This window comes from Mucilaginibacter sp. MD40, from assembly GCF_002288635.1.
GTDB lineage: Bacteria > Bacteroidota > Bacteroidia > Sphingobacteriales > Sphingobacteriaceae > Mucilaginibacter.
Window position 1 is genome coordinate 1,568,536 of record NZ_NRSW01000001.1, and the last position, 54,165, is coordinate 1,622,700.

Below are 54,165 nucleotides of genomic sequence, written 5' to 3' on the forward strand. Positions count from 1 at the left end.
GGGCTTTACCATCTCCCGAATATTTGATTTTAACAAAAAGCATCAATCATCTTATTAAGAAAAACGCTATGGACAGACAGGAATTTTTATCGAAACTGGGAATAGGCGTGGCCGCAGTTTGCGCGGGCTGCGCAATAGTGAGCTGCTCAAAAAATACGCCTAAACCAGGCGAAGAACAAACCACAAACCCACCGCCCAACAATACCGGCAACTTATTTACCGCCGACCTTAACAGCGAACTGACTGGTGTGGGAACTTCAAAGGTATCAAACGGCGTTATACTGGTGCGGCTTGCCGCGGCCAATGTGCCTGCTTCATTTACTGCCGTGCAGGTAGCTTGTACGCACCAGGGGGTTGATATTAATTACAGCTCCAACCAGGGGCTGTTTGTTTGCCCGGCGCATGGCAGCCAGTTTAATACTTCGGGTGGCGTGGTGCAAGGGCCAGCTGCCACCGCGCTCAAAAAATATAACATCAGTATTAACGGATCAACGTTAACAGTATCAGCATAAGTGGTGCCAATACAGGCTTTACAGCTCCCTGCAAATAGGGAGCTTTTTTTGTATGCCGGCCTTTCTGCAAACTTAATTAAACCACCCCTGTTGTTTAAATGGACCAACATATAGAATAATGAATGCCTATCAGCAAAAATGGTTATCGGTTTTACAGAACGCGGGTTTAAAAGACTGGAAGATAGAAGCACGCGGCAATGATATTGAAATAGAAATGCCGCACGTAACAGATCTGAAACTAATAAAGGATAACCTGCCGGCTACGCTCGCCGCTATATCATTGGATATTGACCTGCCGCATGAGCGCCTGAAGTTTATTGTACACAACGGTTACGAGAACTTTGAGTATGTGCTAAACCCACACGCTGATGAACTGAACAGGCCGTAACGCGCTTAAAGTTTTGCCTTGGTTGAAAAAACCGTTACGCAAAGCCCCATAAGCGCTATAAGTGTAAAGGATGCCCTTAGCGAGATGGCGCCCGCTATAAAACCAATTACCGGCGGCCCTACTAAAAAGCCGGTAAAACTAATGGTTGACACAGCCGCGATAGCCACCCCTGGCGACATGGTTTTTGACTTACCTGCCACACTGTAGGCCAGTGGTACAACGGATGAAACCCCAAAGCCAACCAGCAGGAAGCCGGCTACGGCAGAGTATACATGCGGGAAAATAACCGCTATGGCAAGCCCGGTAGCTGTGAGTAAGCCGCTAACCTGCAGCGTGCGCTTTAGCCCGAAACGGTGCGAAAACCAATCGGCTATGAAGCGGCCGGAAGCCATGGTCAGCATAAACGCCGTATAGCCTATACCCATAATTTCGCGGGGAGCAAGTACCACTTTTTTGAAGTAAATAACGCTCCAGTCGAACATGGCACCCTCGCATATCATGGAGCAAAAGGCAATGAGGCCCAGTTTAATTAACGATTTATCGGGCATTACAAACGCGGGGCCCGCGCTGGTAGGTTTATCAAATTTGAGGTAGCGCGCGGTAATAAGTATGGTTAGCAATACCACCATCATGATCATCACAAAGTGATGTAGCGGCAACACCTGCCTGCCTATCATAAAAGTGCCAATGGCCGCGCCGGTAAAACCGGCCAGGCTCCACAAACCGTGGAATGAGGCCAATATGGGCCGACCATACATTTCTTCGGCTGCCACGGCCTGGGTATTCACGGCTATATTAACCGCGTTACTGGAAAAGCCGAATAGCAACAGGCAAGCGATAAGCTGTACCGTATTTTGAGCGAGGCCCAATGTAGCGAGTGTGCAGCAATAAGTGGTAAGCGCGGCTATAAGCAGGTTGCGGCTGCCTATGCGGGTAATGATCCACCCGGAGAAAGGCAGCGAGCATACCAGGCCAACAGGTAACGAAAACAAAACGCCACCCAAAGCGGCATCGCTTAGTTTAAGGTTTTGTTGTATAGTAGCAATACGCGATGCCCAGCTGGCAAAGCATAGCCCCGCCAAAAAGAACATGATACCTACAACAGCCCGTAAGGTTGTTCTGGTGAAATGATATGGGGGTAGCGCTGTATCCAAACTATAAGTGTGTAAATTTTACACAAATATAAGCATTATAGCTGCTAAATACCGGCTACTATAATGCTTATAAAAACGTGGATCTACTGGCTGATGTTAAATGAGCCGTTAGCTACGCCTGCGGCGTTGCCATTAGCATCAACCAGGTTGATAGTGAAGGTGCCTTTTATGGTTCCCTTAGGCGGCAAGGCCGAATTCATGGTGTTTGAGATCACGGTTACCTTTCCACCTTTAGAAGAATCTATACTGTAATTACCAAAGTTTAACGATAGTATATCAAATGTGCCTGTGTTATCGCCAATATAATTAAATATAAAAGTATCTGTTTGGCTTTGTACTGCAAGGATACCATTCGCACCAAAAGCATTAGAATACGCTAAGTTTTTATTGTATGTTTTCTGCGTGCTGCCGATTTGTACAATAATGGTATTAGTGCCGCCTATAGGTACGGTGCTGCCACCAGTATTACCCCCTGTGTTTCCTCCGGTATTGCCACCTGTACTTCCGCCTGTATTTCCACCCGTGTTACCTCCGGTATTACCACCAGTATTTCCTCCGTTATCTGTACCGCCTGTGCTGCCACCGGTATTTCCCCCGGTATTAGAACCCGCTGGTGGTGGTGTAAGAGAAGTGCCCTGCGGGTAAATTGGCGGATCAAGCTTGCAACTGCTTACAGACAAGGCTATACAGATCACAGCGATAAGGTTATGGTAAAGTTTTTTCATACATCTCAGGAAATTCAGCTTTAAAGATAAATAATCTTTCTTTTACTCTAACAAGCTTATACGGTTAACCTTATAATAAGTTAGATTGCTTTGAAAGAAAATGATCAGCAATTGCCGTCGGGCCCGCAGGTAGGGCCGTCCGTCACCTGTATGGCAGGGCTCTGCTGGTTCCATTCATTAAAAGCCTTATCCAGCGTTTGGCTGAAAACATCAACCGCCTGCGCTCCCGAAACGCCATACTTTTGGTCCATCACAAAAAAAGGTACGCCACGTATGCCCAATTGCTGGGCCTCGGCAATATCACGCCTTACCTCATCGGCAAAAGCATTGCTTTGCAGGGTTGTTTTTACCGTTTCAGCATCGAGGCCAATACTTACACCCAGTTCAATAAGTGTAGCGTCATCATCCACATTCCTGCTATCGGTAAAGTAAGCTTTAAACAGGGCTTCTTCGGCCGCTTCGCCTAAACCATGTTTTTTTGCCAGGTGTGTAAAACGGTGGGCCTTAAAGCTATTGGCTACCACCGCGTTGTCCATATGGTAGGTTAAACCTACTTCGGCAGCCATTTGGGTAACATGGTTGTTCATTTGCCGTGCGTAGTCGATTGTCCAGCCCTTTACATCAGCCAGATACTGGTTAATGCTGGTGTTGGGGTCAGTTTGCATGTCGGGGTTCAGCTGAAAACTTTTCCACTCCACTTCAACTTTATCTTTATGCGGAAACTGTTGCAGGGCTTCCTCAAAACGGCGCTTACCAATGTAGCAGAACGGGCACATCACATCAGACCATATCTCAACTTTCATAGCGTTTAAATTTCAAACAAAGTTAAGCCGATAGAATTTGGCAAGGGTAAGGGGAAAGTAAAAATTGACTCACCCCAACTTTGCTACGCTGGTCAACCCTCTCTGCATAAAGGGCAGAGAGGGGCAGCTTACTATTTCGTGGTATCCCGCTCCGCCAGGTCCATGCCGCATTTGCTGCAGGTGCCGGGCTTGTCTGATGTTATTTCGGGATGCATAGTACAATAATACTTGCCTTTAGGCTTCGCTGTCTCTATGGTTTTGGCATCCTTTTGTGCGGATGAATTACAGGCCGAAAAACCTAATGTTAATGCTGTTACAGCTACTATCAAAATGTATCTTCTCATGATCATCTGTTTTTTAAAAATCCAATAAAACCAAATATAGATACGACAAAAACGCCTAATGCCGCTAACATACTTACGATATCGCGCACGTTTTTACCGGCCCAGGCCATGCCGAAGTATTTGTGTAAAAATATAAACGAAAACCCTTCGGTGCGATCGATTCCCGCAACTTTGGTGGCCAGTTGCGAGGTGGTAGTTTCCAAATACAGGTTTTCTCCATTCGGATAACTTACCTGCTGCACCGGCAAACGTTTGTTGATAAAACCGTACTCGTTGGTAAACTCCCTTACCTGATTAATTTTCACCTGGCCTTTTTGCGGTTCGCCGCCATAGTAAGAGGCAAGATAATTGGCGTACATGGCATCGCCATTATTCAATTCAACACCATTGTCTACATCAAAATAGCTAACATGCTTTTTTGTGTCGTTTACCTGGTAATAGGTCCGCCCGTTAAATTGCGCAAGGGAAACGTTTTTAACGAGGCTATCTGCTACGGGTAACGACAAGTTTGAGGTTGCCAACTGCCCGGTTTTTACCATTTGCCTGATGCCGCTTTTGGCTGCATGTTTATCATTAGCTAATTTAACGTACAGGTGAAATGCGCCGCTGATAGTAAACGTAAACATTACCAGCGACACAGCTAAGCCCAACTGCCGGTGAAAGCGGTGAACAAACCGGGTATCTTTTCGCTTGTCGCGACGGCGATTCTCCGTGGCTGTTTTAAACTTCTTCCAGAACAGGCCATAAACGGTTAACCCTGATAGCAACGATAGCAGCATGATCCCCACAACAATCAACAATACCACTACCCTGAATTGCTCGCCGCCAATAGCCGCCAGGAATTGCCAGGTATGCAACTGCTCAAAAAATACCAGCATGATCTTGCGGGTGTTATTGTTGAACGTACCCATTCGGCTTTGGCCCGCTTCCACGTATACATCCATACCATCGGGGCGGTCAAAGGAGATTTTCCAAACCGGCAGCAGGTGGTTGATCGGCTGGTACTCGGCATCAAAAGTTTTTTGGACGCTGATGCTTTTGATCTTCGAGATGCTGTCCTGGGTGAAATACCGGGCAAGGTAGGTAGCGTAGAGCCTGTCGCCATCTTTAAGCAAATCGCCGTTATTGGCCGAATAGTATTGGTATGTGCTATCCATACCCATTACCTGGTAATAGGGTTGCCCTTGATAAGCGATCGTACCAAAGTTGATGAACCCCAATACCTTATTCTTATACAGCACCTGTTTAAGCGATAGGGCAGGTTTCACATTCAGCGGTTGCGCTTTGTACACTTCCTTAGCGATAGCAGGCCTGAACCAGTTGGACATAAACGGGTGCGAAAGCCCGCTCAGTGTCCACATTATGACAGGGATAAGGGCCGTTAAGCCCAATATCCTATGCCATTTATAAAAGTTTTGTTTTGCGGTTGCCATTTGTTAATATTTTGCAAATGAATAGCTGACGCCCAATGAGTAAACCCTTGGCGGAGCGGCATTGTAGGTATCGCCGTATTGGTTGCTCACTACGGTAGTAGCATATAACTTATTGGTGAGGTTAAGCACGTTAAACCAAATACCGAAACCTTTCAGTGCGCCATCTTTTACATCGTAACCGGTACGGGCATTAAACAGATCATACCCGGCGTATGATTTGGTATTGGCCGGATTAGTAAAGTACGACCCAATATGCTGCCACTCGCCCGAAATACGAAAGCCATTCAGATAAGCAGGCTTGTAAGTAAGTTCGCTGTTGGCTATCCAGTTTGGGGCGTTGGCCATGCGGTTGCCATTGTATACCAGCACTTTGTTGGTGCCGGTAGCGTAGTTGGCGCGCACTTCGCTGTAATCGCGGTAGGTGTGCCACGCGTTGGTGCCGCTGAAACGGAAAGCCAGTTCTTTAACCGGGGCAAATGCTACCGAATACTCTACGCCACGATGGCGGGTAGCGCCGGCGTTTTGGTTCTGCGTGGTATTATCGGGCAGTAACTGATTAATGATCTCGTTACGGCCTTCCAAGTCATACACAGATAGCTCCAGGTATAACTTTTTATCAAACGCCGCGAACCAGCCGCCGGCCTCATAGTTGTTGAAGGTGGCCTGTTTAAGCGGGGTTAACTGGCGGGCGCTGTACAGGTCGCCGGTTTCGGGCGGTTGGAAACCTACACTGTAATTAGCATATAAGCCCTTGTTGTTACCAAAGTTATAGGTTAAGCCCAGTTTAGGGGCAACAATATTAAAGTCGTTAATTTCCTGCTGTTTGTATTTGCTGCCGCTGGTAATGCCGTTAGTAAAGTTGTAATGGATCCTGTCGTAACGCAAGCCCATCACTATGCGCAGTGCGTCTGTTGGTTTAACTTCATACTGGGTATAAGCGGCGGTATTGAATAATTTGATATGGTAATTGTCGATATACCGGCCGGTATTGGTATAGCCAGTATAAAAGTTATTAGCCACATCTTTTTGTATATCCAGGTACTTGGCATAATAGGAACTTGGGCTGTTATCCAGATAAGCCCCCACAATCAACCGCGAATGCAGGAAATCGAAATCCTGACGGTGTTGGGTCAATAAGCCGATGCTATGGAAGCTTTGGTTGTTTTCCTGCCCGTTCGAGCTCATGTATTTGCCGGTGTTATCGCGCACATCTGAAATAAAATAGCTTGGCAACTGCCCGGTTGAGTTGTTGCGATAAAAGAGCGTGAAAAACGTATTGCTCTTATCGTTCCATTTATGGTCTAAACGGGTATTGGCACGCAGGGCTTTCACTTCGCGATACGTAAAGCGTTGGTTGGCGCCGTACTTTCTGCTGTAAAACTTGGCGCTGTCTAAACTGCCCGGTGTTTGGGTATACAGGTAATTGTAAGCCAAAGAGGTAGTTAAGCGGGTGTTGGCATCAAAATCATAGGTGGTTTTAAAATTACCGCTGCGTTTATCAAAATCGGTATAATCCTGCCATCCGTTACGCTGGCGCGCCAGGTAGCCGCCCACATACAGGCCAAACTTACCGCTGCTGAAACCGCCATCGGCATCCACCCTGCGGTAATGGTAGTTATCGCCCTGTAAAGAAACATTGCCGGCATAACCTGCGGGCGGGCCTTGCGTAATAAAGTTAACGGCACCGCCAATGGCGTTACTGCCATATAACGACGAAGCCGGGCCTTTTATCACTTCAATATCGCGCACGCCGCTCATGTTAATCTCGTAAAGCGAGTTATGGTTAAAAATACCTGTTGGGCGAATGGGCAGTCCATCCTCCATATATAGGTAAAGCGCGTTATAGGTAATAGGCTGACGTATGGCCATAGTGTGCTGCTCGTTACCCAGGTCAACCATGTAAACACCGGTAACTTTGTTTAATAACTGGTAAAGCGCGGTAGCTTTGGTATCATGTATCTGCGTAGCGTTTATCTTGCTGATGGCAATGGGCGCGTCCTGCCTGGCCTGCCTTTCGCGACTGGCCGACACCACTACCTGCTGCAGATCAACAGTAGAAGGTTCCATCATCACCTCAATGGTTTTATTATTAGCCATGTTGATGATCTGCGCAGTAAAGCCGATCATGGCAAACCGAAGGGAAGCAATGTTTTCGGCCTTAACCTCAAATTTACCCTTGTTGTTTGTTGTAGTTAGCACAACGCCGGTAGCGGCATTGCTTATCATTACGCCCTGCAATGGTTCATGTGTGCGGGCGTCGGTAACGGTACCGTGCAGGTTGCCTTGTGCAAAAGAAAATGCACTAACCATACACAGTATTATGTTATATAATAGTGTAGAGAGTTTCATAAAAAAGTGTTACATAGCCTGCGCTAACAGGCATCAAATAGAAAAATACAGTTACGCGCAAATGCACGTAAGCACACTCCGATTTAGGGGTGTGTCAAAAACTGTAACCTGAAAAATGATCTGGACTTTTTTATGCGAGCCGGGGCGGCTGGTAGATATCTTGGATCTGCTGCGGCAGAGCAATGCGATGGTTGGGTACGGGTGTAACCGATAACAGCACCGAGTAAAAAGTAACCCTTTCGGCCTGATTGTAGAAGGCTTCCTGGAAAAGGTTCTTTTGTGCCTGGCGCTCCTCTGTGCTCTTGTTTTCTTCGGCCTGCTTTAATTTCTTCATGAAATAGCATTTGCCGTTACAATGGAGCTGAGGTTTGTTACGGTTTTCGCACAGCTTAGCCGCGATGTAATTGCGGTTCAGCTCAAAGCCCGCGTAAATAAAAAAACGCGAGAAGTTGGCCGATACCAGCGCTACAATCAATAAGTAAGCGGTTATGCGTTGCAACATGGGCGCAAAGGTAAAGTTTAATGACTACATTATTGTACAAAAATGTGTTTTTGCTACTCACATTACGCACAAAAGCCCCGCCGGGTTGGCAGGGCTTTAACATTATAATATGGTAAGAGGTTATTTGGCGCGTTTAATAACAAAGTGCGAGCTGCTGCCACCAAAATCAATATCCATGGCGCATGAATCTGGGTAAGCCTTGCCTTTATGCGGATAATCGGTGCCTGATACGTTCACGCTAAAGGTAAACTCGTCACCTTTTATCTTGCCGTTATCCAGGGCCACCTCGCCCATTGGCGAAACAGCACTACCGGTAAGCTTGTCGCCATCCACCTTAAAATTGTACGAAACATCAATAGAGTTGCCATCCGGTGTGGCAATGGTACCGTTCCATTTTCCGTTAAGGTCAGCAAAAATGGCGGCTGCCATGCAAAACACTACTGTGCAACATAATAAAGCAGTAGTAAAGATCTTTCTTTTCATAATTACTTGTTGTTTTCTGTTCTAAGATAAGGGTTTAATTATATCAAAACATCAACTACAGGTTAATAAAATAATAAAATGTGCAAGGCTGTTTAACACCACTTTGCAAATGCTGTAAAAATGGCTTCTTACAAACTAAACAGCTTAAATAGGAGTTATAAATAAAAAGGCAATTTCGTTATGAATACTGCTGATAAACACTATAAATTCATAAACAGTAGGACTGGGTATGTAATTTTCTATACTTCCTTGAATAAAGATCTCGATAAGGACCAACTACAAGCCGAACTGGAAAAAATTAAAGAGCAGGTAGCTGTTAAAAACGGCCTTTACCACGGTACCGTTTATTGGGAAGAGATAAAGGAAGAAAATTAATTATTTACTGATGAGATAGGCTTTGGATAATACCTGTTCCCTTGTTTTGGTATTGATAAATTTGGGGAGGATGTTTTCCTGCGGATAATCAGTAAAGGTCTGCACTATTTTGAAGGTTGCTCCCTGCTGCCTCAAATAATCAACCGATGCCTGGCTGGCATAAAACAATGCGTAGCCTTGTGGTACAAATCCCTTAAAATCATCAAGGGAAACATATTGTACCGGTTTGTTACTGTAAAACTGGAACGAATTATTGGATAATCTTAAACTGTACAGATCTGTATCCTTGAAATTGCTGTTGGCATAACGTGCAGCCGCTATCTGGGCATTATAAGATGCCAGGAAGGGGAAAAACACAGTATTCATGTAATAGTTGGCGAATAGCGCCATGCAGCACGTCAGCATAAATACACGTAAACTTTGTTCTTTTAACCGGGTGATGATGAGTATAGCTGTTATCCCGAATATGAGCGCGCCTGCAATGAACAGGGCATTGCCCCCCGGCGCGGCCAGTATATGAATGGCGATGACCACCAGCGGTAGGGCTACCATAAATAAGCCTAATACAATATTGCGGTACCGGGTAGCAGCCTTACCAAGCGGCGTAATAGCGTACCGAGCGGTAATAATGGCAAAAAGCGGGAAAATAATGTTGGTATAAAATGGCAACTGGAAGCGCGACAGCGAGAACAATAGCAGCAGCAGCAAGCCGCCGCTAAGCGTATAGTATTCGGGTAGTTTTATTTTGCGTACCAGGTTTTTAAGATTGCTGTACAGGGCATAATAAAACAGCAGGCACCACGGCATAAACGTCCAGATCATGGTGTGAGCGAAGAAAAATATATCGCCGGATTTTTTTTGCCTAATAGGCCCGTTATTTACAAACCGCCCAAACTGGCTGTCCCACAAAAACCAGCGTACGCCGCTCACACCTGTGCGCCCAAATACCACCTTTTCGGGATGCTTATCAAACTGGATGTACAGGGCGTAAAACTCGGGCAGCGTAAATAACAGCGTGAGCAGATAGAGCAGCAGCCATTTCGGCTTTAGCACTTCAAGGTATTTCTTTTGCGCTATCATTTGCCCCAGCAGCGCGCCGTAGATAGCCACTATTACAAATATGCCCTTGGTCATGATAGCGCATGCCGTTAGCAGGGCGGCCAATAAAAGGTGTTTAGCGGTGCCTTTGGTATTATACCGGGCAATATGGTAAATGCTGCCTATTACCAAAGCCATGAGGTAAGGCTCGGCGCGCACATCAATATTAGAGATGATAATGTGCTGGGCCGTCATGAGTATGAGTACCGCTAACGCAGCAATTTCTTTGGTATAGTACCGCCGGGCAAAAAGCGAGGTATAACCTACCCCAAGCATAAAGAACAACAATGCCGGTAACCGGTAGGCCCAAGCGCTCACTCCAAATAATTTAAAGGAAAGTGCCGCCATCCAAAAAGGGAAGTGGGGTTTATCCAGCCAGTCGGTTTGGTAGGTGTATAGCTGCAGCCAGTCGTTCTTTTGCGCCATCAGTTTGGCGATTGAGGCATACAGGCCGGGATCGTCAGCAAAAAAATCGGCGTTGATGCCGGCGAAGTTAACCACCAGTGCCAATACAAAAAGCAGTAGATAAATAGGCCTGCGCTTATCGGTCATTTGCTGCAAATATAGCTACTTGCCTTATTAGAAACGGTGGGCCTTATAAACAAAAAACCCCTGGCGCGTAGTTACACGCCAAGGGCAAAAACTCACAACAATTGTTTTAACCTTTCGGTCTATTCCTAACTGCAATGTGAATTCGTAAAAGCTTATGCATGTTTCATGCCAAAATATAGTGCTTAGATACAAATGGAATAAATTTTAGCGGCATTAGTTTTAAGTCATATCTTTACCCGAAAACTTATTATACCAACATGAAAAGTAAAAACTTATTTAGAGCGGCAACCCTGTGTGTAGTTGCCATGCTGTTCTCGGCATTTGCCTTCGCGCAGGATAAACCTGTGGCCAGCCCACGCGATAGCGTGAGTGCAAAAGTGAACGGTGCAACTATCACTATCAACTATGGCAGCCCTTCTGTAAAAGGCCGTAGCATCTATGGTGCCCTGGTACCTTACGGCCAGGTTTGGCGTGCAGGCGCTAACGAGGCTACCGTGTTTACTACCGATAAAGACATTATGGTTGAAGGTAAAAAGCTCCCTGCCGGAACTTACGGACTGTTTACTATCCCTACCGCCACCACCTGGACCATTATTTTTAACAAAGTGGCTAAACAATGGGGCGCCTATAAGTATGACGAAGCCCAGGATGCCCTGCGCGTTATGGTAAAGCCTGTTAAAGCGCCAATGAGCGAACGTTTGGTTTACAAAATTTACGGCAAAGGCTTTTCGCTTAACTGGGATAAACTTTCGGTACCAGTGCGTATCAAATAAATATTTCTTAGCTTAATAAGATAACCCCGGCATCTGCCGGGGTTTTTTGTTATCATCAAAAACACGAATATATTTACCTTACAAATATGGCGCGGCAATTCACCAAACAGGCATACGTAAAAGCAGGTATAACGGTACTTGTATTGTTTATAGTTAACTACATGGTGTTGTTTTTTGCCGACTACCCCCATGCGGTTGAGCGTTATTATGCCAAAGGCTTATACCCGGTGGTTTGCCATATCCTGCATCCTGTTTTTAATTTGGTCGCGTTTAGTGTGGGCGATGTATTGTATATAGCGGTGATCGTCTACCTGCTTTTTATCATCATCAGGCTGGTAAAGCAGCTGTTTAAAAAACAGTTCGCGGCTGCGGGGTTATTGGTACTTAAAATAATTGCAGGGGTTGAAGTTGGGATGCTTGTTTTTTACCTGTTCTGGGGATTAAACTACTTCAGGCCCTCTGCGGCGGAGCGCCTACACCTGGCCGATAGCAGCTACAGTGTTACGGAGCTAAAACAGGTAACCGCTGTACTTATTGATAGCGCTAACGCCACGCGCGGGCGTGTAACCGCTGCGGATATGCGCCAAAGTAACGATACTATTTACCATACCGCGCGTAAAGCCGTTATAGCTTTAGCCAACCGTTCGCCGGAGTTTAAAACCTATCAGCCCGATATAAAGCCGTCGTTGCTTACCCCTTTGCTCAATTACATAGGCACCTCGGGTTATTATAACCCTTTTACCGGCGAAGCGCAGATGAATTACCAGATGCCTCTGTGTAACCGACCCTTTGTGGCTTGCCACGAAATGGCCCACCAAATGGGTTATGGCCCCGAAGATGAGGCCAACTTTGTAGGTTTCCTGGCAGCGCGTTCCGCTGCCGACAGGCTGCTGCGTTACTCGGCCTATAACCTGGCCGTAAGCGAGTTTCTGCGTACCGTACGGTATACCGATACCATAGCTTTTAAGGAATTAAAAAAGCGCCTGTCGCCGCGGGTAATTGCCGATCTAAAGGCCGAAAGGGCCTACTGGCTTTCATACCAAACCCAGCTTAACGCCATTAGCAGCGTGTTTTACGATAACTTCCTAAAAGCGAATAACCAACCACAAGGTCTCGAAACCTACAACCGTATGGTTTTGCTGGTAATGGCCATGTATAAAAAGGAAGGCGTGTAACAGGGTGATATAAAAAATGCGTTCCGTATCTCACCCCGGAACGCACTACAACATCATATCTCAAATAATGTTGATCAACTAAACCTCAGATAACATGTGTTTACCCAAGCTCTTTATATAAAGCCTCTCGGCTAAAATTATAGGAGTAATCCATCTGCCCGGCTACAAAAAATATTCCGTAGCTGGCCGGGAGATTTGGTAGTGTCAAATATACACATTGACCAAAGGACGTTAAAATATATTGTGCATATGACGGTAATAATTGCACAAATGTTACAATAGGCCATATATTTCAATAAAACTTAAAATGCTTACATCGTCCAACAATGTGTCGGTCATGCACATTTGAATGATTGACAAACTATTTGCAGCCGTTATATAACCTTATCTTACTGACTGTTTTTATATACAACAGCCACATTAGCAGTATGTTATTGTATGTTTTAGCAGAAAGGAGATTGAGGACGGAAGGTATTTTAACTGTAATTAGTTATCTTAGCTTTTAAATTTAAACTTTTGAAGAAGGTTGTTGCCGTTTTTTTATTTATTTGCCTGAGTGCCGGTTTGCATGCACAGAGCATTTCTTTTTTTGATCTCACCAACCTTACCAACCTGAGCGAGGGGCAGGCACATACCTACCTGGTACTGGGGGGTGTTTTTAAGCATGAGTATCAGGAGGAGGTAAACGGTAAAAAGCTGGAGCATTTCCGTTCAAGATCAAATAAAGTGGCCCCGCAAACCATTGTGATAGGGCAAAACGAAGTGCAGGCGAACGGCACTGTATTGCGTACGGTTAGTTACACCACGCAGGACCCGCAGGACATTGTTAATTTAATAGCCCAGGCTAAGCGCTCCAGGATGGTGCTTAAATTTCAGGGGCAGGACCAGGATAACAATATCTACAAGTTCGACAATGAGTTTTACGACATTGTTATGCTCATCAGTACCAATAATAACAAAGGCTCGGTACAGGTTACCCAAAAAGAATTTATCGGGTACCAGTAAATAAAAAAGGGCGCCGGTTAAGGGCGCCCTTGTTATTTGTAGGGGATTTATTTACCGATCAGCGCGGGGTCAAACACACTTTTATCAATTTGCTGATTGGCTTTAATATCATGGTAAACCTCGGTTTGCAGCAATTTGTCATTAATATAAAACTTGCATAAAGTTTCGCTCCAGGCACCCTCAACCAGTTTGTGTTCCTCAAAAGTGGCTTCCGTTTTTGTACTGCCATCATATTTAAAATAGCGTACAGCAACCAGTTTGTCTTTATCAACCCAAAGCTGGTTAACGTTTTCATTCGGCTTTGAAGCGCCCAGAACATACACATCCTTGCCTTTCCAGGTAGTTTCATAAAACTTGTCCAGGTCAAAATGCAGCTGGCCAAAATGGTTAAACACCTGGTCTATCGGCCTGAAATACATACCGCCCAAAAAGAATATCAGCTCATTTTCGTCTTTCGCGGCGCGCACTACCTTATTGTTCCTGAATACGTATGATGAGTCGCCCCGGTAAATTACCCCGTTACCGGAATTGTCGCCGCCAAAATCAATGCGCAGCATATCGGGGTACACAATGCGCTCGTACCAGGTATCGGTTTTTACCAATGTATCATTACGGTAGCGCCCGGTGGTTTGTGTAAAGGTGAGCGAACTATGCCATTTGCTGTGGTAGCGGTTGTACATCTTTTTTATTACCTCGGCAGAAGTTAGCTGTTTGGGCGAGGTAAAGCCCCACACAGATAGCAAGGTAATAATAGAGGTAATGATGGATGCGATATGCTTCATGTTCCGGGGAAAATAGCTTAAGAGGTAAGTTCTTCATAAGCGGCAGTAAGGCCGCGTTCAATACCATCGCCTTGCCAGTCGGTTATGCCCGGTATGGCGGTTGAGGCCAGTATCTGTTCTTTTGTTTTGCCTGCCTTAATGCTGCTGTCAACATAGGCTACCAGGCGCTCCATAAAGTTTTGCATGGCTTTAAGGTCGGCCATGGTGCCAACTACCTTTTCTGGGTCAAAGGCATGGCCAAAAACAAATATGGTATCCTTATCAAATTTCTTTTGCGCGGCCTCAAGCGCCAGCGGCCAGTGCTTGCATGATGCGCCCGCGCTGCGGTCAACATAAGGGTAACGGCGGTTAAATACCTGGTCGCCGCAGTGAACAATGTTGGCGTTTTCAAAATGGATAAAGCTATCACCGTTGGTGTGCCCGGCGCCAAAGTAATGGGCGGTAATGTGCTCGTCGCCAACTTTTATCTTCCAGTTATCGGTATAAGTAGTGTCAGGGTATAGCTGTTTGTCATCATTGCCCTGTTTAAGGGCCGCGGCTTTCTGGTTAGTTAACGAGTTTGCATGTGCCGCTACTTTATTTACCAAACCTTTGAATGAGATGTTTCCACTGGTATGGTCGCCGTGGTGATGGGTGTTTATAAGCCATTGAAACGGCTGTGCCGATTTCTTTTTAAGTTCGGCAATCAGGTGGTTGGCCTGTTCTGGGAACTCGGCATCAACACAAACAATGCCCTCTTTGTTCACCATCCAGATGATGGTGCCGCCCTGTTCCGTAAAAATGCCCACGTTGTTGCGCAAGGGAGTAAGCTTATAAGCAGGAGGAGCAAGTATAGCTCCAAGGCCTTTGCTGCCAATTAATGATAATGAGCCTGCGGTAATAGCGGTATTCAATAAAAATTTTCGCCGTTGCATATTGATAATAAATCAGTTAAAGGTAAATGGAAATTTATTTGGTTAATTGGTTTTTGCATTAAGATTGGATTAGAATTGCTGCCATAAACCTTGTTGAAGGTCTGGCGCTTATTCTTAACCCTGGCATTAAACCGTGCAGGGGCGGCAACGGGTGTATAAATTTAACAGATAAATACGGGCTATGCAACAGGCCTTTGTGAATAGTTAAAACCATGAGTGGTGTTATGCGCCCGTCTTTAATAATTATTAACTTTACCGCCCAATGCAGCAACCGCAACCCGATAGCAAAACCCGTTGGCTATACCTGTTTATAGGTTTGGCCGTACTGCTTAATTTTACAGGGCTGTTTATCCCAATATTAGCACCCGATGGTACGCTTTACGCCGTTATTGCCAAAACCATGGCACAGCGTAATGATTTTGTAAACATCATTGTTGACGGTACTGATTGGCTGGATAAGCCACACTTTCCATTTTGGGTAGCTGCGTTATCGTTAAAGCTGTTCGGCATCAGTACCTGGGCCTATAAATTACCCGGTATATTATTTATGCTGGCCGGCGCCTGTTATACTTATCTGTTTGCCCGCAGGCTTTACACTAAGGAAATTGCTTTGTGGAGTGTGCTGGTACTGCTTACGGCCCAGCATATTATACTATCTGATAACGATGTACGTGCCGAGCCTTATTTAACCGCGCTTATTATCGCGTCCGTATATCATTTTTACCGTGCTTACACGGTAAATAATTTTTGGCAGTTACTATTGGGCGCGCTGTTTGCGGGCTGCGCGGTAATGACCAAAGGGATGTTTGCCCTGGTACCTATCGGCGGGGCCATTGCAGGCCACCTGGCCATTACCCGGCAGTGGAAACAGTTATTCCACTGGCGCTGGCTGCTCGCCGTAGTGCTTACCATGTTGTTTATCCTCCCGGAGATCTATTGCCTGTACGTGCAGTTTGATATCCACCCGGAAAAGGTGGTGTTTGGGCATAAGGGAGTGTCGGGTATTCGGTTTTTCTTTTGGGATAGCCAGTTTGGAAGGTTCTTTAATACCGGACCTATCAAAGGCAAAGGCGACCCGTTGTTTTTTATCCATACCACGTTATGGGCGTTTCTGCCCTGGTCGCTGCTGTTATTCGCGGCGGTGTGGCAGTTCATCAGAACAGGGATAAAGCAGGCCACACAGCGTGAGTGGTTTTGCATCAGCGGTAGTTTACTTACCTTCCTGTTATTTTCGGCTTCGAAATTTCAGCTGCCGCATTATCTCAATATCGTTTTCCCTTTTTTCGCCATCATTACCGCTCAGTACTTTATTGGCTTGCGTAATGCGGGTTCGGTGGTTACCTGGCGTAACATACAGGCGTGTTTGGTAGTATTGCTTTTGGCAGCTCTTGGCATATTGCATTATTACTTTAGGCCGGATGCTTTTGAGTGGGACGATGCCGTTACGCTTTTGGTTTGGCTTGGGCTGCTCATCTATATTCCCCTTAATTTCGCCGCTGAGGACTACCGTCAAATGGCCTTCCGTACGCTCATTGTATCTTTTGTGGTAAACCTGTACCTTAACCTGGGTTTTTATCCGTCGTTGTTGAAATACCAGGCCGGGAGCGAGGCTGCCATATGGATCAACCAGCATAACCCGCAGCGTTTGCCGCTGGTGCAAAGCTGGGAATACGCCAATTTCCCGATGGAGTTTTACATCAAGCAGCCTCTAACCATCATCAGTGAGGATGGCAGCGGGAAGATACCTCAAACGCCTTTTATGTTTTACGGGCCCTCCAAAGTTGTGGCATCGTTACAAGCACGGGGCTACCATATAGAGAAACTACAGTCGTTTGAGCGGTATTGGATATCGCGCTTAAAGCCGCAGTTCATCAACCGGGCTACGCGCGGCAGTCTACTTATCCCGATGGAAGTGGTTATTGTACGCTAATTACACCTCACCGCTCATCTGCGGGTCTGATATAGATGGCGCACCTGTTTCCACGCGCCCGGCGTAATGCCTTTCAAAATCCGGAAAGCCTTTCACCGTTATCGTAAAATCGTACCAGTGGTGCTGTTTGCCCAGGTCCAGTTTGATGTTTTGCGGCGCGAAGCTTTCCTGCTGTACGGTCAATTGCTTTTTGCTGGTTTTATAGGCATTATCAGTTATCTCCACGGTTACAGGTGTTGTTGTGCCGTTCAATGAAAAGGTTATTACCAGGTTGCCTGTCAGGCTTTTGCCCAAACGTTCGTAAGAGGGACTGATCACAATACCCGGGTCGCCCGCGTGACCTTTAAATTCACGGAAGAAACCATTGGGGCCATAGGTGCGCAGGTGGTAACGCTTGTTCTCAAAATCGGCCAGCGGCCAGTTATCAATAAGGGTATCGCCTGCTTTTGCGGCGTAGGACCAGGTACGCACGGCTTCCATTTTTCCGGGTTCGATAAAGCTCATGTAATTGCCGGGTGCGTATACATTAAAGGGGGCACCGGCAGCTTTTTTACCAAATACTTCGTTTCCGGCCCTTAAGGTCATTTCAAAGGCTGTCTTATCCTGGTTAAGCCCGCCATCGGCGTAAAGCTCATAGGGCAGGGCGCATGATGGTTTTGTACCGGACTCCTGTTTAGGCAGCATTGCCGAATGGCCGCGGCGCGACTTGATAGCCTCTATATCTTCAGTACTCAGTTTTTTAAAGGTGGGCAGGGCCTTGAATTGCGCCTTGTGGATACCCTCCACAAAGGTGTTTTTATCCAGTGATTTAGGCGATGCTATTTTTTCGCCATGGTATGGGCGAAATACCGATGTGAGGTCGCCGCAAACGGTACGGCGCCAGTTGGTAATATTGCTTTCGGTAACCTTTTTGCCGGTTTTGGCGGCCACAAACTGTTCCAGGAACTGCAGGTTAGAAGTATGGTCGAATACCTCGGAGTTCACATAACCGCCACGGCTCCATGGTGAAGCGATGATCATGGGAACACGGTAGCCCAGGCCAATGGCGCTCTCGCGCTGATAGTTGTTCGGGAATCCCTGGCGGTCCTTTTCCTGTTCGAGGGTAACAAATTCGGCCCGTGTATCAATCCCCTCAGATACCTTGCCGGTACCGGGTTTATGAGAGTGCGGGGCTACAAACGGTGGGATGTGGTCAAAGTAGCCATCGTTTTCGTCATAAGTAACAATAAAGATGGTCTTTTTCCATACCTCAGGGTTTTGCGTCAGGATATCCAGTACTTCAGATACATACCAGGCACCATACCAGGGAGCACCGGGGTGATCCGAAAAATTCTCGGGCGCGGTGATCCATGATACCATTGGCAATTGCCCGCTCTTTACATCCGTACGGAAACTATGCAGCATATCGCCCTTCGGTACCTGCATTTGGCGCCTTGTACCATTGTCATCATAAGTAAGCGTGGTTAAACGGTGGTAATCCGCGTCGCCACGGTTGGTGTTAAAAGCTTTAAGGTGCAGGTTCTGTTCGCGTTTGCTCAGCTTTTCAAAAGCGCCCGGTTCTAAAATGGCTTTGTTATCTTCAATGTCCTTTAGTTCGGCTTTCAGCTGTTTTAGTTGCTTGTTCAAACTTTTTATTGAAGCATCGCCCGCAGGCAGCGCAGCTATTTTTTTATTCAATGCCTCAATTTCGGCAGGCAACACGGCTATGCGCTTTTTTACATATGCTATGTGCTCTTTGTGCAGGCGTACATGGTATTGTTTAAAAAACTCCAGGTTATTATCTGTAAAGTTGCTCAGCCAGGCATCTTCCTCGCCCTCGAAACCCACACCTACCGATAGCTCGTTCTGGTAACATTTCCAGGATATGCCCGCGTCTTCCAGTCGCTCGGGAAAGGTGGTCCAGTCGGAGTGCTCAAAATCTGAGTCCTCGTTCCATACATTAGCGCGTGAGTTTTCGTTTTGTTCCTTACGGATGGTGCCCGTCCACAGGTAGTTACGGTTGGGGGTAGTGCCGGTTAACGATGAGCAAAAATGCTGGTCGCAAATCGTAAAAGCATCAGCCAGAGCGTAGTTAAACGGAAGGTCCTGCCGGGTATGATAGCCCAGGGTAAGCGGCATATCCTTATACTCCGGGTTGCCCGATTCCTTCTCGATGAGCCATTGATCAAACTTGCCATCGTTACGGGCATTCACCTGGTTGCTCCAGCTATGGGGCAGAGAGTTCATCCATGTGGCTTTGGTATCTTTTATATCCAGGTGAAAGGGCGCGTATGTTTCGCCTTTCTCGTTGCTTTGCAGCCAAACCGGGTTTTTATTAGGCAGGTCTATCACGTGCGGGTCGTTAAAGCCGCGCACACCGCGCAGGGTGCCAAAGCAATGGTCAAATGAGCGGTTCTCCTGCATCAGTATCACCACATGCTCCGCATCTTTCCAGGTGCTGCCCGGAGCGGGGTTAATGGCCAGTGCCTTTTGTATAGATGAAGGTAAAATATTGCTTAAACCTGCTGTTCCGGCAAGCAAAGCCGCTTTTTTTATAAAATCTCTGCGCGTATCTGACATGGCTGCTAAGATAAAAAATCATGTTTTAAACACCGGTTAAGCTATGATGACGCTTTTGTATCATTTTTATGATAAACTTAGGTAGTAAAGGTTAAGTTGCTCGCCGGTAGGGGTAGTTATTTCACGCAAAAAATTAAAACCGCAGCGGTTGAGCAAATTTTGTGATCGGGTATTATCCGCGCTGGTAGTAGCGTATAGTCCGCTAAAAGTGTGGTTAGTTTTTACGTTATCCAATACAGCCAGGCAGCTTTCATAAGCCAGGCCCTTGCCTTCATAGTCGGGCAGTATGGCGAAGCCCAGGTCGGGCGCGTCAAGGTAGCTGCGCTGGTACAGTCCGCAAATGCCAATGGGTTGTCCGTTTGCTTTTAGGGTAATGCACCAGGGACCAAAGCCCAGCTCATTGAAAGAGGCTATGGTTTTTTCGATGTAGCCTTCGGCATCGGCCAGGGTTTTTATATTCCTTTCGCCAATGTATTGTTTCCATGATGGCGTGTTAAGCAGTTGGAAAATAAAAGGCGCGTCGCCCAAATCAAGGCGGCGCAGTACCAGGCTGGCAGTAGTGATCATGCTACTAAATTACATAAAATAGCAGCGCTCATTTGTTTTTAAAGCAAACATTTGCTTACTTGTGAACACCAATTATTCCCTATAAATCACCTGATTGCCCATGAAACGTTACTGCCTTCTGCTTGACCTGAAAAACGACGCACAATTGATAGCCGAATACGAAGCCTACCATGAGGCTATTTGGCCAGAGATACATGAAAGCATCACCTCAGAAGGTATTACTAACATGGAAATATACCGGCACGGCACCCGCCTGGTAATGCTGATGGAAACCGACGATAGCTTTAGCTTTGATAAAAAAGGAGCTGCCGATGCCGCGAACCCGAAAGTACAGGAATGGGAAGCCCTGATGTGGAAATACCAGCAGGCTTTACCCGGTGCGCCCGAGGGGGCTAAATGGATGTTGGCAGATAAAATATTTCAACTTTAGGCTATGAGAAAACTCTTACTGACCACCTTTGCAGCCCTATTTGCCTTAACAACCTTTGGGCAGGGCAGCTATACCCCGGCAAAAGAAAACCTGGCGCAGCGGCAAAAGTTCCAGGATATGAAGTTTGGGATGTTTATTCACTGGGGCATTTACAGCATCCTGGGCGATGGCGAGTGGGTAATGCATAACCGCAAGATATCCTATAATAACTATAAGCGCCTGGCCGATTTTTTTAACCCACAGGAGTTTAACGCTAAAGAATGGGTGCAGCTGGCCAAAAAGGCCGGTATGAAGTATATCACTATCACGTCGCGCCACCACGACGGGTTTAGTATGTTTGATACCAAGTTTTCCAATTACAATATAGTGGATGCTACGCCTTACCACAAGGACCCTTTGATGGAGTTGGCCAAAGAATGCCAGAAAGAGGGAATAGAACTGCATTTTTATTATTCGCTGCTGGATTGGGGCAGGGCCGACTATGCCTTTGGCAGCCCCGTTGTGAACGGCAGGCCGGTAAAGGGCGATTGGGAAGGCTACATTAAATTCATGCAAGACCAGCTAACCGAACTAATTACCAGATACCCGGGTGTAAAAGGCATTTGGTTTGATGGAGGCTGGGACCGCAAGGATGCCAACTGGCATTACGATGAAATATACGGGCTCATACACCGGCTTACCCCTGCCATTATGGTAGGTAATAACCACCACCTGGCACCCAAGGAAGGCGAAGACTTCCAGATGTTTGAGAAAGACCTGCCCGGGCAAAACCACACCGGCTTTAGCGGCGAAGCTACCATTGGGCAGCTACCATTGGAAACCTGCGAAACTATTAATAACAGCTGGGGCTTTAACATCAATGATAATGATTACAAGTCAACCAGGCAGATCGTTAGGTACCTGGTAGGGGCGGCGGGCCGTAATGCCAATTTCCTGCTGAACATTGGCCCTATGCCTAATGGTAAGATACAGCCCGAATTTACCGATACACTGGCCAAAGTGGGCCAATGGGTAAAAGCCAACAGCGAAAGTATTTACGATACAAGGGGCAGCTACATACCACCACAGCCCTGGGGTGTGGTTACCGCCAAGGCCAAAACCCTATACGCGCACGTAATGGATGCACCGACCGAAGCTTACGTGTTTATCCCCGGTGTAAAAGAAAAAGTAACCAAAGCTGCCCTTTTAAGCAATGGCGCTTCGCTTAAGTTTAAACAGCAGGCAGAAGGGGTTTTTATATACACCAGCGGCGTAAAGTGGGATGATGCGGACACGGTGATAAAACTTTGGGTACAGTAAATTTTCGCGTGCAAATATTTAACCATGAAATACCTTGTCGTCATACTAATTTTAGCAAGTTACACCAAAGCGTTTTCTCAAAGTCCGAACGCGGAGGACAGCCTTATTTTTGACCACCGCTTCACAAAGTGTGAGCGAAGGTGGGTGGCGTTGGAGAAGAAGCAATCGCCCAATAATTTTTTATATGGGTTTATTTATATTGACAGGGACGCGGGTTTCACCTTTGACCTTAAAGGCTCGTTTAAAATTGAGAATGGCAGGTATATTAATGATACTTCAGCTTTTAAAGGTCAATCGCTTAAGTATCGTATTGAGCCAAACTGGCGTAATGTAGCGCTTATTCCGCAAAGGCATTTTAAAGATCTTAACTTACCTGCCCAGCCTGCATGGATAAGTAATTACTATAGTTTTAAAGATAGTGCCGCTTACTATGGCCGTATCGGCTGGATCTACAATGATCTTAATGAACCAGATACCGCGCTGCACTATCTTAAAATAGCGCATGCTATTGATCCCGACCAAAAAGGGATAAGTTATGAGATGGCTTATGCCTACAATGTGATAGGTGATTACCCTGACGCGGCGGAAATAATGGAGTCAGCATTGGTTAAGGACCCTGGTAATTTAATGTATTATAAAGAACTTGGGTATGCTTACATGAAACAAAAGGATTACGAAAGGGCTACCGAGGCATATTTAAAAGGCTTTAATTTATTCACTGAAGAAGTTTCTGAGATAAAAGGCGAGTTTGCTTTTAACATAGCCAGTATTTACCATGCCCAGGGCAAAGAGCACGTATACAAGATATGGATGATGAAAGCCAAAAAGTTTACGCCCCCAACATCATCTTTCTATCATCAGATTACAGATGCCGGTTTTTAAATCCAACTCTTTGCCCTGCTCTCCTACAACATATGCTTAATTGTTCACCTTAACAGGGATAGGCGTAATGTAATAAAATGCGTTCCGGTCAACGTCGGTTATTTTAACGTCCATTGGTGCTGCCACTTTATTAATGTTCACGTTAATGCTGCCATCCGGGTTAACCGGCAGTGTAACATATTTCTTTGAATCGGCTATGGCGGGAGTAATGGTAGCTTTAAACAGGTTGGCGGTAAGTACCACCGCGATAATAGTGAGGACAATTTTGGTGTAAAGGTCGGTTTTCATGATGTTAATGATTTATGCTTAAACATAGTTAAACATCATGAAAACAAAAAATCCCCTGCCGGTGAAGCAGAGGATTTGGAGCGAAAGACGAGATTCGAACTCGCGACCCCGACCTTGGCAAGGTCGTGCTCTACCAACTGAGCTACTTTCGCGTTGGGGTGGCAAAAGTATAATTTTAGATTTAATAGCAAAAAATTATTTTTAATTTTTTTGGACAACTATTCGTCATATCGAATTTGTTTCGGCACCCGATATACTGAGTAGGTGCTGAGAATTGATGTTGGTCCGCTCAATTGCCGCGGAGGGCTGTTACTTTTTGCTTGATCAAAAAGTAACCAAAAAATCAAGTCAGCAAAGAGGCTTCTTACCCACAAGGCCTTTGCCCTGCAATCAGGCAGAACCACGGGCTGCAATAGATTGTCGCTACTTCGTTCGCACAAGCCTTCGCTTCGGGCAAGTATTGCTATGCCCCTGCCAATTCGCACGCCCCACCATTGTTCTGCCCACTTTCGCCCGAAGCTTTTTTGCTGACGGGGAGAAAGCAGGAAAACAAAATTTTATTAATTCTTAAATTCTGGAAATTCAGGTTCAGACAAATTACACCTAAACCCGATTGCAGCGGATACCGGCCCTGTGCCTAATGCTTGTGCCGTATGAGCGTAAAGCGGGGCTGGCGGATAATAGGAGCAGTACCGTTGCTTTACCTGACAATCTCTGAACTGTTGCCTGCAATTACCATTGCGATGATAACGGACAGCGCAAACCATAAGTAAAAAGTGCCGTCGCCATTTTTTGAACTTCCCCTGATAACGGAAACCAGCAGAAAGATAAAGCCGACAAAATAAGTCATTGCGTTTGTTATAGCTGAGGCTTCGCCTCCGTTCACTATACCGCCCCTTTCAGGGTGTAATTTCATTTGCTCGTTCAGATAAAACGAATTTTTAATAGAGCTATAACATATAAATAGAAAGAACAGATAACATGTTACCGGAATAGGATGTTGTTTAATACTTTTCCAAACGTGTTTCATTTGAGAGTTTATGATTAATACAACAAGAAATTAAATGTAACCCTGCTCGTTCTTTATTAGCTTTTAATACATCCTCCGCTCTCGCTCTCGTATCCCACTCCACCTCAATCAAAAACTTTTTTACCCAAGCCCTTGAAAATCAAAAAATAGTACCTACCTTTGCAGTCCTTAAAATAAGGATAAAACTGTAAAAACAAAAAGCAAAGAATGCCTACTATTCAGCAATTAGTTAGAAAAGGTAGAGTAGCTCTGGAAGACAAGAGTAAGTCTCCAGCGTTGGACAGCTGTCCACAGCGAAGAGGAGTGTGCACACGTGTGTATACCACTACCCCTAAAAAACCAAACTCAGCAATGCGTAAAGTTGCACGTGTGCGCCTTACAAATGGTAAAGAAGTTAACGCCTACATCCCTGGTGAAGGCCACAACTTACAGGAACACTCAATTGTTTTAATCCGTGGTGGTCGTGTTAAAGACTTACCGGGTGTACGTTACCACATCATTCGTGGTGCTTTAGATACATCAGGTGTTGCCGGCCGTAACCAGCGTCGTTCTAAATACGGAACTAAACGCCCTAAACCAGGACAGCCAGCAGCTGCTCCAGCAAAAGGTAAAAAGAAATAATAAGGAGGATAGAAAGCAATGAGAAAGTCAAAACCAAAAAAGAGAATTATCCTTCCTGACCCAAGGTTCAACGATACTTTGGTTACAAGGTTTGTGAATAACATGATGTACGATGGTAAAAAATCTACCGCGTACGCTATATTTTATAATGCAGTTGACATTGTTGAGAAAAAAACCAGCGAAAGCGGTTTAGATACCTGGAAAAAGGCGCTTAACAACGTTATGCCGGCTGTAGAGGTTAAAAGCCGCCGTGTAGGTGGTGCTAACTTCCAGGTGCCTACAGAGGTTCGTCCGGAGCGTAAAATTGCTTTGGGTATGAAATGGTTAATTAGCTATGCACGTAAACGTGGCGAAAAAACCATGATGGAGAAACTGGCAGGCGAGATCATCTCTGCTGCAAAAGGCGAAGGTGCTGCTGTTAAGAAGAAAGAAGATACGCACAAAATGGCTGAGGCTAACAAGGCGTTCTCACACTTCCGTTTCTAAGATTAGATTACACCGATTTAATACTACGATTACACCGATTAGTTAAGATTGCACTTTTATCGGTGTAATTGTTTAGTTGAGTCTGTGAAATCAAAACAAAATTAAAATGTCAAGAGATCTAAAATACACAAGAAATATCGGTATTGCCGCTCACATTGATGCCGGTAAAACCACTACTACAGAGCGTATATTGTACTACGCCGGTGTTAGCCATAAAATTGGCGAGGTACATGAAGGTGCAGCTACAATGGACTGGATGGCGCAGGAGCAGGAGCGTGGTATTACCATTACCTCTGCAGCTACCACTGTAAACTGGAAATACCGTAACCAAAACTATCACATGAACATCATTGATACACCGGGCCACGTGGATTTCACCGTAGAGGTGAACCGCTCGCTGCGTGTATTAGATGGTTTGGTGTTCTTATTCAGCGCGGTTGATGGTGTTGAGCCACAGTCAGAAACTAACTGGCGTTTGGCTAACAACTATAACGTACCACGTATTGGTTTCGTTAACAAAATGGACCGTAGCGGTGCCGATTTCCTTAATGTGGTAAAACAGGTTAAAGAAATGCTGGGCAGCGTTGCTATCCCGTTGCAGTTGCCAATTGGTGCCGAAGACCAGTTCAAAGGCGTGGTTGATCTGATCAACTTCCGCGGTATTGTTTGGAACGAGCACGATAAAGGTATGACCTTTACCGAAGTGCCAATCCCTGATGATATGCTGGATGAAGCAACTGAGTGGAGAGAGAAATTATTAGAAGCGGTAGCTGAGTTTGATGATTCATTAATGGAGAAATTCTTTGATGATCCAACCACTATCACTGAGCGCGAAGTATTAGACGCTTTACGTCAGGCTACATTAGCAGGTAAGATCGTTCCGATGACCTGCGGTTCATCTTTCAAAAACAAAGGTGTACAAACCATGCTTGACTACGTAATGGAATTGATGCCTTCACCTTTGGATTCTAAAGGTGTTGTTGGTACCAACCCTGATAACGGCGAAGAAATATTGGTTAAACCGGATGTTAAAGAGCCATTTGCCGCTTTAGCATTTAAAATTGCTACCGACCCATTTGTAGGTCGCCTTTGCTTTATCCGCGTTTACTCTGGTAACCTGGAAGCTGGTTCATACGTGTACAATATGCGTTCTGAGTCAAAAGAGCGTATCTCCCGTATCTTCCAAATGCACGCTAACAAGCAAAACCCTATCCCTAACGTAGGTGCAGGTGATATTGCTGCGGTAGTAGGCTTTAAAGATATCAAAACCGGTGATACCCTTTGCGATGAGAAAAACAAACTGGTTCTTGAATCAATGGTATTCCCTGAGCCGGTTATCGGTTTAGCGATTGAGCCTAAAACTCAGGCCGACGTTGATAAATTGGGTATGGCTTTAGGTAAACTGGCCGAAGAGGACCCTACCTTCCGTGTACAAACTGACGAAGATACCGGCCAAACCGTAATTAGCGGTATGGGTGAGCTTCACTTAGATATCCTGATGGACCGTCTTAAACGCGAGTTTAAGGTAGAGGTTAACCAGGGTGCTCCGCAGGTTGCTTACAAAGAGGCTATCACAGGTACCGTACAACACCGCGAAACATACAAGAAACAAACTGGTGGTCGTGGTAAGTTCGCTGATATCCAGGTAATTATTTCACCTGCTGATGATGAGAAAGAAGGCTTACAATTTGTTAACGAAATTGTGGGTGGTGCTATCCCTCGCGAGTTTATCCCATCTGTTGAAAAAGGCTTTAAAGCCGCTATGGACAATGGTGTACTGGCAGGCTTCCCGCTTACCAGCTTAAAAGTTCGTTTAATTGATGGTTCATTCCACGCGGTCGATTCAGATGCGCTTTCATTCGAGATCGCTGCACGTTCTGCTTACCGCGAAGCATTGCCAAAATGTAAACCGGTATTGCTGGAGCCGATCATGAAGATCGAGATCCTTACCCCTGAAGAAAACATGGGTGATGTAATCGGTGACATGAACCGTCGTCGTGGCCAGCTGCAAGGTATGGACACCCGTAACGGCTCACAGGTAATTAAAGCAATGGTACCACTTTCTGAGATGTTTGGTTATGTAACCCAGTTACGTACTATCACTTCAGGTCGTGCAACTTCAACCATGGAGTTTGACCATTACGAACCAGCACCACGTAACGTACAGGATGAAGTTGTAGCTAAATCAAAAGGCCGCAAACAAGTTGCTATAGACTAATTGAATTAGTGATGAGTTGATTGGTGATCAGAGATGAATTGCCAATCAACTTTCAAAAACAATAACCCGGGAGGTCATAATAAATAGCTCTTATCACCGCCCATAATTAAAACAAAAATGAGCCAAAGAATCAGGATCAAATTAAAATCGTACGATTACAACTTGGTTGATAAATCAGCTGAGAAGATCGTTAAAACAGTAAAGCCAACAGGCGCTGTAGTTAGCGGACCACTTCCGTTACCAACCGAAAAGAAAATCTTTACTGTATTGCGTTCACCACACGTAAACAAAAAAGCACGTGAGCAATTCCAATTGTGTTCTTACAAACGTTTATTGGATATCTACAGCTCTAACTCAAAAACTGTAGATGCTTTAATGAAGCTTGAATTGCCAAGCGGTGTTGAAGTTGAGATCAAAGTGTGATAGTACCGGAAGATCCGAAAAGAGAATCAAGATTTTAGAATCAAGATAGAAGAGCCACCCAATTTGGGTGGCTCTTTGTTTTGGTAATACTTTTAAGTAAATTTGATTATGAGCACTTATATCATAACCCCAACTGCTGAACAGGAAAAGTTGATAGCCGATTTTTTAGAAGAACAGCATATTTCATTCATTAAGGACGAAGATATGGGGCAGTTACCAAAGCATGTTTTAGATGGAATAGCACAAAGCCAGGCAGAAATAGCTGCGGGAAATTTCATTACACATGAGGAGTTTAAAAAGAAAATAGGTGTAAAATAAATGGCCTATACTTTACGATACGCTCCTACAGCATTAGAAACATTTGATCAAGTATCAAGACAGTTAAGCGAAAGATGGGGAGATGTAGTTGTAGAGAAGTTTAAGCTTAGAACGGTAAAGGTTATTGAAGCAATAAAAGAATCGCCGTTTATTTACCAATCTATAGCGTCAAACTTAAATGTGCGGAAGGCATTTATTCACAGAAACTGCTCATTATTCTATGAGGTTGGAGAAACTACAATAGAAATATTATTCTTTTGGGACAATCGGCAAGAACCAATATTATAAAAGCCATCAGTTAATACTGATGGCTTTTATTTTTATCCGGGTAGAGTTAACTACTTCGATCCTGTACCAAATAGCTCTGCAAGCTTTTCACCTAAATGTTCTTCCATTAAATTTTTCGCTATTATTTTCCCGTCAGGGCCTATCAGCACGTTAGAAGGTATATTACGTACGCTATATTGCAGAGCCGCCAGGTTGTCTCCTCCCTTAAGGTCGGATACTTGTGTCCAAGGCAAATGGTCATCGGCTATGGCTTTAACCCATGCGTCTGGGTGTTTATCTAAAGAAACGCCAAGTACTGTAAAATTTTTATCTTTATACTTATTGTAGGCATTAAGTACATTAGGGTTTTCTTCGCGGCACGGCCCGCACCAGCTTGCCCAAAAATCAATTAATACGTACTTGCCTTTAAAGTCAGACAGTTTAATAGGTTTCCCTTGTGGCGTATTCTGAGTAAAGTCTGAGGCTACATCACCAATTTTATTTATTAAAGTAGCTGCCATAATTAATTTTATTTTTCTGGCTGTTTCACTATTTTTAAGTTGTGGCGAAAGCTTATCTAAGGCGGATGCCACCCTTTTATTTAATAATGGTATACCAGCGGCCTGCCTTAATGCCACTAAACTAATGTAAGAATTGGGATGATGTTCAGCCAGTAGTATACCTGTTGCCTTTATTTCATTTTCATATTGTGTTTCTTTCGCAATTATTTTCGGTATAGTTTTTTCATCGTTCCGCTGAGCCTCACTTAAATTATTAAATTCAGCGTCTAAGACTTTTATTTTATCTTCAATTGGCTTTTGCATTGCTTTCCATTCTAAGATAATTGCATTAATAGGCGAGCCATTGATAATTGCACTTTTAAGCGAGTCGTTACTTGTAAAGCTTAGTTTCCCAGATTCGACATAGAAATCTATTGCGTCTATCTTTTCTCCGGGCTGAGGTTTGTTTGCCAGAGGGTTGATATTACGGTAAAGGTAAGCCAGTACAGGGTGTTGAATTGTACCGGAAAAGCCAAATTTGCCATTATTTACAGTTGAAGAATCAGAGGTGAATTCCCCGGCATTATTTACGTGTATGAGATAAACTTTGTCGGCATTTTTCAGGCCTTTAACATATCCTGTAATGGTAAACTTTTGCTGGGCCATTAACGAGGCAGGTAAAAGGCCTAAGGTTAAAAGGATAAGTTTTTTTGTCATTTAGGTTGGTTGTTTTGTGATGAGATAAATATAAGAATGTTTTTAACAGAAAAGGCTTGCCATTATTTAGCAAGCCTTTTCTGTTTTTATTAAAATATACGCGTAGCATAGATTAACTTATATGCTCGGGCGAACTGTTGGGGTCCATCCAAACAATCTCCCAGTGGTGGCCGTCGAGGTCCTCAAAGCTGTGCTGGTACATAAACCCATAATCAGAAGCGGGGTTAGGTATGGTAGCGCCCGCAGCTTCAGCTTTAGCAACCATTTCGTTAACAGCTTCCCGGCTCTCTGCTGATAATGCTATGGAACATTCTACCGCTTTGTGCGCGTCAATTATTTCCTTGTTGGTAAAAGTTTGAAAAAAGGGCCTTGTTAAAAGCATTACAAAGATATTGTCGCTAATGATCATGCAGGTTGCCTTTTCGTCGGTAAACTTGGGGTTAAAGCTGTAGCCCAGCTTAGTAAAGAATTCTATGGAACGGTTAAGATCATTAACCGCGAGATTTAAAAAGATTTGAGTAGACATTTTCTGAGGTTTTTATTTACCTCAAAGTTAGTGTTGCGCCCTATCACCGCTTATGTACAATCACGACAACTTAACAGGCATAATGCGACTTGCAGGTTTATATCTTGCCGAAATGCGGATGTTCGCTCAAAAAACTGAGCCATACACCTTCCAGTTCATCTACCAATTGCGGCCGTATAGATATGCCGGATGCCTGGGGTGTCCAGGTCTGCACGGCAAGATCGCCCGTTTTGAGGATGTCTAAAGAAAGTATGGGTTCTTTATCTGGATTAAGTAAGGCATCAAACTCAATGTTAATGCGATGGTGTGTGCGGCCTCTGCGTGAAGCCAGAAAGGGTTCTGATGATACATATCCCGAAGCGAAGATGCCTTTAGGTTCAATACCTACGCGTACTACATAGGCGCGGTCACCGGGTTTAATGGACTTATGGCTGACAACACTCCAGTTATCCTCCACCTTTTCGCCAGCGATTAGGCGGGCGATGTCCGTATCAAGATCGGCCCACTCAAACTTATGAGGGTTCCAGCCGAAGAGGTAGGAACCACCTAACCCCCTGAAGGGGGAATTATCGATTGGAGTTAATTTTTTATCTATCATGATCCTGCTCCCCCTTCAGGGGGCTGGGGGGTTACCCCTTACCGGTCAACTCATCCAGTTTATTACGCTCTGTTTGCAACTCACGGGCGAGTTTTTTTTCTTTTTCGTTGGCTTTGGCTTTGTAGTTTTTGTATTCTTCTTCGAGCTCGTTATACAATTTAATGCGATATTTTGCTTCGCGGCTGTGGGCGCCCGAGCGGGCAATAACTACGGCGGCAATAACTCCAAAACCTATTACCAGGCCCCACATAATTAAATTATAGGTGCCTTTATTAATGGGTATGCCCAGCAGGCTCACTTCGTTCACCTTTGCCTGCGAAGCCGCCAGCGACTGATCTTTATTGTTGGATGATTTTTTAAGCGTATCAATAGTTTTAGCCTGGGCGGTTACCGTTTCCTGTGCATCCTTTAATTGTTTACGGGTAGCCTTTAGGGTATCGTTATAGTTTTTTACCAGGGCGCCTACAAGCGGCTGCTGGTAGTTATATATTTTGGTTAGCAGATAGGCATACTGTCCATGCAAACTTTTGTCTACTGGTTTTTGTGGTTGCGGTGTTGTAGCTGCCGGAGGGGTTGCAACCGGTGTTTGCGCGGCAGGTGCCGGCCTTTTATAAGGATTTGGCTTTGCAACAGCATTGGCCTTTTTGGTGGTGTCCTGTGCATGCGCGGCAGTGCCAAGGTTAAACATCAGGGTCAATAACAGTAATATACGCAAGTTAGAAAGCTTCATCTTTAAGGATTTGATTTGAGGATATGATCTATTATGTTCAAACGTAAAAATTTAATTTAAAGTTTCTGTTATCTGCTACCAATAAAATGCCTTTAAATAGCAGATGGTGTACAATTTAAGGTAACATAGCCGCAAAGCGCTATATTAGCCCTTTCAAATTTATGCTATGCAGATAGGAATGATAGGTTTGGGCGATATGGGTAAGCTGTACGCCAAAGCTTTTGCCGCAGCCGGTTATAAGGTGGTGGGTTGCGATATGCCCGCCAATCGCCAGAAACTGGAAGATGAACTTAACCCTTTGGGAATAACCCTGATGGATAACGGCAAGGATGTAGCACGCATAAGCGATCTTATCATCTACTCTGTTGAGGCCGACAAACTGGAGCAGGTAGTTGCCGAATATGGCCCTGCCACTAAATACAATGCTATTGTAGCCGGCCAGACCTCTGTTAAACACCCGGAAATAGCTGTTTTTGAGAAACACCTGCCCGCAGATGCCCGTATCGTTACCTTTCATGCTATGCACGGTGCCGGATTTGAACCCAAAGGGCAGAAATTGATCCTGATACCTCACCGTACCGATAAAACCGGCTATGAAGATATGCTTATCCTTTTTAACGCAGTGGGTAGCGATGTGGTGGAGATGAAAGACTACCACGAGCACGACCAGATCGTAGCTGATACGCAGGCCGTAACGCACGTAGGTTTTGAGAGTATGGGTACGGCATGGAAGTCGGCCGGGTTTTTCCCGTGGGAGAACGCCTCTTATGTGGGTGGGATAGATAATGTAAAAATTCTGACTACCCTGCGTATATTCAGTTATAAGGCCCACGTTTACGCGGGTTTAGCCCTGCTTAACCCTTATGCTAAACAACAAGTAAGGCAGTACGCCATGTCGGAGTCCGAGTTGTTTAAGCTCATGATAAAAGAGGAGGCCACGGAATTCAGGCAGCGCCTTTACAAGGCCCGCGATTTTGTTTTCCATGAGAGCCGTAAGCCTATTATGCTGAATGATGCCGTGATGCGCGAGTTTTCATTAGCGGATAAAGAACACAAGCAAAAGCCAAACTCACACTTAAGTATATTAAGTATGGTTGATGCCTGGTACCATTTGGGTGTTAACCCTTATGATAACCTCATTTGCCAGACACCACCTTTCCGTTTACGTTTAGGTATAGCGGAATATTTGTTTAAGAACGAAGAACTGCTGGAAGAGTCGATAGAAACGGCCCTGTATGATAAAACCATCCGGGGCGACGATCTGGAATTTCATTCTGCGGTGCGGGAGTGGAGTTCTATTATTGGTTACGGCGATATGGAAGGCTACAAAAAGCACTTTAACGAAGTTCAGTCTTTCTTTACCGGCAGGCTGGAGGAGGGTAACCGCCAAAGCGCGGAACTGATTAAGCGGCTGATGCAGGCTTAATATTCGGTTAGCGAGAGTAAAGATAGGAGAGCTTATTCGGCATCCTCAAGTGTTCCCCACTCGCTTCGCAGATCGTTTATCTTATTGGTAGTGCTGTATATCTGTTGCCGGTATTTGGTTTTGTTGTCTTCTTTAAATTCAAGATAAAGTAATCTGTATACCTGCTGTTCAAGATCGATGATCTTTGATTTGATCAGGGCTATTTTATGCTGCTTCTCCGGCAGCCTGAGCTTGCCTATATTTTTGCCTACCCGGCCCAGTGTATCTACCTTTAGCATACTTTTAGTGCTGAGCAGTTGTAAACGCTGCTGGCGATTCAGGCTGTCTGTATAGTAAAAATCCTGGTTCAGTTCGTTGGTGAGCCGTTGGGTTTGCGCGCCAAGTTCGCTTAGTTCTTTAAGCTGGTACACAGGTGCTGCCATAATGCAAAGCGCGGTTGCCAAAATGGTAAAAGCTTTGGCCGAGATGGTTGCTGTTACGGTCTTTTGGTATTTTAAGCCGAGGTAAGCCAGCCAGCCAAAGGCATAGCCGGACAAGAGCCCTCCAAAGTGAGCGGCATGGTCAACCTGCCTGCCAATAGGGATAATGCTGTACGCCACAAAAATAGCCGTACTGATGAGTAAGGCTCTTTTAGCAATAGCTTCATAAAAATCTGTGCTCAGGAGGGCAAGCAATATCCCAAACAAGCCAAATATAGCGCCTGAGGCACCTGCCATTACACCGCTATGGTTCCATACAACCGATGTAACGCTGGCACAAATACCCGTTAGCAGGTATAAGATTAAATAGTTCCACTTACCCAGTTTGCTCTCCAGCAATGAGCCTATGTAGATAAGCACCAGCATATTACCGGCAATATGCAGCAGCGAGAAATGTAAAAAAGTACCCGTTATTAAACGCCATACCTGGCCGCTAAGTACCTGTGTGCGGTTGTTAAAACCCAGTGAAAGATAAATATCTTCCATGTTTAAGGTTTGCAGCGCATCGGCATGGCCGTTTTGTTTGGATAGCATGGCAATGGCTACCACACGGCCAATCATAATGGCCCATGTTATAAAAAATATGGCAATGTTTAACAGTACCAGTACAGGCGTTACCGTGTAGCCGGGTGCCGGTTTAAATACCGACAAAAAGCCTTTAAGCTTTTCTTTGTAACCTAAAGGCGGGTTATCCAGCCTGATAAACTGATTATCGGGTATGCTGTCGATCAGCTCCTGTGTGCTCGTTTGCAGGTTGTCCTTTAAATGGAATTCCACGTAGCTGATTTCATTATACAGCAGTTCCAGGTTTTTTGCGTTCTTATCGTAGTCGGTAAAAAAGAATTGATAACCCACGCACTCGCTCTTTATTAGCGCGTTGTTACCTACTATCCTAACTGATATTTCTTCGGCGTATGATTGCCATGAAAGTTTAGTGTAGCCGATAATACCATCACGATCAAAATATCCCACACGCCAGTTAAGGTTATTAAAAGCGTGATAAAGCAGGGTCAAATAATGGTCGGGGTTGTAATCGTTAAGTGGAATAACAGCGGTTTTACGCGGAGAAATGCCCCATGCCATAGTTTGAAGTTTAGGTATTTTTAGTTATGATATTAAATAAGTGGTATAAAGCAATCAAGTAAATATAATGATCCGTTCGCCGCTACCGTATATTGATCAGGTAAATTTCCTTTTTGTCGGGCATCACAAACCTTGCGTCGTCACCAGTATTGTAAAAAGGTTCTGCCAGGGCTATATCTGCCGACTTAAATGATTTGCCGAGAAGCTGCTCAGCATCGTTAAGGCTGTAGAGTGTACCTTTGATGTTGAATACAAAGCCATAATCGGACTGTGCCAGTTCCTTAAACTTAACATTTTCTTTCGGGGTCAAAAAACTAATCGGAATTTGGTATTGTACACGCACCGGTTTGCCGTCTTGCATGCCCGGTGACCAGGTGTCTAACGACTCTATCACTTTTACCGCTTCAGATTCGCATCCTGCCCCAATACAGTTAACAGGCGTCACCTCCCTTACCACACCCTGTTTATCAATAACAAAACTGATAATAATACGGCCATTAATACCAATGAGTTTGGCGACCTCGGGGTATTTTAAATTCTGAGTGATATGCCTGCCAATGGCTTCTACACCGCCAGGGTAGGCGGGTACTTTTTCAATGGCCTTAAAAATGATAACTTTCTTGTTTTGCGTGCTGTCCTGGGCCTGGCTAAACATAACAGAAAGCGCGAGAAATAGCGCTAAGGATAAGATCGGTTTCATGGTGCTAAAAATAAAAAAAATTCCTCCGTTAACAGCAATTCGCTTTTACTTGGTACAGGGCTTTTGGGAGGTGGGGCCGCGAGTGTAGTTTAGCACTGAACATCAATCAAATAAATATGAAAAAATAATTCACTAACTATTTGAGAGTTAATACAAAATTTCTATCTTTGCCGTCCCTTAACAGGGGCAAATATGCCTTGAACGAAGCCCTACTGCTTCGATGGGCACAAATAAAATAAATAAAATGTCAGGAATTATTGGTAAAAAAGTAGGAATGACCAGCATTTTCGACGAAACGGGCAAGAATATTCCTTGTACTGTAATCGAAGCTGGCCCTTGCGTAGTAACCCAGGTAAAATCTGTAGAAACAGACGGTTACGCCGCTGTACAATTAGCGTACGGCGAGAAAAAAGAGAAGAACACTTCTGCTCCCCTTAAAGGCCATTTTGAAAAAGCCGGCACTACTCCAAAACGTAAACTTGTTGAATTTAAAACATTCGAAGACGAGAAAGCTCTTGGTGACACTGTCACCGTTGAGATCTTTTCAGCAGGTGATTTTGTTGATGTAGTTGGTACTTCAAAAGGTAAAGGTTTTCAGGGTGTTGTAAAACGCCACGGTTTTGGTGGTGTAGGTATGCAAACACACGGTCAGCACAACCGTTTACGCGCTCCGGGTTCACTGGGTGCGTCATCATGGCCATCACGCGTATTTAAAGGTATGCGCATGGCAGGCCAAACAGGTAACGCTCGTGTTAAAGTACAAAACTTACAAGTAGTTAAAGTTTTTGCTGAGCAAAACCTAATAGTAGTTAAAGGTTCCGTACCTGGAGCTAAAGGTTCATTCGTAATAGTGGATAAGTAAGATGGAAGTTAACGTATTAAACGTATCAGGTAAAGAAACAGGTGCCAAGGTGCAGCTTCCTGAGTCCGTATTCGGTGTTGAGCCAAACGATCATGCGATTTACTTAGATGTAAAGCAGTTCTTAGCAAACCAGCGCCAGGGTACGCACAAAGCAAAACAACGTAATGAAATTGCCGGTTCAACCCGCAAATTACATAAACAAAAAGGTACAGGTGGTGCACGTGCAGGTAGCATCAAATCACCTCTGTTTAACGGTGGTGGCCGTGTATTTGGCCCGCAACCGCGCGACTATAGCTTTAAATTGAACAAAAAATTAAAAGCTTTAGCACGTAAATCAGCTTTAACTTACAAAGCACAGGATAGCAATATTGTGGTTTTGGAAGATTTTAATTTTGACTCTGTTAAAACTAAAAACTATGTTAAGCTAGTAGAGGACCTTAACCTTACCAATGAGAAAACTTTATTGGTATTACCTGCCGCAAATAACAATGTGTATTTATCAAGCAGAAACCTGAAAAGAGCAAAGGTTGTTACTGCCGACCAGTTAAACACTTATGACGTGTTAAACGCAGGCAAACTTTTGTTAACAACCGGTTCTGTAAAAACTTTGGAGGAAGCATTCGCTAAGTAATTATGGAAATTTTAAAGAAACCACTACTTACTGAAAAGGTAACTCAATTAACTGAGAAGCTTAACCGTTATGCATTCAAAGTTGATCACAGAGCTAACAAAATTCAGATCAAAAGCGCAATTGAGGCTATGTACGGTGTTAACATCACAGCTGTAAACACTATGAAATATGTAGGTAAACTCAAAACCCGCAACACAAAAGCAGGTGCAGTACAAGGCCGCTCTGCTACTTACAAAAAAGCCATCATTACACTGAAGGATGGTGAAACAATTGATTTTTACAGCAATATATAATAAGACATGGCAGTAAAGAGATTTAGACCGGTTACACCGGGTACCCGCTTCAGGATCGATGTATCTAACTCAGATATTACAACAAACGTTCCTGAAAAGTCTTTAGTTGTTGCTAACAATAAAAGATCAGGCGGCCGTAACCATAGCGGTAAAATGACTATGCGCTACCTTGGTGGTGGCCATAAACAAGCATACAGGTTAATTGATTTCAAACGTAACAAGTTTGATATTCCTGCAAAAGTTGCAACAATTGAGTACGATCCAAACCGTTCAGCACGTATAGCACTGCTACACTACGCTGATGGTGAAAAACGCTACATGATTGCACCAGAAGGTTTAACAGTTGGTATGACTGTAGTATCTGGCGAAGGTGTTGCTCCGGAGGTTGGTAATACCATGCCTTTGAAAAACATTCCACTGGGTTCTATCATCCACAACATTGAGCTTAACCCTGGTCAGGGTGGTACTATCGCACGTAGTGCAGGTACTTACGCGCAATTATCAGCACGTGATGGCAAATACGCTATCATCAAATTGCCTTCAGGCGAAACACGTATGATCTTGTCAACTTGTTTGGCAACTATCGGTACCGTGTCAAACGGCGAAAAGGCTAACGCGGTGTTAGGTAAAGCCGGCCGTAAACGTTGGTTAGGCCGTCGCCCTCGCGTTCGTGGTGTTGCTATGAACCCGGTAGATCACCCTATGGGTGGTGGTGAAGGCCGTGCATCTGGTGGTCACCCACGTTCACGCAAAGGTTTATTAGCTAAAGGCTACAAAACCCGCGACAAGAAAAAAGGATCAGATCGTTACATCATTGAAAGAAGGAAGAAATAACAATGGCACGTTCAATTAAAAAAGGACCTTACATTGATCATAACCTGGACAAAAAAGTCCTGGTATTAAATGAATCAAATAAAAAATCGGTTGTAAAAACATGGTCACGTCGTAGCATGATTTCTCCTGATTTCGTTGGTCATACATTCGCAGTACACAACGGTAACAAGTTTATCCCTGTGTATGTAACAGAAAACATGGTGGGTCACAAGCTGGGAGAGTTTGCCCCAACCCGTACATTCCGTGGTCACGCAGAAAAGAAAAAATAACACGCAATGGAAGCAACAACAAAAATTAAAAAGTCTGTACTGATCAGGCAACAAAAAGAAGCTGCAAAAGCTCAAACAGGTGGCGCTTCTGTTGCAAAGTTACAGGACTGCCCAACCTCGCCACGTAAAATGCGCCTGGTTGTTGACCTGGTTCGTGGTGTAGAAGTTAACAAAGCTTTAAGCATCTTAAAATTTACTAACAAGGAAGCTGCAATACGCGTAGAGAAGCTTTTGTTATCAGCTATCAAAAACTGGGAAGCTAAAAACGAAGGTGTACGTTTAGAAGATACTACTCTTTATGTAAAAGAGGTATCAGTAGGCGGTGGCCGTCAGTTAAAAAGACTGCGCCCTGCACCACAAGGTAGAGGTTTCCGTATCCGCAAACGCTCTAACCACGTAACGCTTGTAGTGGATAGTAAAAACGATAACAACTAATTTAAGATGGGACAAAAAGCACATCCAATAGGTAACAGGTTAGGCATTATCCGTGGTTGGGATTCTAATTGGTTCGGTGGAAATAACTACTCCGATAAATTAGTTGAAGACGAAAAAATCCGCAAATACTTATCAGCCCGTATCAATAAAGGCGGCGTTTCTAAAGTAGTTATTGAACGTACTTTAAAACGCATCACTGTAACTATCCACACTGCCCGTCCGGGTATCGTGATCGGTAAAGGTGGCCAGGAGGTTGATAAGATCAAAGAAGAGTTAAAGAAATTAACAAAAAAAGATGTTCAGATCAACATCTTCGAGATCAAACGTCCTGAGCTTGACGCTCAGTTAGTTGCCGAAGGTATTGCTAAACAACTTGAAGCACGTATCTCTTTCCGTCGTGCCATGAAAACTACAATAGCTTCAACCATGAGAATGGGTGCTGAAGGTATTAAAGTAATGACATCAGGCCGCTTAGGTGGTGCTGAGATGGCCCGTACCGAACAATATAAAGAAGGAAGGATTCCGTTACATACCTTCCGCGCTGATATTGATTACGCTTTGGCAGAAGCATTAACTACTTATGGTAAAATAGGTGTTAAAGTATGGATCTGCAAAGGCGAGGTATACGGAAAACGCGACTTGTCTCCGAACATCGGCAGCACAAGCAACCCAAGTGGTAAAGGTGGACGCCCTGAAGGCGCAGCAGGCTTTGGTGGCCGCGACAATGCTCGTGGTGGCGAAAGAGGCGGCGAACGCAGAGGTGACCGCAAACCAGGCGGCGACCGCAGAGGCGGTGGCCAGGGTGGTAACCGTGGTGGACAAGGCGGAAATCGCCCGGGTGGTCCAAGGAGATAATTTCATTAACAGAAGTAGAATGCATATCCGTGAGGATATAAAAGCTTAACAAAATGCTACAGCCAAAAAGAACTAAGTTCAGAAAGATGCAAAAAGGCAGAATGAAAGGTTTAGCCACCCGTGGCGCCGATCTTTCATTCGGATCTTTCGGTATAAAATCACTCGAAGCGGCATGGATCACCAGCCGCCAGATCGAGGCTGCACGTATTGCTGTTACACGTTACATGAAACGTGAAGGCCAGGTTTGGATCAGGATCTTCCCTGACAAGCCTGTAACCAAAAAACCAGCAGAGGTACGTATGGGTAAAGGTAAGGGTGCCCCTGAATATTGGGTTGCCGTTGTACGCCCGGGCCGCATGATTTTTGAAGCCGAAGGTGTGCCTTTGGAAGTTGCTAAAGAGGCATTACGCCTTGCAGCACAAAAATTACCGGTGCAAACCAGATTTGTAACACGTAGAGATTACGTAGAAGCGTAAACAGTAGGTTGAAAAGTTGTAAATGTTAAAGGTTGTAAAGAGTTGATTGCAGCCATTAGGTAACACTAAAACATTTGAACTTTTAAACATTACAACAACTAATTAAAGAAAAATGAAGAACTCAGAAATTATAGAGCTTTCAACCGAAGAGTTAGCAGCGAAACTGGGCGAAGAGAAACAAACTCTTACCAAGCTTAAATTCGCTCATGCGGTTTCAGCTATCGAGAACCCTTCACGTATTACTAAAGTACGTAAAGACATAGCTCGTTTAACTACTGAATTAACAAAACGCAAAGCGGCGGCAGCCACTGCTAAAAATTAATTTTAAGCGTCGGAAAAAATGGAAAGAAATTTAAGAAAAACACGTACCGGCCTGGTAGTTAGCAATAAGATGGAGAAATCTATCGTGGTTGCTGTAGAGCGTAAGGTGAAACACCCTATCTACGGTAAATTCGTGAAGAAAACTACCAAATTTATGGCTCATGACGAAGCAAATACCTGTGGTATAGGCGATACCGTATTGATTATGGAAACCCGCCCGCTGAGCAAAAACAAAAACTGGAGGTTAGTTCAAATTATAGAGAGGGCTAAATAACATGGTACAACAGGAATCAAGATTAAATGTAGCTGATAACAGCGGTGCTAAAGAAGTTTTAGTGATCCGCGTATTAGGTGGTACCGGTAAAAGATATGCCTCTATTGGTGATAAGATAGTGGTTACCGTAAAAAGCGCTTTACCATCAGGTAACGTTAAAAAAGGTACAGTATCTAAAGCCGTAGTAGTAAGAACAAAGAAAGAGATCCGCAGGAAAGATGGTTCTTACATCCGCTTTGACGATAACGCAGCAGTTTTGTTAAACAACCAGGATGAGCCAAGAGGTACACGTATTTTTGGCCCAGTTGCAAGAGAACTGCGTGAGAAACAGTTTATGAAAATTGTATCATTAGCACCGGAGGTATTGTAATATGGAAAGCAAAAAGAACACAAAGCCAGCCAAATTAAAGATCCGTAAAGGTGATTTGGTACAGGTAATAGCCGGTGATGCTAAAGGCTCACAAGGTAAGGTAACTGAGGTTATCATTGACAAAAACAGGGCAGTGGTTGAAGGTGTGAACATGATTTCAAAACACACTAAACCAAATGCAGCCAACCCTAACGGCGGAATTGTAAAGCAGGAAGCTGCTATACACATTTCAAACCTGGCGCTGGTTGAGCCTAAAACAGGTAAACCAACCCGCGTTGGCCGTAAAGTAACCGATGCCGGCAAAATAGTAAGGGTATCAAAAAAATCAGGGGAGGAAATTAAGTAATGACTTACGTACCAAGATTAAAATCAAAGTATAAAGATGAGATCCGCACCGCGCTGAAAGATAAATTTCAGTACAAAAGCGTAATGCAGGTTCCTAAACTGGAGAAAATTGCCATTAACCAGGGTGTTGGCGGTGCTTCTACGGATAAAAAATTGATCGAGAACACCATTAACGAGCTAACCACCATTACCGGTCAGCAGGCAGTTGCTTCCAAATCAAAAAAGGATATCTCTAACTTTAAATTACGTAAAGGTATGCCAATTGGTGTACGCGTTACTTTACGTGATAACACCATGTATGAGTTCCTTGATCGTTTAATTGCTGTTGCTTTGCCACGTATCCGTGACTTCAAAGGTATTAACGATAAAGGTTTTGATGGCCGCGGTAACTACACTTTAGGTATATCAGAGCAGATCATCTTCCCGGAGATCAACATTGACAAGATCAACAAGATCCAGGGTATGGATATCACCTTTGTAACCTCTGCTACCAACGATGTTGAAGCATTGGAGTTACTTAAACAATTTGGATTACCATTTAAAAATCAAAATAGCAATGGCTAAAGAAGGCGTAAAGGCTCGTGAAGTAAAGCGTGCCAAATTAGTAGCAAAATTTGCTGAAAAAAGAGCAGCGTTAAAAGCAGCCGGTGATTACGAAGCATTAGACAAACTGCCTAAAGCAGCTTCTCCGGTAAAACTGCACAACCGTTGCAAATTAACCGGCCGCCCTCGTGGTTATATGCGCCAGTTTGGTATTTCGCGTGTTACATTCCGCGAAATGGCCTTAGCTGGTAAAATACCGGGAGTTAAAAAAGCAAGCTGGTAATAAAACTTAAAGGTGAGAGGTGAAAGGCCAAAGGTTAATAAAAGCCTTTTACCTTTAGCCTTTCACCTTATACCTACAATACGGGTCTTAAAAAGTTATTCAAAACATACCATAATATGTTTTGAATTTTTTTGTATTTTTGCGGCTCGAATTTTTTTTACGAATCAACCGGTAGAAGGTCGGCGGGGATGTTACCCGGAGGAAACCACTACCATAATCAATAATAATGAATACAGATCCAATCGCAGATTATCTTACAAGAGTAAGGAATGCTATTAAAGCCAACCACCGGGTTGTTGAAATTCCTGCATCAAATCTGAAAAAGGAAATCACTAAAGTGCTTTTCGAAAAAGGTTACATTGCTAACTACAAGTTTGAGGAAAATGGCCCGCAAGGAACCATTAAAGTGGCGTTGAAATACCACCCGATAACTAAAGTTCCTGCTATCCGCAGCATTAACCGTATCAGTAAACCAGGTTTGAGGAAATACGCCGGTATGGACACCATGCCACGTGTATTAAATGGTTTAGGTATCGCTATCCTTTCAACTTCTAAAGGTGTAATGACCGATAAAGAAGCACGTCAGCAAAACGTGGGGGGCGAAGTTTTATGCTACGTTTATTAAATAGGAGGAAATTAGAAAATGTCAAGAGTAGGAAAAGCACCTATAGCACTTGCCGGCGGCGTAACAGTTAGCGTATCAGCAGATAACGTAGTAACCGTTAAAGGCCCTAAAGGCGAGTTGCATCAGGCAGTTGATAGAGATATCACTATCGAGCAAGAAGGCGACCAGTTATTGGTTAAACGCCCTTCAGACCAAAAGCGCCACAAAGCCTTACACGGTTTATACCGCGCGCTTTTAAATAACATGGTAGTTGGTGTTACCACCGGTTACAAAATTGAGCAGGAGTTAGTAGGTGTGGGTTACCGCGCAACTAACCAAGGCAATACATTAGACTTAGTGTTGGGTTTCTCTCACCACTATGTATTTGAACTACCAAAAGAAATTAAAGTTACAACCACTGCTGAGAAGGGTAAAAACCCAACCATCATCCTGGAATCTAACGATAAACAACTGATTGGCCAGGTAGCGGCGAAAATACGCTCGTTACGTAAGCCAGAGCCTTACAAAGGTAAAGGTATCAAGTTCGTTGGCGAAGTATTAAGAAGAAAAGCAGGTAAATCAGCATCTAAAAAATAATCGTCATGAAATTATCAAGAAGAGACAGAATTAAAAAAGGTATCAGAAAACGCCTTTCTGGTTCAGCAGCACGCCCACGTTTATCTGTATTCAGAAGCAACAAAGGCATCTACGCACAAATTATTGACGATGTAACAGGTAAAACCTTAGTATCGGCTTCATCTTTATCAAAAGAGTTTACAGCCAATGGTACAAAGTCAGACCAATCAGTAGCAGTAGGTAAGTTAGTAGCTGAAAAAGCTAAAGCTGCCGGCATCACTGATGTAGTGTTTGACAGGAATGGTTACCTGTACCACGGCCGTATCAAATCACTGGCTGAAGGTGCACGTGAAGGTGGTTTAAACTTTTAATAAGAAAGAGAAATGTCAACAATCAACATAAAAAGAGTAAAATCAAGCGAGATCGAATTAAAAGACCGCTTGGTAAGCATACAGCGTGTTGCCAAAGTAACCAAAGGTGGCCGTACTTTCAGCTTCTCTGCCATTGTGGTAGTAGGTGATGAGAACGGTGTAGTAGGTTACGGCTTGGGTAAAGCTAAAGAGGTAACTGAAGCTATTGCTAAAGGTATTGATGATGCTAAAAAGAACCTGGTAAAGGTTCCTATCATCAACAGCACTATCCCTCATGATCAGATCGGTAAATTCAGCGGTGGTTTCGTTTATATTAAACCAGCTGCTAACGGTACCGGTGTTATTGCCGGTGGTGCGATGCGTGCTGTATTAGAAAGTGCAGGTGTACACAACGTATTGGCAAAATCTAAAGGTTCATCAAACCCGCACAACGTGGTTAAGGCAACCGTATCGGCTTTGGCTCAACTGCGCGACGCGCACACTGTAGCTCAGCAGCGCGGTATTAGTTTAGGTAAAGTGTTTAACGGATAATCAGTTATGTCGAAAATTAAAATAACTCAGATCAAGAGCGTTATCGACAGAAGCGAGCGCCAGAAAAAAACGGTTGAGGCCCTGGGCCTTAAGAGAATTAACCACAGTGTGGAAGTTGAGGCTACTGCAGCTATTATAGGTATGGTTAGAAAAGTTAACCACCTTGTAGCGGTAGAAAATATCTAATATCATGAATTTAAGTAATCTGAAACCTGCAGAAGGTTCTACCAAAAATAGGAAAAGAATTGGCCGTGGTACCGGTTCGGGCCGTGGCGGTACATCAACCCGTGGCCATAAAGGTGCCGGTTCACGTTCAGGTACATCTACTAAAGTAGGTTTTGAAGGTGGCCAGATGCCATTACAGCGCCGTGTACCTAAGGTTGGTTTTAAAAACCCTAACCGTGTAGAGTATGTTGGTGTAAATCTTGACGTGCTGCAAGCATTAACTGAAAAATTCTCTTTATCTTCAGTTGATTTTGATACGCTGAAACAACATGGTTTGGTGTCACGTAACGACGTAGTGAAAATCCTGGGTCGTGGTGAGTTAAAAGCCAAATTAGAGGTTAAGGCACATGCATTTACCGCTACTGCTCAAAAAGCAATTGAAGCAGCAGGTGGTACCATCGTTAAGTTGTAATTTCAATGAAGAAATTTTTCACCACATTATCCAACATCTGGAAAATTGAGGACCTAAGAGTGCGTATCATCAACACACTCTTATTTCTTCTGATCTATCGTGTTGGTTCATTTATAGTGTTGCCGGGTGTAAACGCGGCATCGCTTAATACATCACAAGCTAAAGAAGGCCTTGTAGGTTTGCTTAACATGTTTGCTGGAGGTTCGTTTGCGCGTTCCTCTATTTTCGCGTTAGGTGTAATGCCATATATCTCGGCCTCTATCGTGGTGCAATTGTTAGGTATTGCGGTACCTTACTTTATTAAATTACAAAAAGAGGGTGAAAGCGGACGTAACAAAATTAACCAGTGGACACGCTACCTAACCATCATTATCACAGCGGCACAGGCTATCGGTTACCTTAAATCACAGGTAAGCGCTGATGCTATGCTCATTTCAAACCCATACTTTACCATCTTAAATACCTGCGTTTTAACTGCCGGTACTTTATTTGTAATGTGGTTGGGTGAGAAAATAACTGATAAAGGTATAGGTAACGGTATATCGCTCATCATCATGGTGGGTATTATCGCGCAGTTGCCAAACGCGTTTGTGGTGGAGTTTGATTCGCGTACAACAGGTGCAGGCGGTTTAATTACCTTCATTGTTGAGATCGTAGCGCTGCTGGGTGTTATTATGTTCACTATCCTGATTGTGCAGGGTACACGTAAAATAGCTGTGCAATATGCAAAGCGTATTGTTGGCAATAAACAATATGGCGGCGTTCGCCAGTATATACCTTTAAAGGTAAATGCTGCGGGTGTTATGCCTATCATTTTCGCCCAGGCGTTAATGTTTATACCGGCAACTATTTCACAGTTTTTCCCTAAAGCGAGTTCAAGCGGTATTCTTATCGCTTTATCAAACTACAACTCTTGGGAGCATAACGTGGTATTCGCGATATTGATCATCCTGTTCACTTATTTTTATACCGCTATCACTATCAACCCTAAGCAAATGTCTGATGACATGAAAAAGAATGGTGGCTTTATACCGGGCGTAGCGCCTGGTAACCCAACTACCAGCTTTATTGATGATGTTATCTCTAAGATCACGTTGCCGGGTTCTATCTTTCTTGCTATAGTAGCCATTATACCGGCACTTGCAAGTATGGTAGGTGTAAGCAGTTTATTCGCGAGGTTCTTCGGTGGTACGTCACTTATCATTCTGGTAGGTGTAGTGCTTGATACCCTTCAGCAAGTTGAGAGTCACCTGTTAATGCGCCATTACGATGGTTTAATGAAAACAGGCAGGATCAAAGGTCGCACAAGCGTTCCGGCTGCATCGGGAGCAACCCCGCCAGTTATTTAATATTTTACATGTCAAAGATCCATTATAAGTCTGTCGAAGAGATAGAACTCATAAGAGAAAGTTCTTTACTTGTTTCAAAAACACTCGGGGAGGTAGCCAAGGTTATTGCCCCGGGTGTTACTACTTTAGAGCTGAACACACTTGCCGAAACGTTTATACGTGATAATGGCGGCGTGCCTGCTTTTCTTAATTATAACGGCTTCCCTTATTCATTATGTATTTCGCTTAACGACCAGGTGGTGCATGGTTTCCCAGGAAAGCATGTATTGGTTGATGGTGATATCGTATCGGTTGATTGCGGCGTGATATTGAATAAATATTATGGCGACTCAGCTTATACCTTTCCCATTGGTGAAATTGATGAAGCTACCAAAACCTTGTTACGGGTTACCAAAGAGTGCCTGGTAAAAGGTATTGAGAAGGCTGTTGTGGGTATGCGCATAGGCGATATCGGTTACGCGGTACAGGAACATGCCGAAAAGCATGGCTTTGGCGTAGTGAAGGAACTGGTAGGCCATGGAGTAGGATTGCAATTGCATGAGAAACCGGAAGTGCCAAATTACGGTAAACGTGGTGCGGGCATCAAGCTGGAGGAAGGTATGGTGATCGCTATTGAGCCCATGATCAACGGCGGCCGCGCCGGCGTTAAGTTTTGGGATGATGGATGGACGGTATCAACCGTAGATAAAAAACCATCGGCCCACTACGAGCATACTGTAGCGGTAAAAAAGGGCCAGGCAGATGTATTATCGACATTTTCGTATATCGAAAAAGTTTTAGAAGAAAAAAAATAATTAATAAAATATTTTTATTAATTTTGCGTCCCGCTTTGGTGGGCGGATAAACAAGTAATAATCAATAAAATATGGCAAAACAATCTTCGATTGAGCAGGACGGTACAATTCGCGAGGCATTATCTAATGCGATGTTTAGAGTTGAACTGGAAAACGGCCATGAGATTATTGCACACATATCCGGAAAAATGCGTATGCACTACATCAAAATCTTACCTGGCGACAGGGTAAAGCTGGAGATGAGCCCATACGACTTAACTAAGGGTAGGATAACCTATAGATATAAATAAGCAACGAGATGAAAGTTAGAGCATCCATTAAAAAGCGCAGCGCTGATTGCAAGATCATTCGCCGTAACGGGAAACTTTATGTTATCAACAAAAAGAATCCTAAGTTCAAACAGCGTCAGGGGTAATTAGAAAAACGAAAAACATTGGAGCGATTCGTACAACGGTAGCCGCCGTTCGGTCGTTCACTTAAAAACAATCAAAAAATATGGCAAGGATCTCCGGTATTGATTTACCAAAAAACAAAAGAGGCGAGATAGGCTTAACCTACATTTACGGTATTGGCCGTACAACAGCCCAGAACATTTTAACCCAGGCAGGTATTGATTTCAATACTAAAGTACAAGATTGGTCAGATGATCAGCTTACTGCCATCCGTACTATCATCAACGATCAAATTAAAGTTGAAGGTGCTTTACGTTCAGAAGTTCAATTGAACATCAAACGTTTAATGGATATAGGTTGCTACCGTGGTACACGTCACCGTAAAGGTTTACCTCTGCGTGGTCAGCGTACTAAAAACAACTCACGTACCCGTAAAGGTAAACGTAAGACAGTTGCTAACAAGAAAAAAGCTACTAAATAGTAAGTGATTAGTGATTAGAGAGCAGAGATTAGTTCCTTGCTCTCTGATCATTAGGAATATAATTAAATAAAAAGACTGGCGGGTCCTGATTATTAGGTAATCAAGTAATTCACCAGATCAATAATTAAGAAAATGGCTAAAACTAAAAAAGTTACCAAAAAACGTATCGTTGTTATCGAGCCAGTTGGCGAAGCGCATATCAACGCTACTTTTAACAACATCATCATCACCCTTACCAACAAAAACGGCCAGGCTATTTCATGGTCATCAGCTGGTAAAATGGGTTTCAAAGGTTCTAAAAAGAACACTCCTTACGCTGCCGGTCAGGCTGCTGCAGATTGCGGTAAAGTTGCTTATGACTTAGGTTTGCGTAAAGTTGAGGTGTTTGTTAAAGGCCCGGGTTCAGGCCGTGAGTCGGCTATCCGTACCCTGCAAACAACAGGTATCGAGGTAACTACCATTAAGGACATCACCCCGCTTCCGCATAACGGTTGCCGTCCATCAAAACGCAGAAGAGTTTAATTCACTAATTTTTAAAGCTAAGATTCAACAGCTGCGGGCTGTCTGATACTTTAAAACACACATACAATGGCAAGATATACAGGCCCAAAATCAAAGATCGCTCGTCGTTTCCGTGAACCAATTTTCGGTCCGGATAAAGCGTTAGAAAGAAAAAACTATGGCCCAGGTATGCATGGCGCTTCTAAAAGAAGAGGTAAGCAATCTGAGTACGCAGTACAGTTAATGGAAAAACAAAAAGTTAAATACACTTACGGTGTATTAGAGCGTCAGTTCGAAAACTTGTTCCACACTGCATCTGCTAAAGAAGGCATCACCGGTGAGAACTTGTTAAAGTTCCTGGAAGCACGTTTAGATAATGCTGTTTACCGTTTAGGTATCGCTACTACCCGTTCGGCTGCACGCCAATTGGTAGGCCACAAACACATTACAGTAAATGGTAATGTAGTTAACATTGCTTCTTACCAGGTAAAACCAGGCGACGTTATCGCTGTACGTGAGAAATCAAAATCTCTTGAGTCTATCACTAATTCAGTAGCTGGCCGTAAGGTTAACAAATATAGCTGGTTGGAGTGGGATGCTGCCGAGTTATCAGGCAAGTTCCTAAACTATCCAAACCGCGATGAAATTCCTGAGAACATCAAGGAGAACTTAATCGTCGAGTTGTACTCTAAATAAGATATGAGCTGGAGGATATGAGATTTGGGATTTTTCCCAAGTCTCATTTCTGGTTTCAGGTCAAAACAAAAAAATAAAGGGTAAGGAAAGATAGAAAACAGTAGTTCATACGGTTATCTAATCGATCCAAGCCCATAATCAAGTAACAATTAACCAAGATATAAATGGCAATTTTAGCATTTCAAAAACCAGATAAGGTTATCATGCAGAAATCGAACGATTTTGACGGTACATTTGAATTTCGTCCGTTAGAACCAGGCTTCGGTGTAACCATTGGTAATGCTCTGCGTCGTATCTTACTTTCTTCGTTAGAAGGTTTTGCCATTACATCTGTACGTATTTCAGGTGTAACGCATGAGTTTTCAACCATTAAAGGTGTTGTTGAAGACGTAACCGAGATTATCCTGAACCTTAAACAGGTTCGTTTCAAAAAAACAGGTGATTCTGGCGATAATGAAAAGATATTTGTGATCATCAACGGTCAGGATGCTTTTACAGCGGGTGATATCACTAAATTCTCAAACAACTTTACTGTACTGAACCCTGAGCTGGTTATCTGCAATATGGATTCATCAGTAACGCTTGAGGTAGAGCTAACTGTTGCTAAAGGCCGCGGTTATATCTCAAACGAAGAAAATAAAAACCCTGACGCTGCCGTAGGTGTGATAGCTATCGACTCTATCTTTACGCCTATCAAAAACGTTAAATACACTTTAGAAAACTATCGTGTAGAGCAAAAAACCGACTACGAGAAACTTATCCTTGATATTTCTACAGATGGTTCAATCCACCCGGAGGATGCATTGAAACAAGCTGCTAAGATTCTTATCCAGCACTTTATGCTGTTCTCTGATGAGAACATGATGCTTGAGGCGCAGGCTAAAGAAGAAACTAAAGAAGTAGATGAGGAAATACTGCACATGCGTAAGATCCTGAAAACCGAACTGGTTGACCTTGATCTTTCGGTACGTGCGCTTAACTGCTTAAAAGCTGCTGATATCCGCAGCCTTGCAGACTTAGTTTCTTACGACGTTGCTGATATGTTAAAATTCAGGAACTTCGGTAAAAAATCATTAACTGAGATACAGGACCTGGTTAAATCAAAAGGCTTATCTTTTGGTATGAACCTGTCTAAATTCAAGTTAGACGAAGAGTAATAGAGATTGGTGATTAGAGATTAAAGATTAGTTCTCGTCTTTAATCACCAATTTTTTTTATAATAGATCAGAGGATGATACAGTGACTAATCTCTGATCACTAATTAACCAGTCACTAACAACGCGTAATTCCGAGGGCTTGACGATAAACCGCCGCCCAACGGTATGCACGTGCCACAAACAACAAAAAAATGAGACACGGAAAAAAAGTTAACCACTTAGGCCGCACCGACAGCCACCGCAAAGCAATGATGTCTAACATGGCATCATCACTTATCCTGCACAAACGTATCACTACTACTTTAGCTAAAGCGAAAGCTTTACGTGTGTATGTTGAGCCTTTGTTAACAAAATCAAAAAACGATACTACTCACTCTCGCCGTACAGTGTTTAGCTATTTACAAGACAAAGACACTGTGAACATCTTGTTCCGTGAAGTTGCTGAGAAAATTGCTAACCGCCCGGGTGGTTACACTCGTATCGTTAAGTTAGAAAACCGTTTAGGTGACAACGCTGAAATGGCGATCATCGAGCTGGTTGACTACAACACAGTTTACGGTAAAGACGTAGCTGCTAAAACAGAGAAAAAATCACGTCGTCGTGGTGGTTCTGGTAAAGGTAAAGCTGCTGCTGCAACAACTGCCGCTCCTGCTGCAGAAGAAGTAGCTGTTGAAGAAACTGCTCCCGTAGCTGAAGCTACACCGGCAGTGGAAGAAACACCTGCTACCGAAGCTCCTGCTGCTTCTGACAAAGAAGAGAACGCTGAAAAAGGCGAGTAATTGATATTACTTCTTTAAGGTATAAAAGCCCTGGTGAATTTTCATCAGGGCTTTTTTGTTACTGTGCAATATGGTTTTGGCCATAGCTTTTGCTAAATATTTAAAACCCCGCTGTCTTTATCAGGTTTGTACTATATCAAATAGTATAGCATGGCTAAGATTGCAGACCAATTGGTAGAGATGCTGGTGAATGCCGGTATTAAACGTATATATGCCGTAACAGGCGATAGTTTAAATGAAGTGAATGACGCGGTGCGCAGGGAAGGCAGCATCCAGTGGATACACGTTCGTCACGAGGAAGCCGGTGCATATGCCGCCGGGGCTGAAGCGCAACTGACCGGTACACTGGCATGCTGCGCGGGGAGTAGTGGCCCCGGCCACGTACATTTGATAAACGGGCTGTATGATGCGCACCGTTCTGAGGCGCCGGTTATTGCCATTGCTTCAACCATATCCAGCTTTGAGTATGGTACCGAGTATTTCCAGGAAACCAATACCATAAAATTATTTGCAGATTGCAGCCACTATAACCAGGTAGCTACTACTCCTAAGCAGTTCCCGCGCATGATGCAGTCGGCTATACAGGCTGCGCTGCACCGCAAAGGTGTTGCTGTTGTTGGCCTGCCGGGCGATCTCACCAGCATGGATACCGAGGAGATCGCATCATCAACCGTAAATTATCATCCGGTGCCTGTTATACGCCCATCTGATGACGATATTCATAAATTGGCCAGCCTGCTTAACAAGCACCAGAAGATTACCATATTTTGTGGTATTGGGGCCGGGGAGGCACATGACGAGATAGTAGCGCTTTCACAAAAGCTGCATGCTCCGGTGGCCTATTCGTTCCGTTCAAAAATGCATATCCAGTATAATAACCCGTACGAGGTAGGGATGACCGGCTTGCTTGGCCTGCCGTCAGCCTATCATAGCATGCATGAGAGCGATCTGTTGATATTACTGGGGACAGATTTTCCTTACACACCTTTTATGCCTACCGATTGCAAAATTGTGCAGGTGGATATTAAGCCGGAACGTATTGGCCGACGCGCTAAAGTAGATGTTGGCCTTAACGGCGATATTAAGGATACGCTTACCGCATTGTTACCGCTGGTAGAACAACACCAGGACAATAGTTTTGCCAAAGCGCAATTGGAATTTTATGCGCAGGTAAAAGAAAACATGCGTATTTATGTTGAGGATAAAGGTAAAAAGGATGATATTCACCCCGAGTATGTGGCAACTTTGTTAGATGAAATAGCGGCCGACGACGCTATTTTTACGGTTGATACGGGCATGTCATGCGTTTGGGGATCCCGTTACATAAATGCTACGGGTAAGCGCCGTATGATAGGTTCTTTTAACCATGGCTCAATGGCTAATGCCATGCCGCAAGCCATTGGTGCGGCACTTGCCTTCCCCGACAGGCAGGTAGTAGCACTTTGCGGAGATGGTGGGCTATCCATGTTACTGGGGGACCTTGCTACAATTACGCAGTATAACCTTCCTGTTAAAATTGTGGTGTTCAATAACCGTTCGTTAGGTATGGTAAAGCTGGAAATGCAGGTAGCCGGTTTACCCGACTGGCAAACCGATATGCAAAACCCCGACTTTGCCATGGTTGCCAAGGCGATGGGGATTAAAGGCATTACCATTAATGACCCCGACGAAGCTAAACACAGCCTGCGCGAGGCCTTTCTTTATAATGGACCGGTGCTGATCAACGTAATGACCGATCCTAACGCCTTGGCCATGCCGCCCAAAGTGGAACTAAGCCAGGTAAAGGGTATGGCAGTATCTATGACCAAGCTAATGCTTAACGGCCGTATGGACGAGGTTATTGATACCATTAAAGCAAATTATAAACATTTAAAAGACCTCATCTAAACACATGAATAAACGCAGGCAGCGTTTAATGCTATGGGTTGTACTCTTGATTACAGCAGGCTTTGTATCCCTGTCGGTCTTTGTGCATATCTACCCCGATCTTTCAATAGACCTTCGGTTATCACGCGATATACAGCGCCACCAGAACTCGTTTATAGACGCGCTGATGTATGCGATCAGCACGCCGGGCTATATGCCTGAGTCTGTTATTATGGTTGGGCTTACTGCTCTGCTATTTTTCTTGTGTAAATACAAAAAGGCGGCGGGGTTTATTTTGCTTACAGGGGTGAGTGGGCTGGTAAGTACCATAGTTAAGGTGCTGGTTAACCGCCCGAGACCTTCAGATACGTTGGTGCGTATAGTAAAAAAAACGGCCCAGCAAAGTTTCCCGAGTGGGCATGTGCTGTTTTATGTGGTGTTTTTTGGTTTTATGATGCTGCTGATGATGCAACTGGAGGGTGTGCCTAAATGGATAAAGTACCCCATAATCGTTATTAGCGCGTTCCTGATATTTACCATACCGGTATCGCGTATTTATTTGGGCGCGCATTGGTTTACGGATGTAGTAGGCGGCTTTTTATTAGGGCTGATATGCTTGTATGTGTTATCGTGGTTTTACCTGCGCAAGCCGGCCAATGCTGCAGAGGCCCCTGTTGCCGAAACTAAATAATATTTGTAATTTCAGGCTACCCAAATCCTGAAAGCAATGACTGTCACTACTTTATCTACCAAGCAAAGGATAGCCTCTATTGATATACTTCGCGGTGTAATTATGCTGGTAATGGCGCTTGATCATGTGCGCGATTTCCTGCACCACGGCGCCATGTTCTCCGACCCCACAGATCTTAAAACAACCACTCCGGCTATATTCTTCACCCGGTTCATTACCCATTTTTGCGCACCGATATTTGTTTTTCTAAGCGGTGTATCAGCTTACCTTGTAAGCACCCGCCGCACAAAAAGCGAATTAAGCGGCTTCCTGATCAAACGCGGGATATGGCTGGTTTTTGTGGAGATCATATTGATATCATTCGCGTTTTCACTTAATCCGCTTTTCAACAGCATTGCCCTGCAGGTGATATGGGTGATCGGTATCAGCATGATATTGTTAGGATTATTGATATGGTTGCCGGTGCGGGTTATTGGCGTAATAGGGATACTCCTCATTGCAGGGC

At 44.2% G+C, this 54,165-nt stretch carries 71 protein-coding genes and 1 tRNA gene (2 of these 72 cut by a window edge); 50 read left to right on the plus strand and 22 right to left on the minus strand.

The window, feature by feature from the left end:
• The 3 genes from CKK33_RS06970 to CKK33_RS06980 form a co-directional block, all read left to right on the plus strand.
• Positions 1-58 carry the 3' portion of a DUF5777 family beta-barrel protein gene (locus tag CKK33_RS06970; protein WP_095703421.1) on the plus strand. 890 nt of this gene lie to the left of the window's left edge, so only the last 58 of its 948 coding nucleotides appear in the window; its start codon lies off the left edge, out of view; it ends in the stop codon at positions 56-58.
• Between the two features lie 10 nt (positions 59-68).
• Positions 69-512, plus strand: coding sequence for a Rieske 2Fe-2S domain-containing protein (locus CKK33_RS06975; protein ID WP_143822919.1), 444 nt, complete (start codon positions 69-71; stop codon positions 510-512).
• A 118-nt stretch (positions 513-630) separates the two neighbouring features.
• Positions 631-900, plus strand: a complete 270-nt coding sequence (locus CKK33_RS06980) for a hypothetical protein (protein ID WP_095703423.1) — start codon at positions 631-633, stop codon at positions 898-900.
• A gap of 5 nt (positions 901-905) precedes the next feature.
• Here CKK33_RS06980 and CKK33_RS06985 read toward each other — a convergent pair whose 3' ends face one another.
• The 8 genes from CKK33_RS06985 to CKK33_RS07025 form a co-directional block, all read right to left on the minus strand.
• A complete protein-coding gene (locus CKK33_RS06985; protein WP_233138160.1) occupies positions 906-2,054 on the minus strand; it encodes an MFS transporter in 1,149 nt (382 codons plus the stop codon).
• An 83-nt stretch (positions 2,055-2,137) separates the two neighbouring features.
• The gene (locus tag CKK33_RS19400; RefSeq protein ID WP_143822920.1) at positions 2,138-2,779 is read right to left on the minus strand and encodes a hypothetical protein; all 642 of its coding nucleotides are present in this window, start codon (positions 2,777-2,779) and stop codon (positions 2,138-2,140) included.
• Positions 2,780-2,883: 104 nt separating this feature from the next.
• Positions 2,884-3,582 carry a DsbA family protein gene (locus CKK33_RS07000; RefSeq protein ID WP_095703425.1) on the minus strand — a complete coding sequence of 233 codons (699 nt, stop codon included), beginning with the start codon at positions 3,580-3,582 and terminating at the stop codon, positions 2,884-2,886.
• Between the two features lie 131 nt (positions 3,583-3,713).
• Complete coding sequence (locus CKK33_RS07005) at positions 3,714-3,926, minus strand: heavy metal-binding domain-containing protein (RefSeq protein ID WP_143822921.1); 213 nt, start codon at positions 3,924-3,926, stop codon at positions 3,714-3,716.
• A gap of 2 nt (positions 3,927-3,928) precedes the next feature.
• A complete protein-coding gene (locus CKK33_RS07010; protein WP_095703427.1) occupies positions 3,929-5,359 on the minus strand; it encodes a PepSY domain-containing protein in 1,431 nt (476 codons plus the stop codon).
• A 3-nt stretch (positions 5,360-5,362) separates the two neighbouring features.
• Positions 5,363-7,669: a TonB-dependent receptor gene (locus tag CKK33_RS07015; protein WP_158223407.1), complete on the minus strand. Its 2,307-nt coding sequence runs from the start codon at positions 7,667-7,669 to the stop codon at positions 5,363-5,365.
• A 169-nt stretch (positions 7,670-7,838) separates the two neighbouring features.
• Positions 7,839-8,210, minus strand: coding sequence for a hypothetical protein (locus tag CKK33_RS07020; RefSeq protein ID WP_095703429.1), 372 nt, complete (start codon positions 8,208-8,210; stop codon positions 7,839-7,841).
• A gap of 120 nt (positions 8,211-8,330) precedes the next feature.
• Positions 8,331-8,693: a glycoside hydrolase gene (locus CKK33_RS07025; RefSeq protein ID WP_095703430.1), complete on the minus strand. Its 363-nt coding sequence runs from the start codon at positions 8,691-8,693 to the stop codon at positions 8,331-8,333.
• 249 nt (positions 8,694-8,942) lie between these two features.
• On the opposite strand from CKK33_RS07025, the gene CKK33_RS19805 reads away from it, so the two are divergent.
• Positions 8,943-9,068 (plus strand): RNA 2'-phosphotransferase, encoded by a 126-nt coding sequence (locus tag CKK33_RS19805; RefSeq protein ID WP_143822922.1) that lies wholly within the window; start codon positions 8,943-8,945, stop codon positions 9,066-9,068.
• Here CKK33_RS19805 and CKK33_RS07035 read toward each other — a convergent pair whose 3' ends face one another.
• A complete protein-coding gene (locus CKK33_RS07035) occupies positions 9,069-10,718 on the minus strand; it encodes a glycosyltransferase family 39 protein (protein WP_095703432.1) in 1,650 nt (549 codons plus the stop codon).
• A gap of 257 nt (positions 10,719-10,975) precedes the next feature.
• Between CKK33_RS07035 and CKK33_RS07040 the strand changes: the two genes are divergently transcribed.
• The 3 genes from CKK33_RS07040 to CKK33_RS07050 all read left to right on the plus strand — a co-directional run bounded on the left by CKK33_RS07040 (position 10,976) and on the right by CKK33_RS07050 (position 13,671).
• Positions 10,976-11,491: a DUF2911 domain-containing protein gene (locus CKK33_RS07040; protein WP_095703433.1), complete on the plus strand. Its 516-nt coding sequence runs from the start codon at positions 10,976-10,978 to the stop codon at positions 11,489-11,491.
• 86 nt (positions 11,492-11,577) lie between these two features.
• Positions 11,578-12,666: a DUF3810 domain-containing protein gene (locus CKK33_RS07045; protein WP_095703434.1), complete on the plus strand. Its 1,089-nt coding sequence runs from the start codon at positions 11,578-11,580 to the stop codon at positions 12,664-12,666.
• Positions 12,667-13,182: 516 nt separating this feature from the next.
• Positions 13,183-13,671, plus strand: a complete 489-nt coding sequence (locus CKK33_RS07050) for a hypothetical protein (protein ID WP_095703435.1) — start codon at positions 13,183-13,185, stop codon at positions 13,669-13,671.
• A gap of 47 nt (positions 13,672-13,718) precedes the next feature.
• On the opposite strand, the gene CKK33_RS07055 is transcribed toward CKK33_RS07050, so the two are convergent.
• The gene (locus CKK33_RS07055) at positions 13,719-14,453 is read right to left on the minus strand and encodes a hypothetical protein (RefSeq protein WP_095703436.1); all 735 of its coding nucleotides are present in this window, start codon (positions 14,451-14,453) and stop codon (positions 13,719-13,721) included.
• Positions 14,454-14,470: 17 nt separating this feature from the next.
• Complete coding sequence (locus tag CKK33_RS07060) at positions 14,471-15,367, minus strand: MBL fold metallo-hydrolase (protein WP_095703437.1); 897 nt, start codon at positions 15,365-15,367, stop codon at positions 14,471-14,473.
• A gap of 262 nt (positions 15,368-15,629) precedes the next feature.
• On the opposite strand from CKK33_RS07060, the gene CKK33_RS07065 reads away from it, so the two are divergent.
• Positions 15,630-17,297: a glycosyltransferase family 39 protein gene (locus tag CKK33_RS07065; protein WP_095703438.1), complete on the plus strand. Its 1,668-nt coding sequence runs from the start codon at positions 15,630-15,632 to the stop codon at positions 17,295-17,297.
• On the opposite strand, the gene CKK33_RS07070 is transcribed toward CKK33_RS07065, so the two are convergent.
• Together CKK33_RS07070 and CKK33_RS07075 are read right to left on the minus strand one after the other, a co-directional pair.
• The gene (locus CKK33_RS07070) at positions 17,298-19,856 is read right to left on the minus strand and encodes a phosphocholine-specific phospholipase C (protein ID WP_095703439.1); all 2,559 of its coding nucleotides are present in this window, start codon (positions 19,854-19,856) and stop codon (positions 17,298-17,300) included.
• A gap of 66 nt (positions 19,857-19,922) precedes the next feature.
• Positions 19,923-20,423, minus strand: coding sequence for a GNAT family N-acetyltransferase (locus tag CKK33_RS07075; protein WP_095703440.1), 501 nt, complete (start codon positions 20,421-20,423; stop codon positions 19,923-19,925).
• A 100-nt stretch (positions 20,424-20,523) separates the two neighbouring features.
• Here CKK33_RS07075 and CKK33_RS07080 point away from each other — a divergent pair, with 100 nt between their 5' ends.
• From CKK33_RS07080 to CKK33_RS07090, 3 genes are read left to right on the plus strand one after another with little or no spacing between them, the layout of a single operon-like run.
• Positions 20,524-20,853: an L-rhamnose mutarotase gene (locus CKK33_RS07080; RefSeq protein WP_095703441.1), complete on the plus strand. Its 330-nt coding sequence runs from the start codon at positions 20,524-20,526 to the stop codon at positions 20,851-20,853.
• Positions 20,854-20,856: 3 nt separating this feature from the next.
• Positions 20,857-22,152, plus strand: coding sequence for an alpha-L-fucosidase (locus tag CKK33_RS07085; protein WP_095703442.1), 1,296 nt, complete (start codon positions 20,857-20,859; stop codon positions 22,150-22,152).
• A 24-nt stretch (positions 22,153-22,176) separates the two neighbouring features.
• Positions 22,177-23,034 carry a tetratricopeptide repeat protein gene (locus tag CKK33_RS07090; protein ID WP_095703443.1) on the plus strand — a complete coding sequence of 286 codons (858 nt, stop codon included), beginning with the start codon at positions 22,177-22,179 and terminating at the stop codon, positions 23,032-23,034.
• A 36-nt stretch (positions 23,035-23,070) separates the two neighbouring features.
• Here CKK33_RS07090 and CKK33_RS07095 read toward each other — a convergent pair whose 3' ends face one another.
• The 3 genes from CKK33_RS07095 to CKK33_RS07105 all read right to left on the minus strand — a co-directional run bounded on the left by CKK33_RS07095 (position 23,071) and on the right by CKK33_RS07105 (position 24,352).
• The gene (locus CKK33_RS07095) at positions 23,071-23,322 is read right to left on the minus strand and encodes a hypothetical protein (RefSeq protein ID WP_095703444.1); all 252 of its coding nucleotides are present in this window, start codon (positions 23,320-23,322) and stop codon (positions 23,071-23,073) included.
• A gap of 76 nt (positions 23,323-23,398) precedes the next feature.
• Positions 23,399-23,474, minus strand: a tRNA-Gly gene (locus CKK33_RS07100).
• Positions 23,475-24,022: 548 nt separating this feature from the next.
• Entirely contained in the window at positions 24,023-24,352 is a 330-nt protein-coding gene (locus tag CKK33_RS07105; RefSeq protein ID WP_143822923.1) for a hypothetical protein, read from the minus strand.
• Positions 24,353-24,559: 207 nt separating this feature from the next.
• Here CKK33_RS07105 and rpsL point away from each other — a divergent pair, with 207 nt between their 5' ends.
• From rpsL to CKK33_RS07135, 6 genes are all read left to right on the plus strand, one after another.
• Positions 24,560-24,973, plus strand: a complete 414-nt coding sequence (rpsL, locus tag CKK33_RS07110; RefSeq protein WP_095703446.1) for a 30S ribosomal protein S12 — start codon at positions 24,560-24,562, stop codon at positions 24,971-24,973.
• Between the two features lie 18 nt (positions 24,974-24,991).
• Complete coding sequence (gene rpsG / locus CKK33_RS07115; protein ID WP_095703447.1) at positions 24,992-25,459, plus strand: 30S ribosomal protein S7; 468 nt, start codon at positions 24,992-24,994, stop codon at positions 25,457-25,459.
• 106 nt (positions 25,460-25,565) lie between these two features.
• Positions 25,566-27,677: an elongation factor G gene (gene fusA / locus CKK33_RS07120; RefSeq protein ID WP_095703448.1), complete on the plus strand. Its 2,112-nt coding sequence runs from the start codon at positions 25,566-25,568 to the stop codon at positions 27,675-27,677.
• A 117-nt stretch (positions 27,678-27,794) separates the two neighbouring features.
• Complete coding sequence (gene rpsJ / locus CKK33_RS07125) at positions 27,795-28,100, plus strand: 30S ribosomal protein S10 (protein ID WP_022830652.1); 306 nt, start codon at positions 27,795-27,797, stop codon at positions 28,098-28,100.
• A 108-nt stretch (positions 28,101-28,208) separates the two neighbouring features.
• Complete coding sequence (locus CKK33_RS07130) at positions 28,209-28,418, plus strand: hypothetical protein (RefSeq protein ID WP_095703449.1); 210 nt, start codon at positions 28,209-28,211, stop codon at positions 28,416-28,418.
• Positions 28,419-28,706 (plus strand): type II toxin-antitoxin system RelE/ParE family toxin, encoded by a 288-nt coding sequence (locus CKK33_RS07135; protein ID WP_095703450.1) that lies wholly within the window; start codon positions 28,419-28,421, stop codon positions 28,704-28,706.
• A gap of 50 nt (positions 28,707-28,756) precedes the next feature.
• Here CKK33_RS07135 and CKK33_RS07140 read toward each other — a convergent pair whose 3' ends face one another.
• From CKK33_RS07140 to CKK33_RS07155, 4 genes are all read right to left on the minus strand, one after another.
• Positions 28,757-29,902, minus strand: a complete 1,146-nt coding sequence (locus CKK33_RS07140) for a TlpA disulfide reductase family protein (protein WP_095703451.1) — start codon at positions 29,900-29,902, stop codon at positions 28,757-28,759.
• A 112-nt stretch (positions 29,903-30,014) separates the two neighbouring features.
• Positions 30,015-30,428, minus strand: coding sequence for a VOC family protein (locus CKK33_RS07145; RefSeq protein ID WP_095703452.1), 414 nt, complete (start codon positions 30,426-30,428; stop codon positions 30,015-30,017).
• Positions 30,429-30,525: 97 nt separating this feature from the next.
• Positions 30,526-31,026: a hypothetical protein gene (locus CKK33_RS07150; protein WP_095703453.1), complete on the minus strand. Its 501-nt coding sequence runs from the start codon at positions 31,024-31,026 to the stop codon at positions 30,526-30,528.
• Between the two features lie 31 nt (positions 31,027-31,057).
• Positions 31,058-31,756: a hypothetical protein gene (locus CKK33_RS07155; protein ID WP_095703454.1), complete on the minus strand. Its 699-nt coding sequence runs from the start codon at positions 31,754-31,756 to the stop codon at positions 31,058-31,060.
• 166 nt (positions 31,757-31,922) lie between these two features.
• On the opposite strand from CKK33_RS07155, the gene CKK33_RS07160 reads away from it, so the two are divergent.
• The gene (locus tag CKK33_RS07160) at positions 31,923-33,182 is read left to right on the plus strand and encodes a prephenate dehydrogenase (protein WP_095703455.1); all 1,260 of its coding nucleotides are present in this window, start codon (positions 31,923-31,925) and stop codon (positions 33,180-33,182) included.
• A gap of 32 nt (positions 33,183-33,214) precedes the next feature.
• On the opposite strand, the gene CKK33_RS07165 is transcribed toward CKK33_RS07160, so the two are convergent.
• Together CKK33_RS07165 and CKK33_RS07170 are read right to left on the minus strand one after the other, a co-directional pair.
• Complete coding sequence (locus CKK33_RS07165) at positions 33,215-34,744, minus strand: rhomboid family intramembrane serine protease (RefSeq protein WP_095703456.1); 1,530 nt, start codon at positions 34,742-34,744, stop codon at positions 33,215-33,217.
• 82 nt (positions 34,745-34,826) lie between these two features.
• Positions 34,827-35,444: an energy transducer TonB gene (locus tag CKK33_RS07170; protein ID WP_095703457.1), complete on the minus strand. Its 618-nt coding sequence runs from the start codon at positions 35,442-35,444 to the stop codon at positions 34,827-34,829.
• Between the two features lie 244 nt (positions 35,445-35,688).
• Between CKK33_RS07170 and rplC the strand changes: the two genes are divergently transcribed.
• From rplC to CKK33_RS07330, 32 genes are all read left to right on the plus strand, one after another.
• Entirely contained in the window at positions 35,689-36,306 is a 618-nt protein-coding gene (gene rplC / locus CKK33_RS07175) for a 50S ribosomal protein L3 (protein WP_095705776.1), read from the plus strand.
• 1 nt (position 36,307) lies between these two features.
• Complete coding sequence (rplD, locus tag CKK33_RS07180) at positions 36,308-36,937, plus strand: 50S ribosomal protein L4 (RefSeq protein ID WP_095703458.1); 630 nt, start codon at positions 36,308-36,310, stop codon at positions 36,935-36,937.
• 2 nt (positions 36,938-36,939) lie between these two features.
• Complete coding sequence (rplW, locus tag CKK33_RS07185) at positions 36,940-37,230, plus strand: 50S ribosomal protein L23 (protein WP_095703459.1); 291 nt, start codon at positions 36,940-36,942, stop codon at positions 37,228-37,230.
• Positions 37,231-37,236: 6 nt separating this feature from the next.
• Positions 37,237-38,064 (plus strand): 50S ribosomal protein L2, encoded by an 828-nt coding sequence (gene rplB / locus CKK33_RS07190; protein WP_095703460.1) that lies wholly within the window; start codon positions 37,237-37,239, stop codon positions 38,062-38,064.
• 2 nt (positions 38,065-38,066) lie between these two features.
• Complete coding sequence (rpsS, locus tag CKK33_RS07195; RefSeq protein WP_095703461.1) at positions 38,067-38,333, plus strand: 30S ribosomal protein S19; 267 nt, start codon at positions 38,067-38,069, stop codon at positions 38,331-38,333.
• A 6-nt stretch (positions 38,334-38,339) separates the two neighbouring features.
• Positions 38,340-38,768, plus strand: coding sequence for a 50S ribosomal protein L22 (rplV, locus tag CKK33_RS07200; protein ID WP_095703462.1), 429 nt, complete (start codon positions 38,340-38,342; stop codon positions 38,766-38,768).
• A 6-nt stretch (positions 38,769-38,774) separates the two neighbouring features.
• Entirely contained in the window at positions 38,775-39,623 is an 849-nt protein-coding gene (gene rpsC / locus CKK33_RS07205) for a 30S ribosomal protein S3 (RefSeq protein ID WP_095703463.1), read from the plus strand.
• A gap of 53 nt (positions 39,624-39,676) precedes the next feature.
• On the plus strand, positions 39,677-40,099 hold the full coding sequence (gene rplP / locus CKK33_RS07210) for a 50S ribosomal protein L16 (protein WP_095703464.1): 423 nt from the start codon (positions 39,677-39,679) through the stop codon (positions 40,097-40,099).
• Positions 40,100-40,211: 112 nt separating this feature from the next.
• Positions 40,212-40,421, plus strand: coding sequence for a 50S ribosomal protein L29 (gene rpmC, locus CKK33_RS07215; RefSeq protein ID WP_095703465.1), 210 nt, complete (start codon positions 40,212-40,214; stop codon positions 40,419-40,421).
• A gap of 18 nt (positions 40,422-40,439) precedes the next feature.
• Positions 40,440-40,694 carry a 30S ribosomal protein S17 gene (rpsQ, locus tag CKK33_RS07220; protein ID WP_095703466.1) on the plus strand — a complete coding sequence of 85 codons (255 nt, stop codon included), beginning with the start codon at positions 40,440-40,442 and terminating at the stop codon, positions 40,692-40,694.
• Between the two features lies 1 nt (position 40,695).
• Positions 40,696-41,064, plus strand: a complete 369-nt coding sequence (gene rplN / locus CKK33_RS07225; RefSeq protein WP_073405786.1) for a 50S ribosomal protein L14 — start codon at positions 40,696-40,698, stop codon at positions 41,062-41,064.
• A gap of 1 nt (position 41,065) precedes the next feature.
• Positions 41,066-41,410, plus strand: coding sequence for a 50S ribosomal protein L24 (rplX, locus tag CKK33_RS07230; RefSeq protein ID WP_095703467.1), 345 nt, complete (start codon positions 41,066-41,068; stop codon positions 41,408-41,410).
• Entirely contained in the window at positions 41,410-41,973 is a 564-nt protein-coding gene (rplE, locus tag CKK33_RS07235; RefSeq protein ID WP_095703468.1) for a 50S ribosomal protein L5, read from the plus strand. Before rplX ends, rplE begins: the two co-directional genes overlap by 1 nt.
• Positions 41,966-42,235 (plus strand): 30S ribosomal protein S14, encoded by a 270-nt coding sequence (gene rpsN / locus CKK33_RS07240; protein ID WP_095703469.1) that lies wholly within the window; start codon positions 41,966-41,968, stop codon positions 42,233-42,235. Before rplE ends, rpsN begins: the two co-directional genes overlap by 8 nt.
• A 223-nt stretch (positions 42,236-42,458) precedes the next feature.
• The gene (gene rpsH / locus CKK33_RS07245; protein ID WP_233138275.1) at positions 42,459-42,860 is read left to right on the plus strand and encodes a 30S ribosomal protein S8; all 402 of its coding nucleotides are present in this window, start codon (positions 42,459-42,461) and stop codon (positions 42,858-42,860) included.
• A gap of 18 nt (positions 42,861-42,878) precedes the next feature.
• Positions 42,879-43,436, plus strand: a complete 558-nt coding sequence (gene rplF, locus CKK33_RS07250) for a 50S ribosomal protein L6 (protein ID WP_095703471.1) — start codon at positions 42,879-42,881, stop codon at positions 43,434-43,436.
• Complete coding sequence (rplR, locus tag CKK33_RS07255) at positions 43,436-43,786, plus strand: 50S ribosomal protein L18 (RefSeq protein ID WP_369803589.1); 351 nt, start codon at positions 43,436-43,438, stop codon at positions 43,784-43,786. Before rplF ends, rplR begins: the two co-directional genes overlap by 1 nt.
• A gap of 12 nt (positions 43,787-43,798) precedes the next feature.
• A complete protein-coding gene (rpsE, locus tag CKK33_RS07260) occupies positions 43,799-44,317 on the plus strand; it encodes a 30S ribosomal protein S5 (protein ID WP_095703473.1) in 519 nt (172 codons plus the stop codon).
• A 6-nt stretch (positions 44,318-44,323) separates the two neighbouring features.
• On the plus strand, positions 44,324-44,503 hold the full coding sequence (gene rpmD, locus CKK33_RS07265; RefSeq protein ID WP_095703474.1) for a 50S ribosomal protein L30: 180 nt from the start codon (positions 44,324-44,326) through the stop codon (positions 44,501-44,503).
• A gap of 4 nt (positions 44,504-44,507) precedes the next feature.
• Positions 44,508-44,954 carry a 50S ribosomal protein L15 gene (rplO, locus tag CKK33_RS07270; protein ID WP_095703475.1) on the plus strand — a complete coding sequence of 149 codons (447 nt, stop codon included), beginning with the start codon at positions 44,508-44,510 and terminating at the stop codon, positions 44,952-44,954.
• 5 nt (positions 44,955-44,959) lie between these two features.
• A complete protein-coding gene (gene secY, locus CKK33_RS07275) occupies positions 44,960-46,303 on the plus strand; it encodes a preprotein translocase subunit SecY (RefSeq protein ID WP_095703476.1) in 1,344 nt (447 codons plus the stop codon).
• An 8-nt stretch (positions 46,304-46,311) separates the two neighbouring features.
• The gene (map, locus tag CKK33_RS07280; protein WP_095703477.1) at positions 46,312-47,097 is read left to right on the plus strand and encodes a type I methionyl aminopeptidase; all 786 of its coding nucleotides are present in this window, start codon (positions 46,312-46,314) and stop codon (positions 47,095-47,097) included.
• 71 nt (positions 47,098-47,168) lie between these two features.
• A complete protein-coding gene (gene infA / locus CKK33_RS07285) occupies positions 47,169-47,387 on the plus strand; it encodes a translation initiation factor IF-1 (protein WP_022833270.1) in 219 nt (72 codons plus the stop codon).
• An 8-nt stretch (positions 47,388-47,395) separates the two neighbouring features.
• The gene (ykgO, locus tag CKK33_RS07290; RefSeq protein WP_022833269.1) at positions 47,396-47,512 is read left to right on the plus strand and encodes a type B 50S ribosomal protein L36; all 117 of its coding nucleotides are present in this window, start codon (positions 47,396-47,398) and stop codon (positions 47,510-47,512) included.
• Positions 47,513-47,592: 80 nt separating this feature from the next.
• Positions 47,593-47,970: a 30S ribosomal protein S13 gene (rpsM, locus tag CKK33_RS07295; RefSeq protein WP_095703478.1), complete on the plus strand. Its 378-nt coding sequence runs from the start codon at positions 47,593-47,595 to the stop codon at positions 47,968-47,970.
• Positions 47,971-48,102: 132 nt separating this feature from the next.
• Positions 48,103-48,492, plus strand: a complete 390-nt coding sequence (gene rpsK / locus CKK33_RS07300; RefSeq protein WP_095703479.1) for a 30S ribosomal protein S11 — start codon at positions 48,103-48,105, stop codon at positions 48,490-48,492.
• 66 nt (positions 48,493-48,558) lie between these two features.
• The gene (gene rpsD, locus CKK33_RS07305; RefSeq protein ID WP_095703480.1) at positions 48,559-49,167 is read left to right on the plus strand and encodes a 30S ribosomal protein S4; all 609 of its coding nucleotides are present in this window, start codon (positions 48,559-48,561) and stop codon (positions 49,165-49,167) included.
• A 164-nt stretch (positions 49,168-49,331) separates the two neighbouring features.
• Complete coding sequence (locus CKK33_RS07310; protein ID WP_095703481.1) at positions 49,332-50,324, plus strand: DNA-directed RNA polymerase subunit alpha; 993 nt, start codon at positions 49,332-49,334, stop codon at positions 50,322-50,324.
• A gap of 191 nt (positions 50,325-50,515) precedes the next feature.
• Positions 50,516-51,103 carry a 50S ribosomal protein L17 gene (gene rplQ, locus CKK33_RS07315; RefSeq protein WP_095703482.1) on the plus strand — a complete coding sequence of 196 codons (588 nt, stop codon included), beginning with the start codon at positions 50,516-50,518 and terminating at the stop codon, positions 51,101-51,103.
• Positions 51,104-51,253: 150 nt separating this feature from the next.
• Positions 51,254-52,990, plus strand: coding sequence for a thiamine pyrophosphate-dependent enzyme (locus tag CKK33_RS07320; RefSeq protein ID WP_095703483.1), 1,737 nt, complete (start codon positions 51,254-51,256; stop codon positions 52,988-52,990).
• Positions 52,991-52,994: 4 nt separating this feature from the next.
• A complete protein-coding gene (locus CKK33_RS07325; RefSeq protein WP_095703484.1) occupies positions 52,995-53,660 on the plus strand; it encodes a phosphatase PAP2 family protein in 666 nt (221 codons plus the stop codon).
• Positions 53,661-53,696: 36 nt separating this feature from the next.
• Positions 53,697-54,165, plus strand: partial view of a DUF1624 domain-containing protein gene (locus CKK33_RS07330; protein WP_095703485.1) — the 5' portion only. It continues 725 nt past the right edge of the window; 469 of the gene's 1,194 nt are visible here — the first part of the coding sequence; its start codon is at positions 53,697-53,699; its stop codon lies off the right edge, out of view.

Excerpts from the sequence above, each read along its gene's own strand:
- CKK33_RS07155 (WP_095703454.1), bottom strand. The coding sequence starts at position 31,756 with ATGAAGCTTTCTAACTTGCGTATATTACTGTTATTGACCCTGATGTTT.
- rplE (WP_095703468.1), top strand. The coding sequence starts at position 41,410 with ATGACTTACGTACCAAGATTAAAATCAAAGTATAAAGATGAGATCCGC.
- rpmD (WP_095703474.1), top strand. The coding sequence starts at position 44,324 with ATGTCGAAAATTAAAATAACTCAGATCAAGAGCGTTATCGACAGAAGC.
- CKK33_RS07065 (WP_095703438.1), top strand. The coding sequence starts at position 15,630 with ATGCAGCAACCGCAACCCGATAGCAAAACCCGTTGGCTATACCTGTTT.
- CKK33_RS07165 (WP_095703456.1), bottom strand. The coding sequence starts at position 34,744 with ATGGCATGGGGCATTTCTCCGCGTAAAACCGCTGTTATTCCACTTAAC.
- CKK33_RS07310 (WP_095703481.1), top strand. The coding sequence starts at position 49,332 with ATGGCAATTTTAGCATTTCAAAAACCAGATAAGGTTATCATGCAGAAA.
- rpsQ (WP_095703466.1), top strand. The coding sequence starts at position 40,440 with ATGGAAAGAAATTTAAGAAAAACACGTACCGGCCTGGTAGTTAGCAAT.
- CKK33_RS07135 (WP_095703450.1), top strand. The coding sequence starts at position 28,419 with ATGGCCTATACTTTACGATACGCTCCTACAGCATTAGAAACATTTGAT.
- rplO (WP_095703475.1), top strand. The coding sequence starts at position 44,508 with ATGAATTTAAGTAATCTGAAACCTGCAGAAGGTTCTACCAAAAATAGG.
- CKK33_RS07090 (WP_095703443.1), top strand. The coding sequence starts at position 22,177 with ATGAAATACCTTGTCGTCATACTAATTTTAGCAAGTTACACCAAAGCG.
- CKK33_RS07060 (WP_095703437.1), bottom strand. The coding sequence starts at position 15,367 with ATGCAACGGCGAAAATTTTTATTGAATACCGCTATTACCGCAGGCTCA.
- rplW (WP_095703459.1), top strand. The coding sequence starts at position 36,940 with ATGGAAATTTTAAAGAAACCACTACTTACTGAAAAGGTAACTCAATTA.
- ykgO (WP_022833269.1), top strand. The coding sequence starts at position 47,396 with ATGAAAGTTAGAGCATCCATTAAAAAGCGCAGCGCTGATTGCAAGATC.
- CKK33_RS07020 (WP_095703429.1), bottom strand. The coding sequence starts at position 8,210 with ATGTTGCAACGCATAACCGCTTACTTATTGATTGTAGCGCTGGTATCG.
- CKK33_RS07045 (WP_095703434.1), top strand. The coding sequence starts at position 11,578 with ATGGCGCGGCAATTCACCAAACAGGCATACGTAAAAGCAGGTATAACG.
- CKK33_RS07040 (WP_095703433.1), top strand. The coding sequence starts at position 10,976 with ATGAAAAGTAAAAACTTATTTAGAGCGGCAACCCTGTGTGTAGTTGCC.
- rpsG (WP_095703447.1), top strand. The coding sequence starts at position 24,992 with ATGAGAAAGTCAAAACCAAAAAAGAGAATTATCCTTCCTGACCCAAGG.
- CKK33_RS07000 (WP_095703425.1), bottom strand. The coding sequence starts at position 3,582 with ATGAAAGTTGAGATATGGTCTGATGTGATGTGCCCGTTCTGCTACATT.
- CKK33_RS07325 (WP_095703484.1), top strand. The coding sequence starts at position 52,995 with ATGAATAAACGCAGGCAGCGTTTAATGCTATGGGTTGTACTCTTGATT.
- rplQ (WP_095703482.1), top strand. The coding sequence starts at position 50,516 with ATGAGACACGGAAAAAAAGTTAACCACTTAGGCCGCACCGACAGCCAC.
- map (WP_095703477.1), top strand. The coding sequence starts at position 46,312 with ATGTCAAAGATCCATTATAAGTCTGTCGAAGAGATAGAACTCATAAGA.
- CKK33_RS07035 (WP_095703432.1), bottom strand. The coding sequence starts at position 10,718 with ATGACCGATAAGCGCAGGCCTATTTATCTACTGCTTTTTGTATTGGCA.
- CKK33_RS06975 (WP_143822919.1), top strand. The coding sequence starts at position 69 with ATGGACAGACAGGAATTTTTATCGAAACTGGGAATAGGCGTGGCCGCA.
- CKK33_RS07010 (WP_095703427.1), bottom strand. The coding sequence starts at position 5,359 with ATGGCAACCGCAAAACAAAACTTTTATAAATGGCATAGGATATTGGGC.
- CKK33_RS07320 (WP_095703483.1), top strand. The coding sequence starts at position 51,254 with ATGGCTAAGATTGCAGACCAATTGGTAGAGATGCTGGTGAATGCCGGT.
- CKK33_RS07105 (WP_143822923.1), bottom strand. The coding sequence starts at position 24,352 with ATGAAACACGTTTGGAAAAGTATTAAACAACATCCTATTCCGGTAACA.
- rpsC (WP_095703463.1), top strand. The coding sequence starts at position 38,775 with ATGGGACAAAAAGCACATCCAATAGGTAACAGGTTAGGCATTATCCGT.
- CKK33_RS07025 (WP_095703430.1), bottom strand. The coding sequence starts at position 8,693 with ATGAAAAGAAAGATCTTTACTACTGCTTTATTATGTTGCACAGTAGTG.
- rplB (WP_095703460.1), top strand. The coding sequence starts at position 37,237 with ATGGCAGTAAAGAGATTTAGACCGGTTACACCGGGTACCCGCTTCAGG.
- CKK33_RS07140 (WP_095703451.1), bottom strand. The coding sequence starts at position 29,902 with ATGACAAAAAAACTTATCCTTTTAACCTTAGGCCTTTTACCTGCCTCG.
- CKK33_RS07070 (WP_095703439.1), bottom strand. The coding sequence starts at position 19,856 with ATGTCAGATACGCGCAGAGATTTTATAAAAAAAGCGGCTTTGCTTGCC.
- rpsD (WP_095703480.1), top strand. The coding sequence starts at position 48,559 with ATGGCAAGATATACAGGCCCAAAATCAAAGATCGCTCGTCGTTTCCGT.
- CKK33_RS07170 (WP_095703457.1), bottom strand. The coding sequence starts at position 35,444 with ATGAAACCGATCTTATCCTTAGCGCTATTTCTCGCGCTTTCTGTTATG.
- CKK33_RS07075 (WP_095703440.1), bottom strand. The coding sequence starts at position 20,423 with ATGATCACTACTGCCAGCCTGGTACTGCGCCGCCTTGATTTGGGCGAC.
- rpsN (WP_095703469.1), top strand. The coding sequence starts at position 41,966 with ATGGCTAAAGAAGGCGTAAAGGCTCGTGAAGTAAAGCGTGCCAAATTA.
- CKK33_RS06980 (WP_095703423.1), top strand. The coding sequence starts at position 631 with ATGAATGCCTATCAGCAAAAATGGTTATCGGTTTTACAGAACGCGGGT.
- CKK33_RS07085 (WP_095703442.1), top strand. The coding sequence starts at position 20,857 with ATGAGAAAACTCTTACTGACCACCTTTGCAGCCCTATTTGCCTTAACA.
- CKK33_RS07055 (WP_095703436.1), bottom strand. The coding sequence starts at position 14,453 with ATGAAGCATATCGCATCCATCATTACCTCTATTATTACCTTGCTATCT.
- CKK33_RS07150 (WP_095703453.1), bottom strand. The coding sequence starts at position 31,026 with ATGATAGATAAAAAATTAACTCCAATCGATAATTCCCCCTTCAGGGGG.
- secY (WP_095703476.1), top strand. The coding sequence starts at position 44,960 with ATGAAGAAATTTTTCACCACATTATCCAACATCTGGAAAATTGAGGAC.
- fusA (WP_095703448.1), top strand. The coding sequence starts at position 25,566 with ATGTCAAGAGATCTAAAATACACAAGAAATATCGGTATTGCCGCTCAC.
- CKK33_RS07080 (WP_095703441.1), top strand. The coding sequence starts at position 20,524 with ATGAAACGTTACTGCCTTCTGCTTGACCTGAAAAACGACGCACAATTG.
- rplF (WP_095703471.1), top strand. The coding sequence starts at position 42,879 with ATGTCAAGAGTAGGAAAAGCACCTATAGCACTTGCCGGCGGCGTAACA.
- rplD (WP_095703458.1), top strand. The coding sequence starts at position 36,308 with ATGGAAGTTAACGTATTAAACGTATCAGGTAAAGAAACAGGTGCCAAG.
- CKK33_RS07005 (WP_143822921.1), bottom strand. The coding sequence starts at position 3,926 with ATGAGAAGATACATTTTGATAGTAGCTGTAACAGCATTAACATTAGGT.
- CKK33_RS07015 (WP_158223407.1), bottom strand. The coding sequence starts at position 7,669 with ATGGTTAGTGCATTTTCTTTTGCACAAGGCAACCTGCACGGTACCGTT.
- rpsL (WP_095703446.1), top strand. The coding sequence starts at position 24,560 with ATGCCTACTATTCAGCAATTAGTTAGAAAAGGTAGAGTAGCTCTGGAA.
- rplP (WP_095703464.1), top strand. The coding sequence starts at position 39,677 with ATGCTACAGCCAAAAAGAACTAAGTTCAGAAAGATGCAAAAAGGCAGA.
- CKK33_RS07095 (WP_095703444.1), bottom strand. The coding sequence starts at position 23,322 with ATGAAAACCGACCTTTACACCAAAATTGTCCTCACTATTATCGCGGTG.
- infA (WP_022833270.1), top strand. The coding sequence starts at position 47,169 with ATGGCAAAACAATCTTCGATTGAGCAGGACGGTACAATTCGCGAGGCA.
- rpsE (WP_095703473.1), top strand. The coding sequence starts at position 43,799 with ATGTCAACAATCAACATAAAAAGAGTAAAATCAAGCGAGATCGAATTA.
- CKK33_RS19400 (WP_143822920.1), bottom strand. The coding sequence starts at position 2,779 with ATGAAAAAACTTTACCATAACCTTATCGCTGTGATCTGTATAGCCTTG.
- CKK33_RS07130 (WP_095703449.1), top strand. The coding sequence starts at position 28,209 with ATGAGCACTTATATCATAACCCCAACTGCTGAACAGGAAAAGTTGATA.
- rpsJ (WP_022830652.1), top strand. The coding sequence starts at position 27,795 with ATGAGCCAAAGAATCAGGATCAAATTAAAATCGTACGATTACAACTTG.
- rpsK (WP_095703479.1), top strand. The coding sequence starts at position 48,103 with ATGGCTAAAACTAAAAAAGTTACCAAAAAACGTATCGTTGTTATCGAG.
- CKK33_RS07160 (WP_095703455.1), top strand. The coding sequence starts at position 31,923 with ATGCAGATAGGAATGATAGGTTTGGGCGATATGGGTAAGCTGTACGCC.
- rpsS (WP_095703461.1), top strand. The coding sequence starts at position 38,067 with ATGGCACGTTCAATTAAAAAAGGACCTTACATTGATCATAACCTGGAC.
- CKK33_RS07145 (WP_095703452.1), bottom strand. The coding sequence starts at position 30,428 with ATGTCTACTCAAATCTTTTTAAATCTCGCGGTTAATGATCTTAACCGT.
- rplC (WP_095705776.1), top strand. The coding sequence starts at position 35,689 with ATGTCAGGAATTATTGGTAAAAAAGTAGGAATGACCAGCATTTTCGAC.
- rplN (WP_073405786.1), top strand. The coding sequence starts at position 40,696 with ATGGTACAACAGGAATCAAGATTAAATGTAGCTGATAACAGCGGTGCT.
- rplV (WP_095703462.1), top strand. The coding sequence starts at position 38,340 with ATGGAAGCAACAACAAAAATTAAAAAGTCTGTACTGATCAGGCAACAA.
- rpsM (WP_095703478.1), top strand. The coding sequence starts at position 47,593 with ATGGCAAGGATCTCCGGTATTGATTTACCAAAAAACAAAAGAGGCGAG.
- rpmC (WP_095703465.1), top strand. The coding sequence starts at position 40,212 with ATGAAGAACTCAGAAATTATAGAGCTTTCAACCGAAGAGTTAGCAGCG.
- rplX (WP_095703467.1), top strand. The coding sequence starts at position 41,066 with ATGGAAAGCAAAAAGAACACAAAGCCAGCCAAATTAAAGATCCGTAAA.